The organism is Prosthecobacter sp., from assembly GCF_044226605.1.
Classification (GTDB): Bacteria; Verrucomicrobiota; Verrucomicrobiia; order Verrucomicrobiales; family Verrucomicrobiaceae; genus Prosthecobacter.
This window is the reverse complement of record NZ_JBGAGS010000022.1, coordinates 57,672-115,342: the sequence shown is the minus strand read 5'-3', so window position 1 is coordinate 115,342 and position 57,671 is coordinate 57,672. Positions and strand designations below refer to the sequence as shown.

Here is a 57,671-nt window from a genome sequence, read left to right as displayed (position 1 = left end):
CGACCGGATTTTGATGCTCAACGCGGGACGCGTGGGCGGCTTCTTCTCGCGCAACGAGGCCACGCAGGAAAAACTCCTGGCCGCGGCCATGGGGCATGCGGGCTGAATCTTTTGAAAAGCGCTGCGCTTTTGCGCGTTCGAAGTACAGCATTTCCAACCACTCATGATTCGCTCTCTTTTTGCCTCACTCCTGCTCGCGGCTGCAGCCAGTGCCGCACAGCCTCCCAACATCGTTTTCATCTTTTGTGATGACCTGGCCTACCAGGCCATGAGCTGCTATGGCGATCACCGCAAGCTGCTCGACACGCCGAACATGGACCGCATCGCCAAAGAGGGCATGCGTTTCGACCGCTGCCTGGTGACGAACTCGATCTGCGGTCCGAGCCGTGCGGTGATCCAGACGGGCAAATACTCGCACGCGAACGGCTTTTACAACAACAGCAACAGCAAGTTCGACAGCACCCAGCCCACCTTCCCGAAGGTGATGCATGAGAAGGGCTATCAGATGGCGATGATCGGCAAATGGCACCTCATGACCGACCCCGTGGGCTATGACTACTGGCATGTGCTTCCCGGCCAGGGCGCGTACTACAATCCGCCGATGATCGACAACGGCAAGAACGTGAAGCATGAGGGCTACGTGACCGACATCATTGGCGACCTGACGCTGGACTGGCTGAAGACCCGTGACAAGACGAAGCCCTTCATGATGATGTGTCAGCACAAGGCTCCGCACCGCGAGTGGGAACCTCCGGTACGCTATCTGGGCTTTGACAAGGACCGTGTGTATGAAGAACCGGAGACGCTTTTCGACAGCTACTCCGGCCGCAGCAAAGCGGTGAGCGACCATGACATGGGAATCGACCGCACGATGACGGACCGCGACACGAAGCTGGTGGTCCCGGGCAACCTGAACGCCGAGCAGAAGAAGGCCTGGAATGCCTACTATGAACCTCGCAATGCCAAGTATCGCGAAGCTGCGCCTGCAGGACGTGATCTCGTCAAATGGCGCTATCAGCGCTACATGCACGACTATCTGGCCTGTGTGAAGGCGGTGGACGACAACGTTGGCCGTGTGCTGGACTATCTGGACAAGGAAGGTCTCACAGAAAACACGGTGGTGATGCTGAGCAGCGACCAGGGCTTTTATCTGGGCGAACACGGCTGGTTTGACAAACGCTGGATCTTTGAGGAATCGCTGCGCACCCCTTTCCTCGTGCGCTGGCCTGGGGTGATCAAGCCCGGCAGCACGAGCAGCAAGATCGTGAGCCTGATCGATTTCGCCAGCACCTTCCTGGACATCGCGCAGTGCCCAAATCTGGCTGATGTGCATGGCCGCAGCCTGGTGCCGATTTTCAAAGGCGAGGACCCGGCGGACTGGCGCAAGTCCCTGTATTATCACTATTACGAATACCCGGTGCCACACCATGTGCGGCCGCACTACGGGGTGATCACGGACCGCTACAAGCTCATCCATTACTACACGCCTGACCTGGACGACTGGGAACTGATGGACCGTGAGAAAGACCCGCTGGAGGTGAAGAGCTACTACAATGATCCGGCGTATGCCGACACCGTGAAGGAACTGAAAGCCGAAATTCTGCGCCTGCAGGCGGAGGTGAAGGAGACGATGCCACCGCCGCGCTTCACGCACGGGAACAAGGCCTTCGACGGAGAAAAGAATCCGCCGACGCAACCGCAGAACCAGACCCCGGGCCAGGGAAATGGAAAAGGTAAAGGCAAAGGAAAGGGCGGCGGGAAGAAGAAGGCGGAGTAAACCAACCCTCACGACTCATGACACCGACTGAGACCAAACATCAAATCGATGCCATGTCGGATGAGGACCGCTTTTTTGCGGCGGCATACCTTGAGCACCTTTCACATGCCAAGGATGCCGCTTATCGTCTGAGTTTAAGCGAACGTATGAGGCGAATGGACTCTGGGAAAAAGGTTTCCTTGGAGCAATTGGAAGGTTTGCATCTGGCGCTGGAACCTGAGGGAGTGTGATCGATAGACAATATTCTGCGGACTAAAGTCCACGCTCCCTCTTTCCCTGCGACCTCAAACTACACCTTCACCCGCTTCGGCATCGACGGGCATAGCATTGACGCCTTCGCCACCATTGCCTCGCTGCCTTTGAGGAAGAGGTGTAGCGCTCCTTTTTGGTCGCAGAACCACACCTCTTCGGCTCCTGCCGCGAAGCAAAGTTGGCGCTTGTTCTCCATCTCCTGCCGAGTGTTCCCGGGCGATACGACTTCGACACAAATCTCTGGCGCGATTGTCAGCACATCGTCCTTCAATCCACGCTTCACGCGGTTCTCTGAGATCCAAGCTACATCAATACCTTTAATGCCGTCTTCGGTAAGAACAGCTACTTCGACGCTCGCTCCCGAAGGCATTGCTGTCAGCAAATAAGCAAAGGTCGCCGATTGACGCGTCGTATGTGAAAATCCAGGAGGCAGCATCATGACGACGTGTCCGTAGCGGTTGGTTTCGATGCGGTCCGGCAGGCGTTGCAGGCTAGGATCGGCGCACACTTTTCGCCAGCGCTCCAGATGGAACGCAGTCGCATTCCTGATGCTGGGGATCCAAAGTACCGCCATGACGATGGTTGGCAGGAGATCGCGGGTGTGCCTTCAACCCGAAACTTCGGCGGAGGAAACGTCCAGCGTGTGGCTGTGCTGACTTTGCCGCCACATCGTTTTGCTCACATACCACTCGACGATCTGCGGGCCGCAGAAGACCCAGATCGTCGCGCCGAGGGCCAGGTAGGGACCGAAGGGGATCTTGGCGCTCCATTCGGCTTTGCCCAGCAGGCGTGGCACCATGGCAAACAGGGTGCCGATCATGGAGGCGGCAAAGATGGTGAAAAGCACCGACTGCCATCCGCAGAAGGAGCCGATCATCATCAGAAACAGCACGTCGCCAAAGCCCATGGCTTCGCGGGGTATGACCACTTCGGAGACGATGCCGTGAAGGGTGGTGACCCCTTCCAACTGAAATTCCTCACTGCTGTCGTTTGAATTCACCCGGAGTTTGTCATGCCACATTTCCGCTGTGACGTTCTTCCAGCTGCGGTCGTTTACCTGCAGTTCGTCACAGGTGATGACCATGCGATCGCTCTCACGCCCGTAGATGTCACCCCACTCCATTTTTTTATTGGCGAAGGACACCACGGGCGGCTCGTCGTCCTTCACTTGATCGACACTCCACTTGACGGACTTGTCCAGCCACTCGCAGCCCATGAATTTGCCCACCAGCCAGCAGATGGACGGGGAGGCTGACTTTAAGTAACCGGGCTTCTGCCGGTGGTGGACCTTGCCAAAGGCCAGCTTACCCAGTTCCACGATGATCCAAAGCAGGCCGAGGCCGAGCGCGGCGCTGGCCAGGGAGATCAGGAAGCCACGCAAATGTTCGGTTTCCCCCACCAACGCAGGGACCCAGAAGGAAGCCAAAAGCCCCACGCCGGCTCCGCCAATGGTGATGGAATGCGGCAGGATAAAGTGGTCGATGTCAATGAATGTGCCGGAGATCAGCAGGCTGACGAAGATCCAGAGGCAGAGCACATGAGGCCCCCACTCTTTGATTTTCGGCCAGGGATCGCCGCCCATGGCGTAGTCCCCGCTGACTTTCAAAAAGATCATGTAGAACAAGACGCCCGTGAGCAGCTCCACCAGGAAGTAGCGGATGGAAATCCTGGACTTGCAGTTCGCACATTTGCCCCGCAGCAGCAGCCAGCTCAGCAGCGGAATGTTTTGCCACATGGGAATCTGGTACCCGCAAGTGGGGCAGAAGCTGCGCTTGGGATTGTTCACCGATTTGCCTTCCAGGGGAAGGCGGTAGATGACCACATTGAGAAAGGATCCGATGCCTGCTCCAACGTAGAAGGCCAGAAGGTGCAGCAGGGTGTTGAGGATTTGATAGCGCATGAATGGTGGCTGAATTTGCAAACTTGGCCTGCCGTGCGTGAATACGGAAGCAAAAAACTCCGCATGTCTTCAGATTCCTGGCACCGCCTGCGCCTCCTTTTTCTCATCCCGGCCCTGCAGATCGGCACTTCCTGCGCGCCTCAGACTCCAGGCGGCACCCGCCTGATATCAGGCGATCCTGTGGAGGCGGCGAAAAAATACAATCTGGTGGACGTGCGCAAAGTGATCCCAGGCATTTCGATCGACCTGCGCTATGCCACTTCTCAAAACGTGACCGGCCAGCCCATCTACCCGGCCAACATGCCCTGCCTGCTGCGCTCTGAGACGGCGGCCAAGCTCAGGAAAGCCCAGGATCTCCTCCGCCCGCAGGGGTATGCCTTGCGGATCTGGGACGCCTACCGCCCGCCTGAGGCCCAGGAGACCTTGCACAAGCACGCCAGCACCACCGGCATGTTTCTTTCTCCCAACACCGGCTGGAGCCGCCACTGTGGCGGCATTGCCGTGGACCTGACGCTCATCGACGCCCAGGGAAATGAGCAGCGCATGCCCACCTACTTTGACCAGGACATGGCGCATGCCAGCCCCAACTACCAAGGCAGCGACCCGCTGGTGAAGCGCAATCTGCAACTGCTCAAGGCGACCATGCGGCTGGCGGGCTTCACCCAGCTGGAGTCCGAGTGGTGGCATTTTGACGACACCGACTACGTTCGTGATCCCCAGCCGGTCATTTACGGCTGGAGGCTCGCCCTTCCCTCCATGTCCACGCCGTGAGCATCCGTAACGACGCCACTTTCACCGTCATCGACGAAGCGGAAGGCTACATCGTGGTCAACAAACCTGCGCCGCTGCAAATCCATCCGGGCGATCCCAAGGGGCCGCCCACGCTGTGGCATCGTGTTTGCGATCTGCTGTCGTATGAAATCGTGAACGGTGGGCAGGTTTCCATCATCAACCGCCTGGACCGCGAGACGAGCGGGGTGGTGCTCATCGCCAAGAACCATGAACTGGCACGGCAATTTGGCATGGCCATGCAGGAGCGGAGGATTCAGAAGACCTACACCGCCCTTGTCCATGGCTGGCCGGAATGGGCCGAACTGATGCTGGATGCGCCGATTGCGAATGCGCGGGATGTACAGGCCTATGACATCTGGGTGAAGCAGGTCGTGCACCCTCAGGGCGCTGAGTGCCGCACGGCGTTTCGAGCGCTGCGGCGCTTTGAACGGGGGGGCGAAAAGTTCGCGTTGATTGAGGCAAAGCCGGAAACGGGGCGCATGCATCAAATCCGAGTGCATTTGCATCATCTCGGCCTGCCCATTGTGGGAGATAAGCTGTATGGCCGGGATGACCGGTGCTACCTGGAGTTTATTGAAACGGGATGGACGGAAGCGCTGGAGAACAGGCTGATTCTGCCACGGCAGGCGCTGCATTCATCCCGGCTGGAACTGAATTTGGAAGGGTTTCCGAGTCACTGGGATGCGCCGGTGCCGGGAGAGTTTGATTTGTGAGTGCGTTGGACGCATGGGGCCCTCCGCGAGCGCTTTTGCCGAGCCCGGCGAATGCGAGCGTCGGTTGAGCTGAGATCATTGGGGGGCTGCGAGAACGCTGATCGACAGACAAGAGTGTCTGTCGTACTTAGCTCCAGCGCCGCACTCGGCTGTCGAGCTGGAAGATCTGGCCGCTGATGTTTTCCATGCTGTGCAGGAAGGCGATGAAACGGGCGACGTCGGGGGGAGTGTTGAGACGGCCCAGAGCGTGCTGGCTGAGCAGGTTTTCACGCCAGGTGGGATCTCCCAGCAGATGGCGGGTCATCTTGGTTTCGAGAAAGCCGGGCAGGATGCCATTGGCGCGGATGTTTCGTGCGCCGTACTCTTTGGCGGTGCTCTGGGTGAAGCCGATGAGTCCAGCCTTGGCAGCGGCATAGTTGGCCTGCCCTGCAGGTCCGCTGAGGGCGGAGTAGGAGCCGATATTGACGATGTGGCCGTGGCGTTGTCTGGACATCTGCTTCAGTGCGGCCTGGGTGGTGAGAAAGGCGCCTTTCAAATTCACATCCACGACGTGGTCAAAATCGGCCTCGGTCATCCCGGTCACGGAGACGTCGTGGCAGACGCCGGCGTTGTTGATGAGGAGATCGAGGCCCGGCAGGTTAGCGAAGAACGTGCGCACCGAATCGGCTCGAGTGACATCCAGGTCAGCACGCCCGGGAGCGAGGACGGTGAAGCCTGCGCTCTGGAGTTCTGCGATGATGGCATGAGCCAAGTCCCCTTCACCGCCGGTGATGACGGCGGTGGGGGAGAAATTGGGAGCTGCTGATGGCATTCAGCTCCAGATTAAAGGGTAAAAAGATTGAGGGTAAAAAGATTTTCCCAGATTCTGAGTCTGAATTTTTTACGTCTCATTTTTTCATCCTAAACTCTGGTCGATCAGCCCAGCGTGAATGCGGGCAGCTTCACGATCTTGCCACCGGCCAAGGCGGACTGATGGGCGCAAAGGCCGACGCAGGTCCAGTTGGCAGATTGAGCGGCGTTCGGGAAGGGCTGGCGCTTCTCGGCGAGGGCGCTGGCGAACTCGTTGGCGAGGTGAGGATGGCTGCCGCCGTGGCCACTGCCCTGGGTAAAGCTGAGGTGTGTCTTCTTGCCAAGATCATAAACGCCCTTGGTGGTGAACCGCTGGATGGGCTTGGGCAGGCGTTTGGCAAAGTCGGGCGCTTTCACGAGCTTCGGAATCTTGTGTTCGGGCAGCTTGGCGCGGTGCATCACCAAAGGCTCGTGCTCGATGAGCGGCCACTCGATGGAGACCTTGTCGCCATAGACGTCGATGCTCTCACGGTACTGGCGGGCGGTGTCAAACAGGCTGCGGATGATGCGGGCGTTCACATCGGTGCCTTTGAATTTGATGTGCGCGGTCTCGACGGCAAAGGGGGAGCCGTAGTGCTTTTGCAGTTCTTTGCGGACCGTGCCGGAGCCAAAGCAGCTCACATATTCAGCAGGCTTGCCGATGAGACCGGCGACGGGGCCGACGCAGTGGGTGGCGTACCACATGGGCGGGAGGCCCGGCCAGTAGTTGGGCCAGCCGTCCATGTCCTGCTGGTGGGAGGCCTGGACGAACTGCAGCTTGCCGAGCGTGCCCTTGTCGAGCTGATCCTTCATGAAGAGGTATTCGCGGGCATAGACCACGGTCTCCATCATCATGTAGCTGAGGCCGGTCTTCTTCACGAGGTCACAGATCTTTTTGCAGTCTTCGATGCTGGTGGCCATCGGCACGGTGCAGGCGACATGCTTGCCGGCTTTGAGCGCCTCGATGCTCATCCAGCCATGGTCTGGAATGGGGGAGTTGATGTGCACGGCGTCGATGTTCGGGTCCTTCAGCATCGCCTTGAAGTCGGTGTAGCGCACTTCCACATCGAAGGCATCACCGATGGTGTTGAGCTTCTTCTCATCGCGCTGGCAGATGGCGTAGCAGGTGGTCAGCGGATGGCGCTGCCAGATGGGGATGAATTCCGCCCCGAAACCGAGGCCGACGACGGCGATGTTGAGCTTCTTGTCTGACATGATGATTGGTGGGATGACGCGGCTTTTATAGGCGGGAATGCGGAGAAATGGGAAGGACAAAGTTTGGGGGAAATCGGACGGGAATGGCAAAGTTTCAGGTTTCAGGTTTGAAGTTTCAAGTTAGGGAATCAGCACTCCATGCTGACTTCCGACTTCGACTACGATCTGCCGCCTGAACTCATCGCCAGTGAACCGCTGGCGGAGAGGTCGGCGTCGCGCATGATGGTGGTGCACCGGAAGGAAGGGCGGATTGAGCACCGAATGTTTCGGGAGGTCGGAGAGTTTATTTCTAACGAGGCGGGGGACATGCTGGTGCTGAATGACACACGGGTGGTACCGGCACGCTACTTCACCGACAAAGGACATGAAGTGCTGCGCTTGCAGATCCTCTCACCGACACGCTGGCGCTGCATGGTGAAGCCGGGGAAGAAATTTCGGGTGGGTCATACGGCCCAAATTGGCGAAGCTACGGGCACGGTGGTGGAGATCATGGAGGACAATGGGGATCGCATCATCGAGTTTGATCGTGTGGTGGATGAGTCCAAGCATGGCCATCTGGCGCTGCCGCACTACATGGGCCGCGATGATCAGCCGGCGGATCGTGAGCGGTATCAGACAGTGTTTGCACGAAGCGAAGGATCGATCGCTGCTCCGACGGCGGGCCTGCACTTCACGCCGGAGGTGCTGAATCCCCTGCCCCATGCATTCGTGACGCTGCATGTCGGCGTGGGGACATTTCAACCCGTGAAGGTGGAGAACATCGCGGAGCACAAGATGCACTCGGAAATATACGAGGTGTCAGAAGCGACCGCACAGGCGATTCAAAAGGCGAAGCGACTGATCCCCGTGGGGACGACAGCGTTGCGCACGCTGGAGACGGTAGCGCGTGATCATGGCAAGGTCATCGCCACACAGGGCAGCACGGACATTTTCATTCACCCGGGCTTTGAGTTTAAAGTCGCTGGTGGGCTGCTGACCAATTTCCATCTGCCGAAGTCCACGCTCATCATGCTGGTGAGCGCACTGGCTGGCCGCGAGTTGATTCTGGAAGCGTATGCAGAGGCGATCCGTGAAAAATACCGGTTCTTCAGCTACGGGGACTGCATGCTCATCGTGTGAAAAAGTTGCTCCGTTGCGGCGCAACTGGGCTGCTTCACGTCCCGGCCTTCGCGATCTTCTCGCAGCTCTGCACGTCCAGCTTGCCGGAGGCGAGCACGGGGATGTCGCTGACGCGGATCATCTTTTTTGGGATCCACAGGGGCGGCATGCCTTTGTCCAGCAGGCGGTAGCGCAGGTCCAAAATCTCCTGGTGCTCGGGGCCGCCGGGCATGCTGGTAAGGAGGATGAGGGCCTCGCCTTTGTCCACATCCGGGACACCGACGACGGCGATCTTGCGCACGGTTTCGTTTTCGAGTCCCATGGCTTTGACCAGGGCTTCTTCAACGGTCTCATGCGGCACCATTTCCCCGGCGATCTTGGAGAAGCGGCTGAGGCGCCCTTCGATGTAAAGGAAACCGTCCAGGTCCACACGACCAATGTCTCCGGTGCGGAACCAGCCGTCTTTCAGCACTTCGGCGCTGCGTTTGGGATCATTGAGGTAGCCTTCGAACACGTTTGGCCCCTTGAACCAGATCATGCCGCTTTGGTGCAGTGAAACCGGGCTGTCCGTCTCGGGATTGGTGATGCGCACCGCCATCCCTGGAACGACGTGCCCCACGGACCCCTGCCGGTGGCTGGGCAGCCAGCTGTGCCCGCTGTCATCGTCACCGAGCGGCTCCGGGTCGGGCAGGTTCAAGTTGGAAGCAGGAGAGGTTTCGGTGAGGCCATAGCCTTCCAGCACCCGTTTGCCGAAGCGGGCTTCAAACGCGTCCGCAACGGTGCTGGGGAGTTTTTCCGCACCGGTGACGCAGTACTTGATCGAAGTCAGCGACTCCCGGTTCACGCCGCGCAGATAGCTGCGCAGGAAGGTGGGCGTGGAGATCATGAGCGTGATGCGATATTTCTCGATCAGCTGCGCGAGCTTCTTCACTTCCATGGGCGAGGGATACGTCACCAGGTGCAGCCCGTAGATGATGGGAAACCAGAGCGTGACCGTGCAGCCAAAGCTGTGAAAAAGCGGCAGGCAGCCGAGGATGCTGTCATTGCTCTGCATGCCGAGGCGGCTGCCAAACTGCATGACGTTGGAAATAAGATTGCGATGCGTGAGTGCAACCCCCTTGGGTTCACCCGAGCTGCCGCTCGTAAACAGCAGCAGGGCCTCCTTGCGTCCGCCCTTTTTCGAAATGCCGAGCAGTGCGGCCAGAATGGCAGCAGGCAGCACCTTGCTGAGCACCAGCCACTTGGCGATGGAGACTTTCATCTTGGGCAGGATGCGCTCGATGAGAATAAGCTGCTTGCTCGGCGGCCACGGGAAGCTCTGCATCTTGCGCACAAAGATGTCCGCGGTGAGGAAGCGGTCGATCTCTCCACGGCGAATGGCGCTGTCGATGGCGGCGCGCCCTGCGGTGAAGTTGAGATTCACCGGGATTTTTCCGGCGAGGACGACGGCCACATTGCAGATGAGGCCGCCGAGACCGGGGGGCAAAATGATGCCTACACGCGCCTTTTTGGTCTCACGTTTCACCACCTGGGAAAGGGCCAGCGCCGTGGCGAATACTTTGTCAAAGCGCAGGATCTTTTCGTCTTTGCCATCCACCACGCTGTTGCGGGTGCCATGCTTTTTGAAGCCCTGGATCAAGGCATATCCAAGGCTGAGCTCGAGCGCGGCACACTCGCTGATGCTCTGCTCCGAGAGCAGCAGCAGGGCCTCCTGATAGCTGGCGAGATTGTTTTCCGTCCCCTGGAGCAGGCGGCCGAAATTGAAGATTGCTTCGGCATCGCTGTAGCGCCGTTCGATCGGCAGAGCAGTGTCCTGGCGGCGGTGCACATGCAGAGGCAGCACTGGGATTTCGGCCTTGAGCAGAAATTCGAGCTTGGTACCCGGCACGGTGGTCATGGGAGAGGCCATCGTGGCCGCTTCTGCTGGAAGATAAATGATGACGGAGCCAGTTTTGGCGGCGTCCGTCATGGCACTGCGATAGGCGGAGACTTCCGTCTCACCGGGAGCAAACTCCAAGGCATGAACGTGCTCGCGCTCCAGGTGCGCGCGGAGAAGAGGATGCAGCGCCGCGCCTTTTTTCACCACGTAAACCACCTCCCGCCCTCCCAGCACGAGTTCCAGGCGCAGAAGGTCAAAGTAACCGAGCTGGCTGGGCAGGATCATGAATCCGCCGCCGGAGGGCAGATTCTCTTTGCCGAGGATCGTGAGGTCTTTGAGGGTAACGGGCTTTTCAGAGGCCATGGGGTGGAGGCAGAATGCAGGTTTGGCGTACGTAAGCGGGGAGGGACGCGCATGCCAGCGGGAAAAGGGGACCTGAAGGGAGTTTGCGGTGGTTGGCGATGGTTTGCGGTTGTTTGCCGTGGTTGCCTGTGGAAGGAAGTCCCCGGCCACAGCGCAGCGGCAGCCCAGCCACTGCAAACGATTGCCAACCATTGCAAACCACCGTCAACTTCCGCCCCATGCCCCCTCCTCCGCGCTATCCTCGCCGTGATTCTCCTGCTGCGCCGCCTCCCGGCAGTGAGGGGTGGCTGCGGCCATGGGCGCAGATGAAGTATTTTTCGTTCCACCCAGCCGTCTACCCTAACATGCTCCGCGCGGTGTCTCCAGACGCGGGACCGGGAGATCTGGTGAACGTCTATGACAAGGAAGGGCAGCTGTTTGGCAGCGGTTTCTACAATGCCAATGCGCGCGTGCCGCTGCGGGTGCTCCAGCATGGCGATGACGTCCTCACGGAAGACTCCCTGGACGCGCGCCTGGATGCAGCGCTGGACCTGCGCCTGAAGACCCTTCGCCTGAATGAAACCACCGACGCCTGGCGTGCGATCTCCTCGGACGGGGACGGCATCAGCGGTCTGGTCGTGGACCGTTACGCCGATGTTCTCTCCATCGAGGTGACCACTCTCGGAGTCTGGCGTCGCCTCCGCCGCTGGCTGCCAAAGCTGCATGCGGCACTTGGCACGAAACAGCACCTGATTGAGGTCGATCCCGACATCGCCCGTATTGAGGGAATGCGCCGGGCGGATGTGCCGGAAATGGACGATCCCGCCCCCCGGAGCGTGCGCATCCGGGAAAATGGGGTGCGCTATCAGGTAAGCTTCGAAGACGGCCACAAGACCGGTTTCTTCTGCGATCAGCGCGACAACCGGCAGAAATTCGGCCAGCTGGCGAGGGGACGGCGCGTGCTGGACCTTTGCAGCTACACAGGCGGCTTCTCCCTCAACGCCCGAGTGCATGGCGGTTGTGAGGATGTGACGGCCGTGGATCTCGATGAGAAAGCCATCGCCCAGGCGAAGAAGAATGCGGATTTAAATCAGGTGCGCATCGACTGGGTGCATGCAGACACTTTCACCTGGGGCCGTCAGATGCAGCAAAACGGAGCGCTCTGGGACGCGATCGTGCTGGATCCACCGAAACTAGTGTTTTCCCGCGATGCGGAGGAGGGGCAGCTGGGCCGCAACAAGTACTACGACATGAACGCCGTGGCCCTGGGCCTGCTGCGCCGCGGCGGCCTGTTCGTCACCTGCTCCTGCTCGGGTTTGCTGGATGTCGCTGAATTTGAGGAGATTGTCATGCGCGCGGCGCACCGCAACAAGCGCCGGCTGCAGATCCTTGACCGCACGGGTGCCGGGGCCGACCACCCGGTGATGTCCAATTGTCCGGAAAGCCGCTACCTGAAAGTGCTTTGGTGCCTGGCGTGGTAAATCCCGGCCAGAGAGCATGATTCCGTCGCAGGTTTCCTTTGCTACCTCATCCCGACTGTTTACTCTGCGTGTCCCATGAATCCAGAGGTGCAAAACATTGTGGCCGCAGGCAAGCTCCCTGCCGCTGACGGCGAAAAACTTTCCAAACTCGAACCCGGAACTTTCGTTCTTCACAAAAGCTGGGGTGTCGGCAAGATCGCCGAATGGGATTTGCTGGGAGATCGCGTGCTGATCGACTTCGAAGGCAAGCCAGGACATCCGCTCAAGCTGGCCTTCGCCGTCAGCTCTCTCGAAATCATTTCCCCGGATCATCTCCTGGCGCGCCGCCTGGGAGATCTCGACTCCCTCAAGGAGATGGCCGCAAAGAATCCGCCGGCCCTGGTGGAGCTGGCGCTCAAAAGCAGCGGCAATTCCCTGCATTTGGACGATCTGGAAAAACTGCTCAAAGGCCGCATCGTTCCTGATGCTGACTACAAAAAGTGGTGGGAAGGTGCCAAGCGCGCGCTCAAAACCCACCGCCACATTGTGGTACCCGCCAAGCGCACGGAAAAGCTGGTGCTGCGCGACCAGGCGGAGAACGCCGGCACGCAGATGGTGAAGTCCTTCCTGGCCGCGCGCGATCTGAAGAGCAAGCTCGCCACGCTGGCCAGCATTCAGAAGGACATTGACCTTTTCACCGACGCGAAGTCCGAGCTGATCCCCGTATTCCAGGACATCTCAGATTCCGCCCGCAAAAGCGTGAAGCTTAATCTCAAGGAGTGCCTGCAGCTCCTTCTGGCCCGTGACGAACTCATTGAAAGCCTGAACGCCTCGGCGCCCATGGGCTCCATGAAGATCTCCGATCTCATCATGGAAACCAAGGAAGTGCTGGCAGATTCCATCAAAGGACTCTCTGCCAGCCTGCTGGGCCGCATTTACCGGGCATTTCCGGAAGCCTTCCCGAACCGCGGCTGGGTGCCAGAAATCCTGCACCACCTCACGAAGACGGGTGGTCGCGCCGTGGCCGAAATCGCCACCGTGCTGGACGCCAACGACGAGCTCGACGTGCTGGCGGAAGCTTTGAAAAAGTCCCTGCGCAACCGCATGCTCTCCGCGGATCTGCTGATCTGGATGGCGCGCGAGCGCAAAGGCCTGGCGGAGTCCGTCTTCGATATCGATCTCGGCCATGCCATTCTCGGCGTCATTGAAAGCGATCACATGGAAGGCGGCCCCAAACGCACCGGCCGACTGCAGGATCTGCTTTCCGATGACAAAACGCTGCTCGGCGAAATGGTGGCCGAGGCCGAAGATGAAGACGTGCGCCTGCTGGCCAAGCGCCTGATCAATGGCTCCCTCTTTGACGAACTCACCCGCCGCTCCCTCATGGCCCGCATCATCAAGGTGCGCCCTGAGATGGAGGCCATGATGGACGAAAACGCCGCAGCAACCCACAAGGATGATTCCCTCATCGTTTCCTGGGAAAGCCTGGAGAAGAAAAAGCAGGAGCTTGAAGACCTCATCAACGTCAAGATCCCGGACAACAAGCGCGAAATCCAGATCGCCCGTGATGAAGGCGACTTGCGGGAAAACGGTGGCTACAAGGCCGCCCGTGATCAGCAGTCCGTTCTTCTCCGCATGCAGGGCAAGCTGGAGCGAGAACTCCGCAATGCCCGTGGCACCGATTTTGCCAACGTTCCCACCGACAAGGTGGGCATTGGCACGATTGTGGATCTCGAAGACGTTCCTTCGGGCGAGAAGGAAACCTTTACCATTCTCGGCGCTTGGGACGGCGATCTGGACAAGAACATCATCAGCTACCTCTCAGAGTCTGCCAAGGCGCTGATCGGCAAGGCAGTTGGCGAAGAACTGGACCTCCCGACCGACAGCCACCACGTCAGCCGCAGGGCGAAAGTCGTCGCGATCCGCCCTTTCAAGGCCTGACCGTCGGTTTTATGGTAAAAGGTCCCATTGAATATAGGTATATGTCCGTACCTGACGATAAAGCGTGATTTTTCCTGAAACTGCGGCACGTACAACTGCTCGATCCTCTCCCCCCAATCTTGGGGATCGTCCTCGATAATGTGAGCAGTCTATGCTTTCACGCACGCGTCAAAAAAATGTCTTTAGCCGTCCTCTCTTTCTTTACCACCAGAAGCCTTCGAAGGGATATCTCCATTGCTCATAGAGTCGGTTCATTCCTGCTGATCGCAGCGGTGTCAGCCATGATGCCCGTTCATGTGGCCCGTGGTCAGGCAGCTCGTGGTGAGAATTTCAGTGTACTGCTGAACTCGTCGGGGACGGCTCCGGCACCCGGCGCTCAAAATCCTTCCGTGTTTGAGACCCATCCCGGCCCATGGGGGAAGATGAAGTGTGCCTATGTTTATCTGGAGGCCCCTGCCAGCCTCATCGAAGAATTTCCCCTGCCCAGCCCGATTCCTCGGTGGACCTTTCCAGCCTCAGACCTTCCCGGTCTGCCTGCGTTCCTTGCCAGAGCAGGCCTGTCACAATCTCTGATCGACACCCTCCTTACTTCGAAGCACCTGGTCAAAGAGGGTGCGTTCGTGCATCTGCTCCCCCCGCTGGCGGAATTGGAAAGCATGACGCCAGAAACCCGCGCAATCATTTACGCGGAGCTTTCGAAGCACCCGGAAAACGAATACCACGCCGACCCCGTGCTCATCATCGGCACGACGATCGACGAGTGGTACAAGGGCAGCAGACTGCGGCCTGAACTCATTGCCAAGATCAAACGACTCAGCTACATGCGGGGCGAGGCCATTGCCTTCAGTGACATCCCGGTGCTGCTGAACTACGCGCAGTCTGATTCTGAGGCCCGGGTGATCTTCAAGGCCTGCACCCGCACCCGGAATCTCATGATCCGCCTCATGCTCGACAAATCGGCCAATGCAGATGAGATCATCAAATACTGGAGCTTGGGAGTCGGCATCCGCCGCAAGGATCTGGAGCCACTGATCAGGTCTGTCATTGAACTCGATGGCGTGGATGACCTGGGCATTGTGCACGTTCTTCCCGCCTTAGCTCGCAAGCTGCTCTACACCTATCCTGGCCTGGACATGGCCAAGCATGGCGTCATGCCCGACTGTCACTGGACGTCGCTGAATTTCTTCAACTACGAGCCGCATGAGTACCTGCTGGATGCACGGCTGGCCACCAGCCAGGTGCTGGAACAGTTCACCCCGGTGGAGCCTCCTTATCAGTTCGCCGACGTCCTCTTCTTTCTCGACAACACCACGGGTGACGCCTTCCATTCCTGCGTGCATCTGGCGGACAACATTGTCTACACCAAAAATGGCCGGAACATCCTTTCCCCCTGGGTGATCATGCGCCTCGAAGACGTCAAAAAAATCTACCTCTACAAAGGCAATGGCCGGGTGCAGGGATTTCGACGCAAGGACATCGCCATCGAAAAAAAGGCGGGCCAGCAGTCCCCCTGAGATCGTCGGATTGACAGGCTGGTGCAATGAGTCCTGAGTGGCCGGCGTTTACACCAGCCACCATGCCTTCCCGCCGCCACTTTCTCCACACCGTTCTCGGCACCAGCGCTGCCGCAGCCTTTGCCGCAGACCCCAAGCTCACCTACAAGGGGGAAAACATCCAGTTTGGCCTCGTCACTTACATGTGGGGATCGGACTGGGACCTGCCAACGCTGATCAAAAACTGCGAAACCGCCAAAGTGCTTGCGGTGGAGCTGCGCATCGACCACGCTCACAAGGTGAGCCCGGCGCTCACGGCTGAGCAGCGCGCCGCAGTCCGGAAACAGTTTGAGGACTCGCCCGTCGATCTCCTCGGCATGGGCACCAACTTTGAATTTCACTCCCCCAAGGAGGACGAGGTGAAGAAAAACATCGAAGGCGCCAGGCAGTACATCAAGCTCAGCCACGACTTGGGAGCCAGCGGCGTCAAAGTGAAGCCTAATGCCCTGCCCAAAGACGTGCCTGCGGAGAAAACGCTGGCGCAGATCGGCAAGGCCCTGGCTGAACTGGGCGACTATGCGGTCGGTTTTGGCCAGGAAATCCGCCTGGAGGTGCACGGCAAGTACACCTCCGAACTGCCAAACATCAAGACCATCATGGATGCCGCGGACCGCGACAATGTGCGCGTCTGCTGGAACTCCAACGACACCGACCTCAATGGTGCCGGACTCGAGGCGAACTTCGCCATGGTCAAAGACCGCCTGGGACACACCGTGCACATCCGGGGTGTCAATCAAAGTACCTACCCGCTCGACAAGCTGGCCAGGCTGCTCGTAGAGGCAGATTACGAGGGAGCGGTGTGCCTGGAAGCCCACAAGCTGCCCCCCGGCGACCGTGTGGCCGCCCTGGCTGAGCAGCGGGAGCTTTTCATGAACCTGGTCACGGAAGCACGAAAGAACGTCAAGGATTGAGCCACTGGCCTATCCCCTTCGTGGCGGAATCGAGTTGGACCGAGGATCAACAGGCGTGATGCGCGCCTCTTGATTCCTTGACATGCCGTATTTTTTCCTCGTTTCGCTGCTCGTATGACCAGTACACCCCTCTTGACACCCCCCTCGCTTTCTGGCATCTCAAGAGTCTACCAGACTCGTTCGACATCCTGATTTCGCCCCTCCTCCATGGCCACCCCAGCCCCAGCCCACAACTATACCGAAGACTCCATCAAATCCCTCGACTGGCGCGAGCACATTCGTCTGCGTCCGGGGATGTACATTGGCAAACTGGGAGACGGCTCCCTGCCCGAGGATGGCATCTACGTCCTGCTCAAGGAGGTGCTGGACAACTGCATCGACGAACACGTCATGGGCTTTGGCAATTCCATTGAGATCACCATCGCCGAAGATCAGACCGTCACCGTGCGGGACTACGGCCGCGGCATTCCGCTGGGCAAACTGCTGGAATGCGCCGCGCAGATCAATACCGGTGCGAAGTATGACAGCGAAGTTTTCAAGCGTTCCGTCGGCCTCAACGGAGTCGGCATCAAGGCGGTGAACGCCCTTTCGGAATTCTTTGAGATCCAGGCCGTGCGCGAGAAACAGACACGCTCCATCGAGTTCAGCCAGGGCATCGTCGTCTACGACATGGGCAAGCCGAAGCCCTGCGAAGAACCGAACGGCACCCGGATCACCTTCCGAGCGGATGCGGAGAGCTTCGCGGAAGACACGCATTTCCGCCTCGATTTCGTCCGTGAAATGCTGCGCTTCTATGCGTGGCTCAATCCGGGTCTCACCCTCCTGCTGCGCACACCGGCCGGGGAGGAGAAGTTTAAGTCTAAGGACGGCCTGATGGACCTCATTCGCACCAAGCTTACCGAGGAACCGCAGTACCCCATCATTCACCTCGAAGGCAAGGATGTCGAAGTGGCCTTCACCCACGGCAGCGGCTACGGCGAAGAGTATTACAGTTTCGTCAACGGCCAGCACACCACGCAGGGCGGAACGCATCTCGCCGCATTCCGCGAGGCCATCGTGCAGGAGTGCCGTGAGTTTTACAAAAAGCAGTTCGACCCCGCCGACGTCCGCGGCAGCCTCATCGCCGCCGTAAGTGTCAAGGTGCAGGAGCCCGTGTTCGAGTCTCAGACCAAGACCAAGCTCGGCTCCACTCACATGGAGCCCAATGGTCGCAATTTGCGTGGCCACATCACCAGCGTCATCACCGCGCAGCTGGACAACTTCCTGCACAAGCACGCAGACATCGCCAAGTCCCTGCAGGACAAGATCAACGCCAACGAAAAGGAACGCAAAGAGATCAGCGGCATCCAGAAGGCCGCCCGCGAAAACGCCCGCAAGGCCAAGGTCAACAACAAGAAGCTGCGCGATTGCCGTGTGCACTTTGACACCAAGGACAAGCGCCGCGACGAAAGCACGCTCTTCATCACCGAAGGTGACAGCGCCTCCGGCAGCATCACCAAGAGCCGCGATGTGGAGACGCAGGCGGTCTTCAGCCTGCGCGGCAAGCCGCTGAACTGCTTTGGCCTGACGCGCAAGGTGGTTTATGAAAACGAAGAGTTCTACCTGCTTGCCAATGCCCTGCAGATTGAGGAAGACCTCGAAGAACTCCGCTTCAACCGTGTCGTGCTGGCCACCGATGCCGACGTGGATGGCATGCACATCCGCCTGCTGATGATCACCTACTTCCTGCAGTTCTTCCCCGAACTGGTGCGCAAAGGTCATCTCTACATTCTGCAGACTCCCCTCTTCCGCGTGCGCAACAAGAAGGAAACCTACTACTGCTACAGCGACGAAGAGCGCCAGCGCGCGATTCACCGCTGCGGCAAGACCGCCGAGATCACCCGCTTCAAGGGCCTGGGTGAAATCAGTCCGGATGAGTTCAAACACTTCATCGGCCCGCACATGCGCCTGGAGCCCGTGAAAATCCGCGACCACGAAACCGACGCCGATGGCAACGCCCTTCCCTCCGAACACCGCACCGTGAAAGAGATGCTTTCATTCTTCATGGGCAAAAACACACCCGAGCGCCAGAGCTACATCGTGGAGAACCTGCGCATCGAAGAAGAACTGGAGTTCAAGGATACAGTGGAGGCGAAGGTGCTTGCGGAGGCGGCTTGAGGTGCTGGGCGAAGCCATTCAACCTCAGATTCCCAGGCTATTCCTGAGAGGGGTAAGTGATTCCCCCCAGTAGGCAGTCCAATGTCTGCATGGTAAACGGCAGGCTTTCGCAGGGCAAGCGTTGGCTGAGCCGCTCATGCCGGATCGCGGATACAAAAAACCCGTCAGACCTCTTGGCCTGACGGGTTCAGAAAAACGCGGTGCGACCGCTTATTTCGCCTTCACCTTGAAGCTGCGGAACACCACCGGATCACTGTGTCCGGCGAAGCCGATGAAGCCCTTGGTGTGGTCGAGGCCTTTGGGCGGATGAGCGATCTGGCTGCGGTCGAGCTGGTCGATGTCCACGTCGAGGATCTTGGTGCCGTTGAGGATGACTTTGATCTTCTGGCCATCGACCTGGATTTCCTGGAAGTTCCATTCGCCCACGGGGCGGAGGTAGCCGTGCTTAGCGCCCACGCAGTGGTAGAGGGAACCGTGGTACTGATAAGGCTCCAGGCCCTTTTTGCCGGCGGCGGCCTGCTTGGCATTGTAGCCGTCGCTGTCGATGACCTGAAGTTCAAGGCCGTCAGAGGCGGAGTGACCACCGAGGGGGGTGCGAAGGGCGATGCCGTTGTTGCCGGCAGGAGGCAGCTTGAACTCCACGCGGATGGTACCGTTTTCAAACTCATCCTTGATGAGGAGGTCGCCGCCCTTGCCGGGCTTGCAGGTGATGGCGCCGTCCACGACTTCGTAGCTGGCCACTGCGCCCTGCCAGTCGCTGAGGTCCTTGCCGTTGACGTATTCCTTGAAACCTTCACTGTTGCCGGCCAGTTCCTTGTTGGCCTCTTCAGCGGGGATCTCGCGGATATAAACGTTTTTCCAGCGGATTTCGCTGCCGTGAGTCTGGAGCTGGATGGGACCTTTTGGGAAGGCGGGATCCGGGAAATAGCCGTTCGGCGCTTTTTCCGCAGGCTTGTCGCCGGCCTTCGCATCTTTTTTGCCGTAGGCGAGGTAACCAGCCTTGCGATTGGCAAAGAAGTTTTCCAGCACGGCGTTTTTCACGACGACTTCACCATTGAAGGTCACGGTGACACGCTCTCCCACCATGCGGATGAGGAAGGTGTTCCATTCGCCAAACGGCTTGTCCATGCGCTTCGTCGGGAACTTGCCCTCTTCATTTTTATTGTTCCAGAGAGCGCCGGAGCCCTTGTCGGCACCAAGCTTGAACTTCGCTTCCTCGGTGTAGTCCCAAATCTGCACCTGGGGAATGCCGCGGAGGTAGATGCCGCTGTCGCCGAGTGGAAGCATTTTGTACTCAACCATGAGTTCAAAGTCGCCGTAGTCCTTGTCCGTCGTGAGGTACAAGCCCTTGCCGTCATTCACGAGTTCGCCGTTCTCCACCTTCCAGTGCGCATTGACGTGGTCTCCCTTGTCATTGCCTTTTGCATCCACGAGTCCGCCGTCGATGGATTTCTTTTTATAAGCGGCCTGCTCTTCCGGAGTCATCTTCCACAGGTCGGTGGGATCCTGAGTGCCCCAGCCGTACCAGCCAGAAAGGTCCTTGCCATTAAACAGAGCGGTGAAGCCCGCCGGCGGAGTGTTGTCAGCAGCGCCGACGAACGCGGCCGCAGCGAGGAATAAGGTCAGGGAGAGTGTTGATTTCATGAGGTTGAGCGAAGGACAGGAGTCGCCAGAGATCGCAGGCATCTTTCATTCGACCCGCCGAAGGTCACTTTCCGCTCGACATTGGTCACAAAAGTCGGGACGCTTTGCCCATTATGAAATTTTCCCTCTGCGCTTTGTTTCTCTGCCTGAGCCAGTTGTCCCTCCATGCCCAGGCCGCTGCTGACCAGGGAGCCGCGGAAGGCAAGGCCTTGGTGCAAAAGCTTTTCACTCAAGAGTCGACCCAGGATGAACTCCTCGCGCTGGCCAAGGAGGCCAACAAGGCCGGCGTACCGCGCCAGCAGATCATCGAGGCCAAGCTTATCTGGGGGCTGCGCCATCAGAACATTCCTTTCCTGGTGAAGATTCTTCCTGAAGTGGAAATCCTTGCCGCGAGCTTCGACCCCGCACTCGCCGCCGCCTTGCCCAATGTGGATACCGCCAAGTCTTTCATCTCCTACATCAAGGCGATGAAAGCGGCCAGCGCCAAGGATGACGACGGATTCAAAAGCAACATCCTTGAAGCCATCTGGCTCAATCCGCAGCAGGCGTCGGTCTTCATCCAGGCCATCGAGCAAGTCCGCCGCGAATCCAAGATGGCCGCCCTCACCGCAGACTTGAAAATTCCTCTGACCAACTCGGCGGGTGAAGCCACCACCCTGAGCGACCAGCTGGGTGGCAAGAAGGCACTTCTTCTCGACTTCTGGGCCTCCTGGTGCGGCCCTTGCATGAAGCTGATGCCCAAGCTGCAAGAGAAGGCCAGGCTGCTGTCCGCCCACGGCATCGTGGTGGCTGCGGTAAACAAGGACGACGCCACGCCGGACGCCACTGCGGAGGCCAAGGCCGAGCGCATCCGTGTGGAGCTCAACACCTCCATCCCCTGGCTGGTGGAACCTGCCGAAAGACCCTATACGAAGGCTTTCGATCTCGAAAGCATCCCGCGCATGGTCCTGCTAAGCCCCGATGGCAAAGTGCTTTTCAATGGACACCCTGAAGACCCCGCCCTGTGGACAGCTTTGAAGAAGGTGGACCCGACTGTCGAAGCTCCCTGACGGGGCCCGCTGCGAGATGATTCGCGGCGGCAAACTCCCCTTCCCTGACCTGCCGCGAATTTTCTGTCCAAAACCGCCGACCAACGGCCTCATTGGGTTATCTCGATGTCATCTTCCCCTGACAGAACCCAGGAATTCCTCGAACTGCTCACCAGCCACGACCGTGCGCTCGGAGTGTATGTTCACAGCATGGTGCCCGCTCCGCATGATGCGGATGACATCCTGCAGCAGACCAAAATGATCCTGTGGCGCTGCTTTGACCAATTTGAGAGCGGCACAAATTTTCTGGCGTGGGCGCGAAAAACCGCCTTTCATCAGGTTCTGACCCACCGCCGCCAGAAGAAGCGCGAGGCCACCCCTCTGAGCGATGAAATGCTGGAACTGCTGCACGATGAAGTTTCCAAGCTCAGCGACAGCCGAGACCGCCGCGGCGACGCCCTGCGCACCTGCGTGGCAAAACTCCCCGCCGCGCACAAGCAGCTTGTGACATTGCGCTATTACGAGGACATGGAAATTGAGGGCGTGGCGGAGCGCATCCGCAGCACCGTCGGTGCGGTGTACCGGGCTCTGAGCCGCATCCGCATGAGCCTCATGACTTGTGTGGAAAAAGAACTCCAGATGGAAGGAGGACAGCCATGAAGCCTGCAGATCAATTCCGGCTCCTAGAACTGTCCGAGCGATATGGGGATGAAAAACTCAGCTCGGAGGAGACCGCAGCACTCGAGGCTGAGCTGCGAGGCAGCCCGGAAGCACGAGAGTTTTTTGCAAAAGCCCTGTACCAGCGTGCCGAACTGAGCTTTGACGACTCGTGGCACACCCAGCCGGTGGCCGAGATCAAACCTTCCAGCAAACCTGCCTGGTGGCGGCATGCCATCACTGCGGCTGCGGCGGCATGCATGACCTTTGGGTTTGTCTGGCTGCAAAACACTCGCGACGGCACCGTGGCCACGCTGGTCCGCGCGCAGCAGTGCCAGTGGGCGGGCAGCAGCCTGCCCACGGTGGAAGGCGCGCGCCTGAAACCAGGCATGCTTGATTTGATCGAAGGTCTGGCGGTCCTGCGCTTTGACAGCGGCGCCGAACTCGTGCTGGAGGCTCCTGCCACCGTGGAAGTGCTGGACGGCATGAACTGCAAGCTGCGCCGCGGAACGCTCGTGGCGGAAGTGCCCCCGCAGGCAAAAGGATTCAGCATCGACACCAAGGATGCGAAAGTCATCGACTGGGGCACCAAATTTGGCCTCAGCGCCGGTGAAGATGGCAAATACCTGGTGCAAGTACTGGAAGGATTGGTGGAAGTGGATGACAAAACCGGCTCCGCCACCACGAAACTCGAGAAAGGCCAGCGTGTGGATCGTGGATGGTCTCACAGCCAGATGCATCCAGCCACCGATGGAGATGACTCCGAACCCAGCCTCCGGCAGCCTGCCGTGGTGATGGACGCCGGAGATGGCTGGCAGGCCATCACCACCGCCTTTGGCCGTGGCAAGGACAGCTACATCCAGTCCTCAGAAAAAACGCCTCAGGGCTTTGGCGCACATCCCTTCTTCCGCGTGAAGCACAGCCGGGACAGCAAGCCGGATCTCAACCGGAAGGGTTACATTGCCTTCGACCTGAGCAAGTTCAGCGGGCGCGAGATCGAAGATGCAGAACTCGTGCTCACCATCGAGCCGAGCGAACTTGGCTTCGCGAGCTTTGTCCCGGACAGCACCTTCGCTGTGTATGGTGTGCTGGACGAATCCGAAGATGCCTGGGAGGAAGGCGGCCTGAGCTGGCAGCATGCTCCCGCGCACGACCCTGCACAGGCGGACCGCCATCTGCCTGCCGTCGGCAAGGTGAAACTCCTTGGCAAGTTTGAGATTGCGCAGGGCATCAACCGCGGCACTCGGAAGCTTCGTGGCAAAGATCTGGCCGATTTCCTGAAAGCGGACACCAATCAGATCGCCACACTCGTCATCTGCCGAGAAACCAGCGAGACGCAGGACAGCGGCCTGGTGCATGCCTTTGCCACCAAAGAAAACGGCACGCGCTCAGCCCCCATGCTCCGCGTGAAGCTGCGCCCCTAGTGCAAGCCTCCGGCTCGTACCAGCTGACGCCATCACTGGATGCGGATTGGCTTCGCGATTCGGTAGCGTTTCTGGAGCCAGACGAAGGTGAAGAAAAGGCGCAGCCGCCACCAGGTGCCGAAGGTCATCTGGGTACGTCCCGCCAGGGCACAATTGATGGCGCAGAGGATGCGGTGCTTGTTCGTGGGCTGGAAGAAAAGCTGGGCGAAGTGCTTGGTGTAGAATTTTTCGATGAACTGCCAGAACCTGCCCACATGCCTGCGCGTGGTCCATTCATAGCGTTTCATGGCGAAGGTCATGGACCTGCCGGCTGCAACAGCCGCATGGACGACCTTGGCACCGTTCATGCCGCTAGTCATGGCCAGCATCACACCACTCGAGAAAACGGGATCAATAAAGCCTGAGGCATCACCCACACGCACAAGCCGCCTGGAAACGAGTTTGCGATTGGTGTAGGAGAAATCGGTGAGCACATGTCCCTGGCTGATGACCTTGGCATTGATCATGCGCTCCCCCACCGTCCTCGTGCTGAGGACGGCGTCATCGAAGACCTGCTGCGGCTCCATTTTGAGCGCCTTGAAATCAGCCTGATCCAGCACCAGGCCGACGCTGGTCTTGTCATCTTCCAAAGGAATCATCCAGAACCAAGAATTCTCCCGGCGGACGACCAGGATGTCGCCCTTTTCATTGCCTTCAGGCATCTGCACACCGCTGTAGTGGCCAAAGATCGCGAGCTTTTTGTGGCCGGGATAATACTCCCGCAGATTTTCGCGGTTGGCGGTGAAATTGCCCAGCCCGCTGGCGTCCATGAGAAAAGCCGCCCGCACTTCGTGCTCAGCACCGTCTTTGTCGCGATACTTCACCGTCACATGGTCCCGCTCGATGCTGTATTCATTCACGACCGCCTCTTCCCGCACCTCGGCTCCTAGCTCTTCGGCATAGCGCAGAAGGATGTTATCAAACTTTGCACGCTCCACCTGGATCGATTCCGGAAACTCGGTGAAGGAGCCCTTGGAAAAATCCAACCGCGTATGCATGGAACCGTTTCCCATCCAAAACTGCGCACCTCGCTTCACCATGAAGCCAGCCGCTTGAATCCGAGGCCACATGCCCAGTTCATCAAAGATGGCGCGGTTGTAGGGCAGGAGGGATTCACCAATGTGAAACCGGGGGAACCTGGCTTTTTCCAGCACAAGAACCGAACTCCCCTTTTTCCGCAGGGTCGTTGCCGCCGTGGACCCCGCAGGGCCGCCGCCAATGATTATGACATCCCAAGTGTTGCTCATGTATGAGAATGAATGCTGGTCTTCTACGTCCATCGCAAGAAAAAGTCCGCCATTCATTGCGCGACTGTGGATTTTTTAATGGGCCCCGCTTGAGTGGCCCGGAATGGATCAACCGCCCCTCCCCCTATGACCGATGACGCGTCATCCCCTCTCCCGCTCTTCAGCACCCGCTCCTGGGCGGTGGCGGGTGCGGCACTGGCGGGCGCAGGCGCGCCCCCGGAAACCGACGTCACCGCCGGCCTGGATCTTTTCCAGGCGGCTCCTGAAGCTGCGACGGATGGCTATGCTGTGTGGAAGGCCGCCATGGCGGCGGAGAAAGCTGCCGCGGAATCCGCCCGCCGCAGCGCCGAGCTGCCCGTGAATTCCGAGACAGACGGCTTCACCCGCTGGAAGCAGGACTCTGAAGAGGCCAGACGCGCTTTTGAGAAACGCTGGGGCATTCCCTCGGGGAAACGGGTGCGCCTGCAGCTCAGAGGCGAACCCCGTGAACGCGAAGGAATTCTAAGGCTGGTCGAGGAACCCCATGGAAGCTCTGCCAAGCAGCTTCGCCTCACGCTCAATGGCCACACCTTTCCAGCCTCCCAAATCGAAAGCCTCGCGCGGGTTTAAATGCGCTTTCCCTTGCGGCGCCGCAGAAGCAGAGCAGCCAGTCCGAAAAGCATGAGCACCATTCGGTCCGGCTCTGGAACGATCACCACCACGCCGTAGCTGGCAAACGCGGAGGTGTCCCAAAGCAGGCCGGATCCAAGTGTGGGCAGCACGAGATCGCCCGCCGTGCTGAAGGCCGAGCTGCCCGCTGGGGTGCCAATGCTTCCAGCGGTGCCCGAAGAAACCGAAGACCAGTCCAGCAGCTTGAAGATATCGCCCATGCCCAGGGTGGCAGTGCCGGCGGTCTGCACCAGCACTGTTGGGGTGCCGCCAACGCTTGCGCCCAGGCTGAGTGTCTGGCCCGCGAGACTGAGGGAACTGTAAGTGCCGCTGGCCGTGTTCCACTGAGCATAGATCGCGTCAGGAGAACCGCCCGCGGCAGCCGCATGAATGCCCAGATAGGCAGCCGCAGTCACGGAAGTGTCATAACCGGCGTCGATGGCATACACATTGTTGCTGCTGGAGGTGATGCCGAGTTGAATCTGCGAGCCCGAATTGACGGTGAGTGAACCGTTGAGAGTCAGCATTCCCGGGGTGAAGCCGCCCGCATCCCCCGGCCGCAGAACGCCGACTGTGGACAGGCTGCCAAGCATCACCGCACCCACGCGCCCGGACCCGGACAGAGTTGGTGCCGACAGCTGAGCAGCGGAATCGCCCGTGCCAGAAACAAACACAGCGGAGGAGGCGGATGAACCCACCCCGCCGGACCCAACCTGCAGATTGCCACCCGTCACTGTCGTGGCTCCGGTGTAGGTGTTGATCCCTGTGAAGGTGAGCGTGCCAGCATCCTGCTTCGTCACTGTGCCACCGCCCGTCTGGATCGCTGCGCCGATAGTGGTGGCACCGGTGCCTGCCACCGTCAGGTTCATGCTTGATCCGGTGATGGTCGAACCATTGGCCGCGAGGGCGCTGCTGCTGTTGTTCGTCCAGGTTTGCGAGGCGCCGAGGATGACGCTTGTGTTGATGCTGCTTGTCCCAGCCCCGCTGGCATGAGTGATACCTCCCGCACCGACAGTCAGCGTGTTGGCGCTGCTGCCGTTGTTGCCGATGGCCACGGCTCCGGTGGCAACGCTGGTGAAGGTGAGGCTGGCGATGGAGATCGCGCTGGTGAGGTTGTTGGTGGCGAGGAAAGCCGCCGCGGGAGAAGTCGTGTCAAAGAACACATTGGTGGTGGTGCCGGGCACGGCCTGCGTATCCACGTTGCTGGTGGCATCGGTGCGCCAGTTGGTCACGCCACCGGCGTTGTTTGTGCTCCAAACGCCGTCCACCGCGCCGCTCCAATAAGCGGTGGTCGGGGTGGCCACCGAGACAAGCAGCGCGGTCTGTGTGGCAGTATTCTGCGCGCCTGCGAGAGTCAGGGTGTAAGTCTTGCTGCCCCAGCCGCCGGAAAGGGTCAGAGTGGGATTGGCGAGCGTAAAATTGTTGGTGCTCGTGCCCGTGAATCCACCACCCGAGGTGATCAGCGGGATGATGCCCGTGGCGATGCCGGTGGCTCCAGCGACGGCGTTCAGATTGATCGTGGCACCTGAGGTGATGCTCGCATTTTTCGTCACCGTGATCTTGTCCGCCATGCCATAAACGCCCGAGACAGCCGACACGTTGCCGATGTCAAAGTAGAGGTTCGCCGTTGCGGCTGTCGTTAGGCCGTTCAGCGCAAAGGTGGCGCCTTCGATGATGTTGAAGGTGCCAGTTGTATTGTCACGCATGTCGAGCTTGGCCCCCGCACCCAGGATCACGCTGGCCCCTTCCGTGGTTACGGCCGTGCTGCCAACATTGACTACCGTCGTCGGAGCGCCGCTGGCCACGGTCGGCAGGAGCGACACACCGGAACCAACGGTGATCGCAGTATTCCCCAGAGTCGCGAAGGTGCTGCTGCTTGACGTGTTCTGAATCTGCAGACCACCTGCCGTGCCGCCGATGGTGGTGGCTCCAGCGTAGGTGCTCGCCCCGGCAAGCGTCTGCACGCCCGTGCCAGTTTTGGCAAGCAGCAGGTTTCCAGTGCTTGCCACGCCCCCCTTGGTGTCAGTGAGGATGCCGGCAAAGGTCGTGCTCGTATTGTCCGCACCGATGGTCAGCGTGGCAGAGGCGGTGGAGAGTCCGTTGGTTATCATGCCGCCCGTAGTCGCGCTGTCCCCGGCCAGGGAGCCGAGAGTTTCAGCCTTGTTGTTGAGATCAAACACCGCGCCTGCGGCCACGATGAGTGCCGAGGTGTCAGGAATCGCCGCCGCAACGCCGAGCTGCAGCACACCGCCGCTCACCGTGGTGGATCCGCCGTAGGTGTTGGCCGTGGCGCTGCTGAGGATCAAGGTGCCCGCCCCCGCTTTGACCAGATTGGTTCCACCGCTGATCTGACCGCTGATGGTGTCTGCCACCAGCGGGCTGGTGACGGTAATGGTGTGAGCGCCAGCTCCCAGGCTCATCGCGCCGCTGAGTGTCAGGCTGTTCACGGCCAAGGTGCCGCCGAAGGTGAAATCTCCTGACACTGTGGTGGCGTTGCTGATGATGCGCGCGGCAGTCCCGGCCTGGATGGTGGTGCCGCTTCCGATGGTGATGCTGGCCGTGCCGTAGGGATTGGTAGCCGCAGTGTTGTCGAAGATCACTGTGCCCTGGCTGATGTTGAGCCCGCCGGTCAGTGTGTTTGCCACTGAACCGCTCAAGATGAGCGATCCTGCACCGCTTTTCTTGATCGTGCCACCGCCTGTGGTGTTCAGCGGAGCGGAGATGATCAAGCCTTCAGGCGAGAGACCGCTCACGGTGATGACGGGGTTGGCATTCGTCAGCGTCAAAGCGGTTCCGCTGATGGTGGGCGTGTTGGCCAGATTGTCATTGGTCACGGTGACTGCATTGGCCGCGCTCAGATTGAGCAGCGTGCCCGTGGCTACAGTCGGCGTCACCCCGGTTCCGCCGTTGTCATTGAAGGCCACGCTGAAGAGGGTGTTGGTGCCACTCATGGTCAGGAGCCCGCCGCCATTGACCAGTACGCTGGCGCTCTGCGCGATCTGATTGGCCGCGGTTTCTGTCACCGTTGCGCCGTTGTTGATCACCAGGCTGTAACCCGTGGCAGTGGAGGCGCCATTGGTGCCAGCACCGGCGGGAATCGCCACGATACCGGTGCCTGTGGCGCTGGCATTGCTGAGGGTCAGCGTGCCGGCATTCACCACCGTGCCACCGGAAAAAGCGTTGTTGCTGGTGCTGGTAATCGTCAGGCCGCCGGCGCCCAATTTGACCAGTGTGACGAGATTGCCGGTGACGCCTGCGCTGTACGTGCCGTTGTCCGTGATTGAGAGACCATTCGTTCCTGCGCCAAGCGTGGTGGCGGCGCTGTTGTTGACATAGATGTCCAGTTCCGCTGCGGTGCCATTGTTTGCACCGGCGGTGAGCGTGCCGTTTTGCAGCGTCGTCGTGCCGGTCGTGCCGATGCTGGTGCGCATGATGCCGCCGGAGGTGACGGTGAGAATGCCGGAGGTGGAAAGTCCAGTGCCAGCCACCGTGGTCGCTCCGAGGTCGAGGATCTGATTGCCCGCAGCCGCGCCATTTAATTGCAACGAGTTCATCGTGTTGCCTCCCGCTGCCAGATTGATCGCAGCGGTGAGGCCGGTGAACTGGTAGTTGCCGCCGGCGGTGGTGGCGCCTTGCGCTCCGGTGCCGCTGACGACGGTGTAAGCCGCTGCATTTAGCGGAGCGATTCCCGCCGCAGCAAGGGTCGCACTGCCAGTGGAGGTGGTCGCCGAAGCATTTTGCGAAATAGTGAACACCGTGGCGCTGGTGATGCCCGTGATGTAGGAGCCGGCAGGAATCGCCGTGCCGCTGATCTGCTGGCCGACGATCATGTTGGCGGTGTTCCCAGAGGTGAGCGTGACCGTCGTGCTGTTGAAAGTGGTGGAGACGTTGTTCGTCAGCGTCTGCGCTGTGACGTTTGTAGCCCAGTCGTTGCCAGTGGTGGCCGTCCCGCCTGCCGTGGCCCAGGCACCGAGCAGGCCGCCGGGGAGCGGACTTCCGCCAAGATTGTTCACGAAAATCTGCGCACTGCCCGGCAGCGACTGACCGAGAGTCGTGCCACTAAATACCACAGCGGCGCCGTTGCCCGTGGCGGCACGTGTCAGGTTATCGATGGTCAGTGTGGCAACGTTGTTGGTGGCGGCCGCCGGTGCCGTGACGGAGATGGAGTTCAAGCCCTGATTGAGCGCCACGCCAGTGCCCGTGCCGAGGGTGACAGCGGAGGAGGACTGATTAGCACCGGTGAGGTTGAGCGTGCCGGAGTTCAGGACAAACGACGCCGTGCTGGCAATGCGTGTATTGCTGGCAGAAAGGCCGCTGTTCGCCAGAGAGAAGGTTGCGCCGCTGACTGTTACGTTGGTGCTGGCCAGAGTGCCGCTGTCCTGCAGCACCAGCGAGCCGCCCTGGACATTCGTTGTGCCGGTGTAGGTGTTGGCACTGGTGAGTGTGAGCGATCCAGTGCCCGCCTTGTAGAGATTGATGGCATTGTTGCTGCTGCCACCGCCAATGACACCGCCAAAGGTCGTGCCGTTGGAAGTGGTGAAGAGATTGGCCGAAGTCGCGCTGATGATCGAGCCGCCGCTGCCGCCAATCGTGTTGTTGTTGCTCAAATTGGCCACGGCCTGATCTTTGCCGTTGAGATCGAGCGTGCCGGCATTGACGAAGAGATTCTGGAGCGTTGCGACAGTTGCCGTGGCTGTCACGAGCAGGGTGTTGGCAACGCCGCTGTTGAGTTTCAAAGTGCCGCCATTCAGCGTCGTCTGTCCGACATAATATTCCACGTTGTTCAGATTCAGGGTGCCGCCGTCCGCTTTGACCAGTCCACCGGTGTTGTTCAGCAGGAAGGCGTTGAGATTGAGAACGGCACTGCCAGTCACGTGAATTTCATACTGCACGTTGCCCGTGGTGATGATGGAGCCCGCGTAGATCGTGCTGGTGCCTGAATAGGTGTCGAGGATGCCGCCGGTGTTGAGGGTGAGTGCATTGAGAGCGGCGTTGTTGCTGTAATTTTGTGCCACGGCGCCCTGAATGGCCTGACCGCCGCCGGTGGTGGTGATGGCAGAGGCGGTGTTCAGCGTAAGGCTGTTGATCGAAGTGGCGGAGTTGTAAGTCTGCGTCGTGCTGAAGTTGCCGTAGTTCACGGTCGAACCCGTGACGAGCGTGGTGGCCAGTTCCGCCGTGGCCAGCGGGCGCAGGTAGGTGCCTGTGCCGGTGTCTTTGGTCAGGAAGCCGGTGCCGGTGCCCGTGCCGGCATCTGCGATGATGTCCGGACGGATTGTCATGGTGGTGCTGCCATTGCTGCCGCCGCCCTGCGTTACGCCTGCCACGGCCACTCCAGCGGTGTTGCTGAAAGCGGTGTTTGTTGTCACATTGGCCTTCCCTGCTCCCGCCGTGGTGGAAAGGTTTTGAATCAGCAGGCTGCCGCCGCTGCTCGCGGTCTCGGCTGTCAGCGCGGTGGCCGTCAGCGTGGTGCTGCCACCCGTGCCGCCATTGAGGGTGAGAGTGCCGCCGCCGTTGGAAGGAACGAGCGATGCGATGGTCTCGCTTGCATTGGTGCTTGCCACGTTCGTGCCATTCAAGATCACCGTGCCGCCTGAGACGGTCAGCGCTTTGCCGCCAAGGCGATTGGCCAGATTGGTCGCCGAGTTGTCGATTGTCAGCGTGCCGCCCGAATTGACCGTGTCAGCAAAGGATATCAAACCGCTCGCGCCATTGAGCGTCACTCCGCCCTGGTTCACCGCAAGCGTGCCGGTGGCGGTGCTCACATTGGTCAGAGTCAGCGTGCCGCTGCCGACCTTGGTAACTCCCAGCGAAGTCCCCTGCGCCAGAACGCCGTCAAACTGGTAGCTGCCGCTTGCTCCATTCCCCACCGTGAGGACAGCGGTGCCGGAAGCCGTGACCAGACCGGAGCCGGTCAGCGTGCCAATGGTCGTGGCCACACTGGCGATGTCAAAGGCGCCGCTGCTTCCCACCGAGAGCGAGCCGGTGATCGGCAGCGCATTGGCCACGCCCATCTGCAGCATGCCGCCGCTGACTGTCGTGGCGCCGGTGTAGATGTTGCCGCCGCTGCTGAGTTTTAGAACGCCATTGCCGGTTTTGGTAAGGCCGCCGGTGCCATACACCGAACCACCAAGCGTGGAAATATTCTGCGGACTGGTGACGCTGATGGAACGGATGGCATTTTTCAAATTAACCGTGCCGTTTAAGACGGCACCATTCGCGGCCACCGGACCACCGAAAGTGAAGTCACCATTCAGCATCACGTTGTTGGAAACGGTTTGAGTGGTGGTGCCAGACATGAGGGTCGTGCCATCGGCGATGCTCAGTGTGCCGATGCCGAGCGGACCGGTGCTGCCCTGGATGAGCGGCACTCCTGCAGCCGTGAGCGAACTGCTGGCTCCGAGAATCAGCGTGCCCGCATTCAGCTGCACTCCGCCATTGAAGGTGCTCGCGCCGCTGAGCACCAGAGAGCCGGCGCCTGCCTTGATGATGCCGGCCGCATTGAGCGTGCCGCCCATGACGTTCTGGATGACATTGCCGAGGATCAAATCCACCGGTGACAGGCCGGAGGTGGTGATGGTGCGGCTGGCTGCGCCGAGTTCCCAGATGGTGGCACTCGTGAGCGTCGGCGTGGAGGCCTCGTTGTCATTTACCGCCGTGATGGCATTCGTCGTGCCGCTGAGCACAAAGGTGCCGCCGGTGATGTTTGTCGTGGCCTGGATGCCGCCGGTGCCGTTGAAGGTCAGCGAGGCAAAGGAGTTGGTGTTCACCAGCGTCAGCACGCTGTTCGTGCCGTTGAAGGTGATGTTGCTGCCAGAGAAAATTTGACCGCCATTGGTGGTTTCGGTCACGCTGGCGTTGTTGATGACCAGATCTCCCGGCACCTGAATGGCGCCCAGTGTTCCGCCCAGCGTCAGCGTTCCCTGATTGACCACGGTCTGCCCGGAATAAGAGTTGGAATACCCGCCGATGGTTGGCGCGCCGACCGTGGTTGCCACATTGGTTCCCGCCGTCACGCCGGTGCCCGTGGTGAGTGTGAAAGTCGTGGTGCCGGTGATGGCCGCAACGAACTCGTTGGCTGGAATGTTCGGATTTCCCGTGACGGGCATGCCTACATAAAGTCCGTTTGTGCTGGCCACCGTGACGGTGGCGGACCCCGCCGTGGTGCTGGCGGCGACTCCGGTGATGCTGCCGCTGGTGGGATTGAGCGCCGCGCCAATGGTGATGGGCTCGGACGTGGTAGACATCAGAGCAGGCAGGGAAAGCACAAAGTGCGTGCTGTCGGTAATGCTGCTGATGATGGCACCTGAGGGAATGCCGGCACCATTGACGCTCTGTCCTGGAACCAACCCGGCAGTGCTGGCCACCGTCACCGTGTTGTTTGAAAACGTCGTGGCGCCCGTCAAGGTCAGGCCCACCGGCTGCAGGCCGTAGTATTCATTGGTGGTGCCGGTCGCCGTCGCATTTTGGGAGAGGGTCACGAAGGTCACGCCTGCGCCCTGGGAAATGCCGGTGATCGTGGTGCCCTGGGGAATGCCAGTCCCCTGCACCGCCTGGCCCGTGAACAGCACAGGAGTGCCCAAAATGGTGACGCTGCTGCTGCCGCTGGTGGTGTTTGTCACCAGTGATTGCGCGGCAGGCGCCGTACTCGTGGTGGTGATGGTGGTGGCAACACCGCTGGACGTCGCGGTGGCGGCCGCTGAGATCGTGATCGAGGTAGGGCTGTTGATGGCGGTGATCGTGGCTCCTGCAGGAATGTTCACATTTCCGGAGAGGACCTCACCCAGATACAAACCGTTCGTGGATGTTCCCAAACTGACCACGTTGCTGCCTGCCGTGGTGGAGGCGGAGGCACTGGTGGCGGTGGAGGCCGAGATGCCGCCAAAAAGCACCGTGGCCGCACTTGTTGGCAAGGTGGTGAAGGATCCGTTCAGCGTGACGGTATTCCCGGAAACGCTGGCCACCGTGGTGGCGATAAGTGCGCCACCGCCGGCAGCGGCGGCAGCCAGGCTCACGCTCATGCCCGGATAGATCACGCTGCCAGCGGGCACCGTGATCGAGTTGGTGGTGAAACCGGTGTTTGCAATGGTCAGCACCTGCGAGGTCGGCAGACTCAGCTGCGTACCAGCGGCAGTGCTGCTACCGGTTCCTACATTGGCGCTGATGGTGTAATGCGTCGCGTCAGTGATGCCGATGATCACCGAGCCTGCTGTCTGCCCCAGACCGGCGCTGACCGTCTGCCCAACGGCCAGCCCCGCCGTGCTGCTCACGGTCACAATGTTCGAAGCCGTGGTGGTGGAGGTCGTCCACACAGTCGGCAGCACATTCAGCGTCGTGGTGCTGGAGCCGGACTTTACCAGCGAGAGCAGGTTGCCATTGCTGTTGTTGGTGATGGCGCTGTTGATGGTGGCGGTGGCGTTGGCGTAATTGTAGAGCGTCGAGGTCGCATTCGTTGCCGTTCCCCCAGTGAGTCGGCCACCGGCCAGGACGCTGGCGGCACCGTTGGTGAGCAGTCCGCCGGTGGTGATGGCGAGCGCCTCGCCGAGGGAGCTTTGCGTGACGGTCGAAACGGCGCTGATCCTCAGGGAGTTGATCGCGCGGCTGGTGACAGCGCCGGCGCTTGCGGCAATAGTCACGTTATCGGTGGCTGTCCCGGCGGTCAGGCTGGTGGCATAACCACCAAACGGGGTGGTGCTGTTGATGGAAGCGCCGACAGCGCCGAGGCCCAGCGCACCTGTCACAGGATCGATGGTGGCGCGATAGCTTGCGAAATCCGTGCCACCGATCACCGCCCAGCCACCGATGATGCCGTTCACAAGCGTCGGTGCGGAGGAGATGAGGAGTTGCGGATTGGAGGCTGCAGCGCTTGGCGCAAGGCCGTTCACACCGAGCACCGGCGCACCGAAGGTTCCCGTCCCTGCCGTGAAGTTCACGGTGCCGAAGCCGCTCTGGCTCAGGCTGGCGAGAGTCAGCACCGCAGCGCCTGTGCCGCTGGCATTGCTGCCAAAAATGTTGTCGGTGATCGTGCTGGCACCGGAGATCAGATTGAGGCTGCCATTAATGCCGAGGGCATCGGCACCTTGTTTGCCATTAAAGATCAGCGTGCCGCCATTCAGATTGATGGCGGAGGTTCCGGTGCGCGAGGAAAGCGCGGAGAGACCCGTATTGTCCAGTGTCAGCGTGGCGAAGTAGGCATTGACGGCCCCTCCGTTGGTGATGGTGCCGCTGTCCTTCAGCGTCAGCGTGCCACCACGGATGCTGGTGATCATGTTCGCGTTGCGGCCGTCCGCGCTGTTCAACACCAGATTGTTCACCCCTGATTTGTCGAGCGTGATGTTTCCGGCGATGCTGCCGACAAAGGTGGTCGTGGCAGTGCCGGGATTGGTGAAAAGGGTGGCGGCAGCGCCCGTGTTCGTAATCGTTCCAGCGCCACCAGGAAGAGTGTTGCCATTAGTCTGCGTCAGGGATGCCACGGCCTGATTGTTTCCTTTCAGATCCACCGTCCCACCGTTGAGGTTGAGTGCGGCAAGAGTGGGAACGGTGGAGGTAGGAATGACAAGCAGGGTATTGGCGCCGCTGCTGAGATCGAGTTCACCCGCGTTCACAAAAGTGGCGCCGGTCATGAGGCTCGATTTTTGCAGGTTCAGGATGCCACTGTCTGCCTTCACCAGCACTCCGTTGCCAATGAGGTAGGCATTCACATTGAGGGTGTCCAGTGTGTGAAAGATGAGGCCCGCCGACCCCTGCGTCAGGGCACCGCCGGTAAAACCGACATTACCCGTTTTGGCAACCACCGCTCCGCTGGAAACGGTGAGCGTATTGAGCGTGCCAGCGGCATTGAAGAGCAGGCTGCTGAAGGACGTCACACCACCGCCGCTGTTCAGGGTCAGGGAGTTGATGCTCGTGGACGCATACATATTCAGATTCTGGCCCGCGAAGACATTCGAAGTCGTTGCTGCATTGGAAACAGTGCCGCCCAGGGCAGTGACAGCTCCCGGAGTAGCCGTGCCGAGATAGCTGCCCGCTGGAGCAAAGTAGCCAGTGTCTGAAGACGTCATGATGTGGAAACCGTTGGCATCCGAAGAGACGAGACCAGAGCCGGTGCTGTCGATGGCGATGATGTCGGGACGGATGTTGTTCACCAAATTGGCCGTGGTGGCGATGACATTGACGTGGCCGCTCCCGGCGGTGCCGCCCAAAATGCCAGTCGTGGAAATGACCAGCGTGCCCGTGTTGGTGGCGCTCTGCGCGCTGTAGGTGCCGAGGTTCACCGTGGTGCTGAAGGCTCCGGTGCTGGCGGTGAGGCTGAGGGTGCTCTGGCCTGCCAGCATGGTCACGGTGCCGAGGGTTTCACTGACTGTCGCGAGATTGCTGCCCAGGTAGTTCAGCGTGCCGCCCTGGAAGTTTAACACGCGGGTGAGATTGCTGACGGCGGTGTTGCCACCGAGGCGGTTGCTGACGGCGTTGGCGATGACGCCGCTGTTGTCCAATGTGAGGGTGCCGCCCTGGGAAAGCGTTTCCACTGCGAAGCCGATTTTGCCCGTTGTGCCGTTGAGCGTCACCGTGCCACCATTGACCACCAAAGTGCCGAGAATGCTCGCACTGCTGTCTCCAGTGAGCACCCAGTTGCCCGAGCCGATCTTCGTCACATTGAGCACACCGCCCGTGGTCCCTGTGGTGAAGTAATCGCTGCTGAAAGTACCCGCGAAGGTGCCTCCGGTGCTGTCGCCAGTGGTCAGCGTGCCCGCCGTGGCCACGCTGAAGTTTTTGATGATGGAGCCTGCTACGCCGGTGATGGTGCCGACCTGCAGATTGCTCTGGCCGCGCATGTCGAGGATGTTGCCGCTGAAGCCGAGATCGATGGTGGTGCCGGCGTAGTTGGAGGCGGCTCCGAGCACGATCTCGCCACTGCTGCCATTGGCGAAACTGATGGCGTTGGTCCCATAGCTCACGCCACCGAGTTGCAGCACGCCCGCACCTGCCTTGCTGATGCTGCCACTGGAAACGATGTTGCTGTTGATCGTGAGACCGATCTGACCATTGACGCCCACGCTCGCATTGCTGACGGCATCGACCGTGATGGTGCTGCTGGCGGTGAGGCTCAGCAGGCCCAGCAATGCCGGGACCACGCGCACGTCCTCCAAGCTGGTGGCGGTGATGCCGCCGGTGAGAGTCAGTGTGCCTGCACCGGTTTGCACGAGGGGGCCGTTCCCCGCCGTTCCGCCGCCCTGGCTGTTGAAGACCAGGCTGCTGATCGTTTCATTGAAGCCATTGAGCGTCCACTGCGCGCCGCCACGCACGGTCACTATGGCCGTATCGGCGATCTGTTGAGAGGCGAGGTTCACCACCTGCGCATTCGCGATGGGCATGGAGTCGGTGGCGTTGTTGTTGCCACCGCTGATGGTGAGATTTCCAGTGATGGCATTTCCTGAGCCGGTGAGGTTGTTCAGATTCACGATCATGGCATTCACAAAGGTGCTGCCTTGGTAAGTGTTGGCCCCTGCGAGGATGATGGTGGGGGCGCTGGTGCTCTGGCTCAGGCCGGTGAGCACCAGGTTAAGGCCGCCGGCCACACCGTTGTCGATGATGGCGGAATTCACCGTAAGCGCGCCACCGCCCTGATTGAGATACAGCTCCGACTGGCCGCCGCCTGCCGTCAACTGGCCGCGGACGCTGGTGCTGCCGATGGAGGTGGAGAAGTTATTGGTGCCGACGAGCAGGCCGCCGCTGGTGAGAGTGAGAGTGTCCGACGCCGCAGCGAAAGACATGGCGCGCGTGGCGCTGATGCCGTTCCATGTGAGCGAATTCACGATGGCGCCACCGGCTGGCACGGTGATGGCCGTGTCACCAAAACGCAGATTGCTGCTGCTGGTGGAGGTGGCGAAGCTGGAGGTCTGCATGGCCGCGGTGAGCGGGCGCACGCCAGTGACAGGATCGTAGGTGGCAAACTCGGCATTCGCCGTGGTGCTGGCGACATTGGAGTCCAGGCCGATGACGGTGGCCCAGCCGCCGATGATGCCGTTGGCGAGCGTGGGAGCGCTATTGAAAATAATGGAAGGATTGTCACCCATGGCACCAGTGCCGGCATAGAAGGTCAGGGTGGCGCCGATGCTGCGTGAGAAGGTGCCGGTGATGTTCAGTGTGGCTGATCCGATCCCGGCCCCTGCCCCGCTGGCCTGGCCGACATCGAGGCGGAGTTCATTGGCAGAGCCGGTCAAAGACAAATTGCCGATGGAAGCGGAGCCGCTGGCACCGCTGCGGCTGATGAACTGGAACGCGCCGCCATCGAGGGTGAGCGGCACATTGGCGGCCAGTCGGTTGCTCATGGCCTGGATGCCGGTGTCGTTCCATTGCAGCACCGCATTGCGCACATAGACGCCGCTGGTTCCGGAGAGCCTGGCCTGATCGGTGAGAGAAAGCACATTTTCCTGAATGGTGGTGCTGCCTGCGTAGCTGTTGTTGTCATGGAGTGTCAGCGCAAAGGCGCCGGTTTTGACGAAATTGATGACGTGCGTGGAGTCTCCTGCGATCTGCCCGGCCCAGTCGGAGGCGGCGCTGCTGGCAACGGTGAGCGTGGAGGTGGTGGTGGAGCTGTTGGTCACGGTCCCGCCTGCGCCAGGAAGAATGCCCACGCTGGTGAAGTTGCCGGTGGTTTGCGAGTTCCCGTTCAAGTCAAAGGTGCCGCCAGCGTTCACGGTCAGCGCGCTGGCGTTCAGCGCGGAAGTCAGCGTGGTGATGGCGGGCGCTGTCGTGGCAAGGTAGAACAAGGCGTTGCTGGTGGTGGAAGCAGGAGCGAGTTTCAGCGTGCCGAGATTGATGCGGGTCTGCCCGGTGAAGCTGTTCTGTGCAGCGCCGAGCACCAGCATGCCATCACCGCTTTTTGTCAGGCCGCCTGTCGAAGGAACCACGGCACCACCCACGGCGGCATTGATGGTCAATGAGGTGCCGCTGCCCGCGGTATAAACAAGCATTTCACGGCTGGTGCCGGCATTGGCTGCATTGATGAAACCAGCGCCCACCGCACCGATCGTGGCGCTGGTGGTGGCCAGGATGCCGCCGCTGTCGAGGGTGATGTTGCGACCGGAGGTGATGGCAAGAGAGCCGCCGGTGGTGATGGTGAGCGAATTGACGAGCGTGGTGGTGTAGGAAGTGGCAGCAGTGCCAGCGTAAGTCGGAATGGCAGTACCCGCTGTAAGCGCCGAACTCACCGCAATGTTGCTGTTTGCCGTAAAGGTGGTGTCCATTTCGGAAGCAGCGAGAACGCGGAGGCCGTTGCTGCCATTGAATGCAAAACTGGTGCCGGAACCGGAGGTGCCTGTGTCGTCCACGACCATCCATGGAATGATGGCGGCGTTTTTGGCGCCGGCGGCCCCGCTCTGGCCAATGGCTGTGGGAGCGGTGCCGAGTACGACGTTCGTTTTGGCAACGGTCAGCGCAGCGGCCTGGCCGAGCGCATTCCCACGGATGAGCACCGTGCCCGTGTTTGCCGTGCGAACAATGGTGCCCGCGCCGGTGGTGGAGAGCTCCAGCGTGGAAGTGCTGTTGGCATCGAGCGTGATGACGCTGAAGCCGCCGTTGATGGTCAGGCTGCTGGTTCCAAGAATTTCATTTTGTGCCGTGATCGCTCCCGTATTTGCAGTGAGCAGCAACGTGCCGCCATTGAGCGTGATGGCGCGGCCGTTGGCACGGTTCACGGATGTTGCCCCAAGACCGGTGTAGTCGAGCTGCAAGGTATTGGAGGGATTGATGCCCACCACTGGCCCCGCATTAACATTCACCGCCGTGGCGGCGCCGAGAACGGTGGTGGATGCGCCGGAAATCACCACCTTTCCAAGAGCGACGTTGATACCCGTCAACGTGGAGGCGGTGGTGATGCCGGTAAGTTTCACGGTGTTCGCCCCCACTTTGGTCAGGGTGGTGGATCCAGTGACCTGGCCTGCTAGAGTGAGATCGCCATAAGTTGCGGAGCCGAGGCCGCTGGTGGTGTTGACGTAGTTCGTGCCGACACTGGATGCACCTCCGAGCGTGACCGTGCCTGCATAGCTGGCGGCAGTGGTGGAGGTGTTGATCAGGGAGCCGAGGGAACTGACAGTGCCCGTGCCGGTGATCGTGCCGCTACCACCATAACCTGCGCCAGTGATCGTCAGCGGGTTGGTGCTGGTGACTGTGAGGCCATTCAGGTCAAGCGCGGCACCACTGGCGATGGTGACCGTGTTGGCGGCAGCGCCGAGTGCGCCGGCATTGGCGAGCTTCAAGGTTCCCAAAGCGACACTGGTGTTAAAAACTTGCGTTCCGTTTCCAGCATTGAGCGTCAAAGTGTTCGTTCCTTGCTTGGTGAGGGTGATGCCGCTGCCGCCGACGATGGAGTTTAGGGTGAGATCGCCATAACCTCCGACGCTGGTGCTGGAGCCGAGCGTGAGAGTGCCAGTGAGGCTGGCGGCATTTGCGCTGCTATTCCATAATGCGCCACTGGAAGCAGCTGCGAGCACGGCGGTCGGTGTGGCGGAAGCAGAGGGAATCAAAGCACCGAGGCCATTGAGGGTAACATTGCCCGTGACACCGGTCTGGCCGTTGAGATCAAGCATGCCTGAGGCGTTGAAGTAGTAGGTGCCCGAACCGACGGAGGTGGCGGCCTGGGAGAGGGTGAGGGTGGTGCCGCTGATGGCGGTGATGTAGGTTCCAACGGGGATTCCGGACCCGGAAACGGCCATTCCAACCTGCAATGAAAGGGTCGAACTTGTGTCGGATCCGGCAAGAGTGAGGCTGGTGGAGCCGCTGGCAATGGCCGGCAGGGAGGTGGTCGAGGAATTGATGTTTCGAACCAGAGTTCCGGTGGTTCCGGAGCTCAAAGCGGTCGCGCTGTTGAGCTGGACAAAGCCGCCCTGAATGGTGAGGTCGCCGGTGAAGGTGGCTGAGTTATTGCCGCCGAGAACGAGGGTGCCGGTGCCAGCTTTGAAGAGGGCGTTGGCGGAGCCGGTGCCGCTTTCGGTGATGGTGCCGATCAAATTGAGCGTGCCTGCGCCCTGGCCGGCGGTGAGGGTTGTGGCAAGGATGACGCCAGTGCCGATGGAGATGTCACCATCGACTCCGACCCACCCTGCTCCGTAGGTACCGCTGGTGCCGTTGACGATGTTGAGAGCGGAGTTGTTGTTGAGCACCAAGGCGGTGCCGCTGGAGGGGGCGATCACCGCGCCGAGAGGCGAGGCAAGGGTGTCGATGGTGGCGGAGGTTCCGGCGGCGAGGGTGTAGTTGTTGTCGATGACAGCCGCAAAGTTGTAGCTGTTGGCGGCGGTGGGTGCGCCGGAGACATAGGAGAGCCTGGTGGAAGGGATGGCCTGGAAGCCCCCGGGGGTGGCCGCTGAGGCATCCGCTCCAGAGTAGAGGAGCCGGAGGGAACCGGAGTTGGTGGCGTTGTAGGTGGTGTAAGTGATGGTGTGGTAGCCGGCGCTGAGAGTGATCTGGCCGCTGCCACTGGCTTCCGTAAGCCCCGCATGCGGCCCCTGATCATTGAGGACGAGCTGACCGTCGATGTAGAGCACACCCGCATCATCGGTGGCGCTGCGGAAGGTGTAGGCACCGGCGGTGGTGATCTGCAGAAGGCCCTGCGTCGTTACGATACCATTGGTGAAGGAGGATGCCGTGGCAGCCGGGCGGTTGTTCAGGTTCGCATCGTTCAGAGAAGCGAGGATGGCGGTGCCGGAGGAGCCGATACCCGCGACATTGACGCTGAGGACGCCCTGCGCAGCGCCGAGGGAGCTGAAGCTGGCGGCAAGACCACCCAAGGTGTAGCCCACGGGCCGTGTGGCGGGCGCGGTGGCGGGAGTCTGAATGAGCAGCGGATAGTAGTTGCTGCCGTTGTAGGAAGAAAGCTCGATGGGATTGGTAGCGAGCGTTTTGCTGGCGCCGAGCGTGGCGACATCGGGGAAGTAGAGGGAGCCGAGACCGATGTTCACGGGCTTGTTACCGGCGGAATAGTTGTACACGTAGGTGGTCATGCCAGCGGGCACGTTGAACTGCGGCGCGCCAGTGGTGTCGGTGACGTTTTGAATGATGAGGGTATAAGCATTGGCGCTCCCGAGGTTCAGCACCTGGCTGCCAGTCATGGTCAGCTGCGGGATTTTGATGGCGTTGCCGGTGCCATTGCCGGAGACCGCCACGCCCACGGTGGAGGCATTGCCGACGAAGAGGTTGGCGTAATTGGAGCTGGGATCGATGGTGATGGAGAGGCCCTGGTAAAAGATCTGGCCGCTGTTGCTCTGGCCGTTGTTTTCCAAAGCGAGGGTACCACTGCTGGTGAGGGTGACACTGGCATTGCTCAAAGGCTGCGGAGCGCTACCGGTGGCGCCACCGAGCACGAGTACGCCCGCATTGACGGTGACGGAACCGCCGAAGGTGTTCGTGCCGGTGAGGGCGAGAGTGCCGAGGCCGGTTTTGACGATGCTTGAAGTACCGGAGGAGTCGGAGATCACGCCACCGAGCGTGAGGAAAGCGCCGGGAACATCCACGTTTACGGTGGTGCTGCCGGATTTGAGCGTGACGTTGCCGTTCAAAGTGAGGCCGGTGGGGCCTTTGAAGGTGAGATCATTGCCGCCGAGAACAAGAGCATTGGAAATGACATTGGTGGTGGCGGTGGAGGTCAGGTAAGTTCCTGTGCCGAGGGTGAAGGTGCCTGTGCCGAGAGGACCGCTGGTGACTGTGCTGCCCACCAAGGTGCTGCTGGAGGCTACGGCAATGCCGCCAGCCGTGAGGTTCACGCCGCCGTCAAACGTGCTGGCCCCGCCGAGCTGCAGGAGGCCATTGCCAACCTTGGTGATGCCGACGCCCGTGCCGGTGGTACCGATGCCCACGATGGGCGAGCTGATGGACAGTCCTGCTGTGAGCTGCGTGATGGTGCTGCCCGCGATCTGAAGGGGATTGACGGTGATGGTGTTGGTGCCCGAGGACAGGCCAAGAGAGGCGACGCTGATGGTGGAGACGGTGGATGGATTGCTGGAACTCGCGGTGATGGGACTGGAGCTGGAGAGGTTCAGAATACTCGCGGGAAGGGTGGTGGCGGTGGTCACGGTGGGGTTGCCTTCACCGCCGTTGTTGTTGAAGACGAGGCTGTTCAGCGTCTGCGTGCCAGCAAGATTCACGGTGGACTTGCCGATGATGGTGAGAGTGTTGGAGGGATCGATCTGACCGCCGATGCCGGTTGCATTGCCGCCGGAGGCGCTGATGCCGATGTTGAGTGTGGTGGCAGTAAGACCGGTGCCTGCGCCCACAAGTGTCAACCCGCCAGCGGGTATCACGATGGTCCCCGCCGTGGATGCAGAAAGGTTCAGGGTGCCTTGATTGACGATCGTGCCGCCGGTGTAGGCATTCGAACCAGTGAGCGTGAGCGTGCCAGTGCCGGACTTGTTGAGACGGGTCACGCTGCCGAGGCCGTTGTCCTGGATGGAAGAGTTGACGACCATGTCCGAGGAGAAGGTCAGGGTCTGCGCACCCGTGGTGGAAGTGGCATTGTAGTTGATGGTGAACTGCGTGGCGCTGAGCACCTGGGTGACGTAAGCACCCACGGGGATGCCCGTGCCGCTGATCGCGAGTCCAGCGTAAAGGCCTGTGGTCGAAGTGACAGAGACGACGTTGCTGTTAAGAACCGTGCCCGTGGCCGCGACTCCCGTAGCGGTGGTGGTGTTGGCCGTGTTGTAAACATCCAGCTGGGTGGTGCCTGATGTTGCAGTACCGCCGGTGGTGAGAATGCCGCGCAGAATGCTGTTGCCAATGGTGGTGGAACCAATGGTGCTGTTGCTGTGAAGCAGACCTCCTTTGATGATATTGAGCACGTCGGTGCCACTCGTGAAGGCGAGGTCGTTTTCAGCGACGCCAGCAAAGCGCAGATAGTCTGTGGTGGCGCCACCGGAGGGAAGAGTGATGACTTGATTGATGCCGGCAATGCCGTTCAGCACATTGGTCACATTGCCCGCAGCGAACCCATTGAGAGTGCCGCCGGAGTAGGTGTTGAGAATATTGGCTCCCGCCACAGCATTGGTGGTGGTGACGGTACCGCCGGACATATAGCCGCCAGCATAGCCCTGATAGCCGTCAGTGCCCAAGGCACCAATGCCCAGTGAGGGATTGTAACCGGCCCACGTGTCGGAATTGACGATGGCCCAGGCTCCGATGACGCCTGTGGCCGGGCTGTAGCCGAGGCCCGAGGGATCGGTCAGCAAGACACGCGGATTCCCGCCTTCAGCGCCCAGAATGTTGCCGGAAGTAAAGTTCACGATGGCATCGCCAGCATGGGAGATGCTGGCGAAACCGAGATCCGCATTGGAGTAGACGCCAACGCCGCCGACAGTAACGGTGATGGAATTGACACCAGAAGCGATGTTGAGCGCGCCCAGGCTCTCGGTGGTATAAGTGGAGGCGCGGCCGGTGAGAGCCAGGACGCCGCCATTCATCGTGATCGATGCCGCATCGTTGATGCGGTCATTGTTGTTGATCAGAAGGTCGGCATTGCTGTTGAGGGTCAGGGAGGAATAATTGAGGGTGATGGAGGAGGTGTTGGACAGTGTGGCATTGTCCTGCAGCAATAGGCCGCCGCCCATGAGGATCGTGGCGCCGTAGTAAGTGTTGGCCGAGTCCAGCGTGGTGGTGTTGCCACCAACACGGGCAAAGGTGATGGGATTGGTGGAATCTCCGGTGATGCTTCCGGCCCAGGTGCCAGTAGTACCATTGGTGACCAGCAAGGCAGCGCCCCCGGTGCTGGTAACCGTGCCGCCTGCGCCGGGTGCAGCGCCTCCGTTGCTGGTGAAATTCCCGACGTATTCCACGGTGCCGTTCAGATCGAGCGTGGCACCGTAGTTGACCGTGAGAGCGCCGCCATTGTCAAAGAGCGTGCTGTTGCCTGCTGAGAGAGTGGTGGTGCCGCCATTGAGGACGGTGGCCCCGGTGTAAAACTGGCGCGCCGTGATGTTGAGACTGCCAGTGAGCCCCTTGGTGAGACCGCCGATGGCGACGCTGGCCACCGGCGCGGTGGTGTTGGCATAAAACAGGGTGCCCGCCACATTTTGATTGGTGAGCAAAGTGCCCACGAGAGCGCCACCCAAAGTCAAAGTGGAACCGCTGGCGATCTGGAGGAGCGCCTCCGTACCCACCGTGGCCGGAGCTGCAGTGATGGTGACACCGACCGGCGCGAGGACGATGCGTGTGGCATTAAGAGTATTCGCACCACCATTGACCAAAATGCTGCCACTGCTGAGGGACAGTGAGAGATCGCTGGCCAGAGAGGATGCGGCATCCGTGCCCACCCCCACCGTGAGGCCACTGCCATTGATGGAAAGCGCATTGATGATGCGGCCGCCCGGTGCAGCCCCGGCGGAATAGAGCGCATTGGTGGTGCTGCCCGTCACCTGAAGGGTGATTGTGGGCGTAGCGATCATGCTGATCGCGGAGACATCAGCGGTGGTGGTGTAGTTAGAAAAACTGGTGAGACCATTGGCGCCCATGGCGGCCCATGCAGTGCCGCCGATGGTGATGCGGGGCATCAGCGCATTGGCAGAAGAGACAGTGCCGCCAAACAATGGCACTCCGAAAGTGATGGGTGTTGAGGAGGTGACTCCCGAAGCGGCGACGGCCTGGCTCAGCGTCACGGTGGTGGACGTTGTGGAAGCAATGGTGGTGCCATTGGGAATGCCCACACCACTCACGGTCTGCCCGGCGACCAGACCTGTGGTGGAGGCAAAGGTAAGCGTGGTCCCGGTGACGGTGGCGGCGCTGGTGTTCAGGAGACTGCCGAAGTTCACCTGATTGGTGGAGGTGCCGACAGCAGGCGAGGAGACAACATCCAAAGTGCTGCCAGCGCCGGCGGTGAGGTAGGAGAAGTTGAGCTTCGTGGTGCCACCGTTGTTGGTGATGTTGATGGTGCCCTGCCCGCTGGACCCGAGAATCAAAGTTCCGGCGCTGCCGCTGGTGCCTTCAACGGATCCGGCGGTGTTGCCAATGAAGTTCAGCGTACCGCCCGCCAGCGTCAATGGATGATTGCCAAGGCGATTGGCGGCAGCGGCCGTGGTGTTGTCCAAGGTCAACGCGGCCGAAGGGTTCACTGTGATTCCGGAGGAGCCGGTGAAGGCGCCATTGGCGCCGCTGAGGAGCGTGGTGCCCGCGTTCAAAGTGGTCGCGCCGGTGTAGGTGTTGGCAGCGGTCATGGTCAGTGTGCCCGTACCTGCATAGGTCAGAGCATTGGCGCCGGTTCCAGCGGCGTATGCTCCGCTGATGAGCGTATTGCCCGAACCAGCAAGAGTCAGTGTGGACACGGCGGTGTTGCTGAGTCCGCCGGACAAAGTCAAGGAGGTGCCGCTGTCAAGATTGTTGGTCAAGACACGGCTGGCGGCCATGCCGACGACGCCGGAGAACTCCAGGGAATAGGAACCTTTGAGCACCATGGCAGAACCGCCGAGGGTCACGGGATTGGGAATGGCATTGCTGCCCGTCAGCGCGAGAGATTCAGAACTGAGTGTACCCGTTGACAACGTCAGCACGCCTGCGGTCCCAAATGGATTTTTAGCGTTGGCGACGACGTTGGCTTCGGTGACCGTGATGCCGGCGGTGTTGGCGCTGCTGCCGTTGAAGGTCACTGTTCCCAGGGTGTTCAGGGTCACGGCTCCAAAAGTCGAGGGCAGGGAGGTGTCGAAGACCGTGCTTCCCGTGCCGCCAAGGGTCAGGCCCGCCATCAAGGTGACCGAGATGGGGCCGGCAAAATCCAAAACTCCGCCAGGAGCGATGTTGTTATAGATGGAACTGGCCGAACCAGTGCCGCTTGCCCCAAGATTGAAGACGGTGGTGCCGCCGAACGAGATGGTGTTGAGGCCGTTGAACGTGACGTTCACACCCGACGATCCGACAAACCCCACCGTGCTGTTGATGGTGGTGCCACCTGGGTTCAAAGTGAACAGGCCGCCCGTGGAGCCCAAAGTCAGAAGCGTGCCACCGCTCATTCCAAGTGGATTGGCGCTGGTGTTTGAAATGGTTCCCCAGCCGGCCGGAATTCCCAGGAAACCGTCCGAGACCGTCACGCCGCCGGTGAAGGTGTTGTTTGCATTCAGAATCCAGACGCTGCTGTTCGCCTTGGTGACTGAGAGGGCACCTCCAGCCGTGCTGTCTGCCAGCACTGCGGTGACCGAGTTTGCCTCCCGGCTTTCTCCCGTCAATGTGATGGCCTTCGCTCCGGCGATGGCATTGACGATTTTTGTGATGACCAGCGGTCCGCTGCCGCTGGCGTCGAAGGTATTGGTGCCGGTGGTGGTGTTGAGATTGATGGTGCGGGTGACCGTCTCGCCATTACCAACGTAGAGGATGTATCCGCCGGTGGTGGTGCCATTGCCGAGGGAGAGCTGGCCGGAGGCATCGCCAAAGGAACTGGACGAACCTCCTGAACCGAGGCTTTGAACGGCGGTGGCTCCGCTGCCGCTGATGCTGGTGTTGCCGGAATACGTATTGGCGCCATTGATGATGAGCATGGTGCTGGCGGGGACGGAGTAAGTGATCGAGCTGCCGGCGGCCCCGCTGATGACGCCCGCAAGCGTGGCGATAGCGGCGGCGGTGCTGCCGCTCGCGGTCAGAGTGATCGTCCTGGCGCCAGCGTTCAGATCAATGGGGTTGAGAACGGTGACGTCTGAAAGAGCGGTCGAGGAGCCGAGCAAGAGGGTGCCGCTGGTGAAGGAGGCGCTGCCGAAGACCAGAGTCGAAGGAGAAGCCACGCCGCCGATGGCAACAAGCAGTGAGGAACCCGATGCTGCGAAGCCACCGCTGGACGTGCCGGAAAGCCACTGCACCTGCCCTGCTCCAGTGCCAAGAGCCCGGGTGAAAGTGCCCGAGGATTCCAACACACCTCCTGCCAGCACCAGATTGCTGTTGGGCGAAAGACTGCTGATGCTGCCAAAGGTCAGCGCAGTGCCGCTGGCGACGGTGTTTGCCGTGCTCAACCGGATCTGCAAGGGGCCGAGGATGCTGGCAATGGTGGTGCCATTGGCAATGCCAGTGCCGCTGACCGACTGGCCCACCACGAGCCCGGCGGTGCTGGCGAGGTCGATGACATTGGTGGAAGAACTTGAAGTGGTGGTGCCTGACGTGGTGGTGGAGCCAGCGTCCTGAGCGCGCAGGACGCCTGCCGAGATGGTGGTGGCACCGCTGTAGGTGTTGCTGGTGTTGCCGAGAATCCAGGTGCCGGTACCAGCCTTGGTCACGCTGAGAGCCGTGCTGTCGATGGTGTTGTTGATCAGCTTGAGATCGATCTCGTTGTCTCCGGTGGATGAACCCTGGAGGGTCAGTGTCTTGGCACCCGATGTGGAGAACGCGACTGAGCCGGTGTTGGTAAACCAAATGACGGAATTGTTAATGTTGCCCGTGCCGATGGCGGAGTTCCCATAGCCGCCGGAGGAATCCAGACCGCCATTGCCAGCCAGGGTGAAAAGGCGGTTCGTCTGCACGGATGGCGACTGAATGGTGGAGAGGAAGGAATTGCTGTTCTGACCGATGTATTGAAGGATGCCCGCCGTCGAGCCTGCGGAGCTGCCGAGCACGAGGCTGGCGGCATTGCCCTGCGCGCTGCCGGTGCCGATGCTGCTGTTGCTGCCGTAATTTGCCAGGAGAGAGACACCCAGTGTACCTGCGGCGATGGTGGTGACGCCGCTGTAGGTATTGTAACCCAGGGACCCCAGAGTCTGGCCGGTGGCGCTGGTGCTGGAAGCCGCACCATTGAGGGAATTGAGATACTGAACGCCCGTGCCGTTTTTGGTGACATTGAGCACACCGGCTCCGTCCTGCAGCAGGCCTGAGAACCCGACACTGGCCACCGTGGTGTTGCCATAGAGGCCGATGTTCAGTGTGACGGCGGTTTTGGTCACACCTGGACCGCCGCTGTTGGTGATGGTGCCCGCGCCGGTGAGCGCTCCAATGGTGATGCTGCCTCCAGCGCCCGCGCCATTGAGATCCAGCGTGGCGTCCTGACGAACGGCGGTGATGTTGGCGGCGTTGCTGATAGTGCCCAAAGTGGCAGTGGCGCCTGAAAGCTGCAGAGTGCCCTGGTCGATATTGACGTTACCCGTGAATGTGTTGGCACCGCTGATGATCAGCGTACCAGCGCCGGCCTTGGTGAGCGCTCCCGCGCCACTGCTGATGGGGGCGCTGATGGTGAGGGTGTTTGAATTGGTGCTACCGCCAGTATAGACAATGATTTCACTGGCGGCGCCGCCCAGGGTGAAGCTGGAGGAACTGGAGCCGATGGTGGCGGAGCCGGAGGAGTTATCAAACAGCACGCCGCTGGCGCTGCCCGCCGTGCCGAGGGTCAGGGTGCCACCGAGGGTCAGGCTGGTTCCGCTGCCGGAGATCTTGAGGGCGTTGACCGTTTCAGCCGCCGTGGTGGTGACTGTGCCGCTGCTGAGCCAGTAGGTGCTGGTGGCCACTGACGCCGAGGTGGGCAGACCGGACACATAGGCTGCGTAGGGAGCGACGACGTAGGGACCGGTGCCCGTGACGGTGGCAAAGTTCACCGCGCTGGTCGTGGGATTGGTGTAGTAGGCGAACCCGTTGTTGGTGGTGAGCCCGATGATGCCATTGACCAGAGTGGGACTGGTGGTGAACTGAATGGTGGTGCCCGCGCCGGGGCTGAAATTGAGCACAGACCCATTGCCAGCACCACGCGCGCCAATGGGTGTGGCATTGCCAAAGCTGAGGGTGGGGGTGCCGCCATTCGCAGTGGTGATGATGTTCCCCTGCCCTGCCGTGGGAATGAGCTGCCCAACGGTCATGGTCATCGTGCCAGCGGCTGCGGAGCCTAGCATCTGGAAGGTGCCGCCGGCATAGCCGTTTCCAGTCAACGCATCAGTGTTAAAAATCACATTGTTGCTGCTGGTGAGAGGCGCGGAACCATTGCCCGAATTTGCGGTGGGCTGGACCTGCAAAGTGCCGCCCGCAACGGTGACGGTGCCGCTGAAACTCTGTGCCACTCCGGCGGCTCCAACGCTGCCAAAGTAAAGGGAGGTGCCTGCAGCAACAGCGGTGGCGAGGGTGTTGTTGAGCACCACGTTGTTGCCATAGATGGCCGTGATGACCGTCCCGGCGGGAACGTTGGGTCCGGTGACGCTCTGGCCCACGATTAGATTGGAAGCGTTGGTCACGGTGACTGTGTTGGTATTGACAGCGCCGTTAAAGGTCAGCGCCGTGCCGGATGCGATGGCGGCGGTGACGGTGGCCGCGCTGAGCGTGATGGTGTTGGTGGCGCTGTTAATGGCGGTGATGGTATCTCCCGCAGGGATATTGACGCTGCCGGAGACGACCATGCCGACCGAGAGCCCGGCGGTGCTGGCGAGTGTGATGGTGGTGCTGCCAATGGCGGTGCTGCCGCTGGTGTTTACAGCAGGGATGGTGGGCACCACGGAGGACTCGCCCCCGAATACAATGGAGGCAGAGCTGGCAATGGCACCGCTGGTGGGGGTGCTGAGGGTGACGGAAGTGCCGTTTAAAGAAGTGATATAAGATCCTGCGGCGATGTTGGTACCGGTGACCAACTGCCCAACGGCCAGACCGCTGGTGCTGGCAAAATTCAGCACTGTGCCGCCGCTGGCGGTGGTGGCATTGGTGGCAACGGTGGCTCCCGCAGCTACCGTGGCTGCTGCGTAGGTAGATGCGGCGGGCGCGTAGAGCCAGGTGCCGGAGCCGCCTTTGACCAGCGAGGTTTTGTTGGCAGCGAGGGCGCCATTGTCCTGAATGAGACCCGTGATCTGATTGACCACCGCAGCATTGACCGTGTTGTTGTAGCCTTCGAGGTACAGGGTTTTGGCGCCGGCACCGGGAGCCGCGATGCTGCTGGTCAGCGCCAGCGCGGTGGCGCCGGTGTTTGTCGCTGCCTGCTGCTGATTGGCAAAAATAACGCCGCTGCCCGTCGAGCCGGCAAGCATGATGGCCTTGCTGGAAGTCTCCCCGACACCCGCTGCGGCGGAGCCGAGATAGTTCAATATGGCATTGGTGGTGGTGGTGCCGAGCAGGATGCCGCCGCTGCCCGTGGTGGATGTGGTGTTGACGTTCAGCGAGCTTAGCGCATTGACGATGACGCTGCCGTTGACGATGTTGAAGCTTCCGGTGTTGGTGGATGCGGTGCCCTGGATGGCCAGCGCGCCATAGCCGGACTTGGCCCAAATGTGATCGACACCGCCGGCGGTGCTCAACAAATTTCCCGTCACTAGAACATCGCCATTGGCAGTGAACTGATAGGTGCGGGTGCCCGTTGTGTCGGATGAACTGAGGCTGCTGTTCATGGTGAGCAATCCGTTCAGATTGCTGGTATAAGCGTGGTTGGCGCCCACGGCGTAAGCAATGGTTCCGCCGGAGCCGATCGTCACGCCGTAACCGTCATTGCCGCTGAACACGGTGGTCCAGGCCGAGGAGCCGGTAGCGCTTTCGTTGATGCCTGCAGTCACGACACCGTTTACACTGGCACCGCCAAATGTCAGGGTTTGATTGAGGCCGATGCCACCGACGGCACGATTGGCAAGTATGGACGTCCCGGGCGTGCTGGTGTAGGCGATGGTTTTCTTCGAGAAATCCGTGTAGCCGGGATCGACCCTGAATTCGTAGTTGCCAGCGTAGGAGAGCATGGAACTGGCATCCACACCCGCGCCCAAAGCACCCGGCGATGTGACGCGGAAATAGGATCCGGTGACTTCCACGCGGCCAAGGAAGTTGTTGTAGGGATTGCCCAGGGAAAACTGACCGAGCAGGCCGCCGCCACTCCAGCGATAGATCGAAAGCACGCTGGGGGCGCCGCCGCTGACGAAGCTGTTGATGACGAAGTTGCCTGGGCCGTTAAACATGAGGTCGTTAGAAGTGCTGATGTTGACGGTGGATGAACCGCTGAAGACCGTATTGCCAACGATGGTGCCCAGACGTGTTTCGGAGTTGGATGCGGCGGTGATGATGCCGCTGAAGGTGTTGCTGCCAATGCTGACCAAAGAATAACCGGCGCTGTTGGTAGCACCGCTGATGCCGTAACCACCGACGTCGAGATTGCGGGTAAAATTGATTCCGGTGGTGCCGCCCTGAACCATGAGCGCGCCACCTGCCTGATAGTTGCTAAAGCCAGCCACGGAGATGGTGGTGGAGGAGGCGCCCAGCTGCCCCATGCTGGTGATGACCAGAGTGCCGCCGAGGATGTTGGTGAATCCCGTATAGGAATTGGCATTGTTGGCAAGATGGACAGAGCCCCCGCCCGTTATGGCGAGAGAGCCGGTGCCAGAGAGCAGTCCGGCATAGGTGTTCCACGAGCCCAGATTGGAAACGTTGGTGTTCTGAGAATAGCCTCCGACCGCCGCTGTGAGCGCTCCGCCAATGGTGAGCACCGCGCCGCCCCCCAGCACCACATTGCCACCCAAAGCACCACCGCCGGCAAGGGATTTCACGGACTGACTGAATCCATTGAGATCCAGGAACGCGCCCGCGACATTGGCGAGCGAAACTGCGGAACTGGAGCTGAGGGCGTAGGCGCCGCCCAATTTAAGCGTGCCAGATGAAACGAAGGTGGCTCCCGTGTATGTATTCATACCAGAAAGTGTCACCATGCCCGCGCCTGAGCTGCCGACGGTGACTCCACCGGTGCCGCTGATGGCGCCACTGATGGTGATGCCGCCGCTGGATGTGCTGCCGAGGGTGAGGAGGGAGCTGGCGACGGAAACATTGCCGGCAATGGTGAGCAATCCGGTGGAGTTATTGGTAAACGAGGCGCTGGCCGCGCCGAGCGTGAGGCTCAGATTCGAGTCGCCGACTGTGATCGTCCCACCGGAAGCGCCCACGGTTATACCTGAAGAGGAGGAAAGCGTCAGGACCTGAGGAGAACCGCCAGAGGCAAGGGTGTAGCCTGGCGCATTGAATACGAGGCCGGCTGCATTGAAGCCGGACTGCAGCGTGACGAGTCCACCAGTGCCTTGAAAAAGGGCTGTGGCACTGCCGTCATTGACCCAGGTGCTGTCTGACCCGGCGGTGAGCCAGCCGGCCGTGGTGGTGTCCCACAGGCCTGCGCCGCCGCTGCCGGATTGATCTCTGGCGGGATCCCAGATCACAGTTGCGGCGTTCAATGGAACGGGCAGCGTGACGACGGGCATCAACAAACTAAGACAGGTGGCGGCAAATCTGGCCAGTGGTGAGGGGCGGCGCTTCATACGGAGGTGGACTGAGCGCCACATCCCTGAGCAGCGGCCAGACCAAGGCCGGACACCGCGCAGACCCCGAATTCCGCGAATGAGACGCTAATTGTGCATTTTTCCGCAAAAGGGACTTTGAGTGATACGAAAGTGACAGGCCCTCCTGCTCCGGCGAGCCGTAATTAATCGCCCCAAACCAGAAAGAAGAAAGGCACCTCCAAGGCCACCCAAGTCTTCTACGAAAACATCACCAGCCAGCTTTTGAAGCACCTCGGCCCGCTCGCAGACGATGAGCTTTCCATGCTCACGAAGGAGCACCTTGTCTCGTTCAGGAATGCGCTTCTTAAACGCCTTTCGGCCAAGGCTGCAAATCACCACCTCAAGGTCATGAAGATGCTTTTCCGTGCAGCCAAACGGAACGGCTTCATCGGGGACAATCCCGCCGAGTTTGTGGAGACAATCTGCGAGAAGCAGGCCGACAAAAAGCGCCGCCGTCCGTTCGCCCTCGAACAATTTCGCGCCGTGCTCTCCGTGGCTGATACAGAGTGGCGCTCCATGATCCTCTTTGGCCTCTACACCGGCCAGCGCATCGGTGATATTGCCCGACTGACTTGGGCAAACGTCGATCTCGACAAGGGGCAGATTCGCCTTGTCACGCAAAAGACGGGCGCGGTGCGTCTCATCCCCATGGCCCAGCCGCTTCGCGAGCATATCGAGACTCTCCCCGCGCCTGATGCGCGGCCCGATCTCGCGCCACTGCATCCACGCGCCTGCGCCCTTGTGGAGAAAAACGGCAAGAGCGGCACACTCTCCAACCAGTTCGCCGACCTGCTGGCGCTCGCTGGCCTGCGTGAGAAGAAGGCACATCGTGCCACTACCGGCGAAGGTCGCGGCGGTCGCCATGATTATAAAAAGTTATCGTTTCACAGCTTGAGGCATTCAGCCGTCACATTCTTGAAGGAGGCGGGCACTCCTGGCGCAGTCGTGCAAAAGCTCATTGGCCACGAGTCAGCGCAGATTTCCGAGTTGTGCACCAGCGTTGGCGAGGAGTCACTGACGAAGGCTGCCGCCGCTTTTCCCATGCTGTGACCTGCGCCGACAATAGCAGCTTTTTCCCGCTCAAAAACCCACTCCAGGAAGGGCTGCAGCGGCAAGCCCCCCTGCTAAAAGTGCTCCACAGCGAGAAGGCCTTTTTCCCAGGTGTGATAGCCCGCTGCTCTTGCCTGAACTCTCGTATCGCCCCAGCTACCGTTCCTACTTTTCGATACTACAGCCGTTCACATCGCAGCGAAGAGCGTTCCGAGTTTGGTGATTATGTTTTGAAAACCATGCTAGAGGATGCACCATTGAACTATGGGGCTGCCTGCCATTCCAGCTAATTTAACCTCTGCCGAACTCGCGGAATTGACTATCCTATCGGAGCCTCTGGAGGATGGGCTTGAGGCAGAAGCTATACTCGTGTTGGCCGATGGCCGGAGAATCACAACAGAAGATCCGCCACCTTCACCACTTCCCGGCCATGGGATGAATGATTCTTTCCAATCCTCCCCGCCCGCCGCTCAGAAAATCCCCCCTCACGCCTTGATTCAGTGGGGAGTTGTAACGCGAAGTCGAATCCAGTAGCCTGCCAAGCGATGTCCAGCGCAGCACCCACTCCACCTTTGCCACAGGCCGAGCGCACAGCCCACAAGCCAGGATACATTCCCCATGTGAGCTATCCGCTGGACAAAGAATGCTATCCAGCGCCGCCAGAACTGTTCATCAGCGGCCTGCTTTCTGAGGAGCAAAAGGCGTCCCGCTTGCTGGAATGCCCCGACGAAGATTTGTAGTATGGCGCACCTCACGCAGCCAGCGCCGCCTTCACCGGTTGCACCGTGCTGGCCCCCTTCCCTGTGATCTTGGCCGCATTCCGCACGCTTTGGCCTGCTTTGAGGGCGCGGGCAATGTCGGGGTGCTTTGCCACCAGTTCCTTGGCCTCCAATGTCGTCCCCTCCGGCCTGCCCAGCTTCACGCCCTTGCGCCGTGCTTCGTCCAGACCGCTCTTGATGCGCTCCACCAGCGTTTCCTTTTCGGCCCGTGTCATCTCCGCCAGCAAGGCCAGCATGATGGCCGCAGCCGGATTGCGCTTCCCGCTCGCCATCAGGGTTTCAATGCTGTGAGCGTGCCAGTAGACCGAGACGCCGCACTGCTCCAAACTCTCCACAAAGGAACGCGCCACGCTTGGCCTGCGTGCTACGCGGGAAATCTCATGCACCAGCACCTTCTTGATTTTGCCCGCCCGCGCCAACTCCTCGATCCTCGCCAGCCCAGGGCGCTCGTCTCTGTCCGCACTGCCTGAAACCGTTTCCTCGCAGACTTCCACCATCTCCCAGCCCTTAGCCTCCGGCACAGCGCTAAGTTCATGCTTCTGGCGCTGCGTCTCCTGCTTGTTGGTGGAGACGCGAACGAGGATGGCGGCAGGAATGTTTTCAAGGCGTGTTCTTCTGTGATTGTTCATCAATTCGCCATGTATTCATTTAATCGAATGATTTTTTGAATACACCCATTTCGAGCTTCGAGTTTTCCACCGCACTAGGGAACTCCGCACATTTTTAGCGGAATGATTATTTGAATACACTTGGGTTCAATCGCTCTCGAATCCCTGGCTTGTGAACTTTAAGGTGCGAGCATTTTCGGTGACGGTGCGCACCACATGGTCTGGAACACCCGATGGCAGAGACGCCTCAATATCGAGACGCACAGTCACCTCTGAACCAACAAGACTGGCAAGATGTGCAATCACCTCCTCGGCAATTTTCCCAGCATCTCGTCCAACACGCTGCGAGTCCAAAACAACTGTGCCATGGAATCGCTTCGGCTTGGGGGCAGCGGCTGGCTTGGGCGGTTCCGTTGTCGTGCCGCTTGTATTGGTAGAGCTTGGAATAGACGGTGACACATTGCTCGAAGGATCTGGAGCAGGTGTCGGCAACACGGTCGGCCTTTCCTCTTCCATCTGCTTCCACGCAATGTCCGGCTTCACCAACAATCCAAACGGGCTGTCCTCAGACACAGCGACATTTTGCCCACCTCGCAGGCCAAGATAGCGGCCCGAGGCTTCGTCGTAGCCTTCGGCAAAAGCGAATGTCTCCCTCTGCCAGGTGAGCAAACCCAACCCCTCACGGGTGGCCATCACGAGCACGCTAGGGTCGCTTAGACGCGGCAGATACGCGTAGCGCGCGAAATCTTCCACGAGCTGCTTTATGGACACGTGATTACCCCGCCATAGAGGAGTCTTGTCCAGTTCCATGCGCAGGGAAACAGCACCGTAGCTCGTTATCAAATGGTCGGGCTTGAGCTTTTTGGAGGCTCTCACTGCCAATGGGTCGCTGCCCGTAGCTCTGAGGGCCGTCCAATTGACAGGTGAATCAGGCCGATCCTGGGAAGGCACCAGCACCATCGTAAAAGTCTCGGATATACGACTCTGCACCGTTTGGTCAGCAATCTTGCGCTGAGAGGTGGCCTGCGCGCGCTGGAAATTGTCCAGATTCAGTGCGGGGCGATCTCCTTCCGCATCCGAAAGAATGGAATCCCACGCAAGATAGCTGCGCACTGCCTGTTCTAGCTCGTCCAAACGGGCACGCTCTGGCGCGAGATATGCCAGTGCATTCTGAAACAGCCTTGGGCTATTGCCACGCGATTGGAGAATCGTCTGCGCGGCTGCAATCGCTGGCGTGTTGGCATCTTTTGACCACTCGGTCTCAGGGCCAAGGATCACAAGCGCAGCCGAGGCTTCATCAGCCACATCATTTCCAGCGGCTGGGAAAGCGTGAACGCGGCTGAAATCTCCCCGGTTTCTTGGTGCTTTCAATTCTTCGCGCACCCTGCCTTTGATCTCTTCCACCACCCTGTCCCGCTGGCGTTTCAGGTCTTCGGCGCGGTCGCCCGCCAGTTTCGCCACCGTGGGCTGCGTGGCATACCAGTAGCGGGCACTGTCCTGATAGAGGTAGGTAGCCGCCTGGGAGAGGTAGCGCAGCGCATCGCCAAAGATCGCAGGGGATTCGCCAGGGAGCGTGCATCCTAGCTTGATGCGTCGATCTTCCATGCCCCGGTTGGCAGCATCCGCAGTGGGTGCGGAACCGACAAAGAGCGTGCGTGCCACGCGCCGCGTAGCCGAAATGCGTCCGAGATTGGACTTGTCTGCATCTATCTTTCTTGGCGTGGCATCCGGGCCATCCACGTCCTTTTCGATGACTGTCGTCCACCCTGAAGGAAGATAGCGGGTAAGCTCACCTTCGATCTTCTGCGTTCCTATAGGCACATGCGCTGGCAGGATGAGGAGTCCTTGATCTCCAGATTCCCACAAAGCGTGGATCACCGAAGCCATCAGTCGCAGCACCCCGCGCGTACGCTGGAAGCGCACGAGGCCCGACCAGTCTTGATACAACCTCTCGAAGACTTCAGGATGCACAGGATAGGCCAGTTGCATTTTCCGTATATAGTCGGAGTCCCGGCACTCGGAGGGAAACTCCCCTGGATGCTTGGCATAATGATCGGTGAAAGCTCTTACCACTAGGTCACGCTGAATGAAGGCATCCTTGTCTGTGATCGCATCAAACAAGCGTCGGCGCACAATCTCGTAGCTCTCTTCAGCATTGGCGGGTCGCCATTGCGAAGCGACACGCTGGAACACGTTTCGAAGGCGTGCCACGGCCTCACGACCACGACTACCCCCCACCTCCTCATCGCTCACCCCTTCGGAGGGCGACACTCCGTCGCCGGTGGATGACGCGGGAATGCTGACCACCAACAGGGCACCTGGAATGGCCTTCACCTGCTCGCTGAGGGTCTGCGCAAAAGTAAACTGCGTTTCGAAGTCACCTGCGGGCAGCTTGCGCTCATCCATGAGCTGACGAGCGTAGGCCACCCACTCGTCGATAAGAATCAGACATGGCGCGGCATCACGGATGACAACGCCCATTGCATCGCCCGGATTGGTGCCGGTTTCGTCAGCCAGCCG

Annotated in this window: 26 protein-coding genes (2 of these 26 cut by a window edge); 16 read left to right on the top strand and 10 right to left on the bottom strand. The window is 60.3% G+C overall.

Annotation, left to right across the window (positions count from 1 at the left end; all coding sequences use genetic code 11):
• The 3 genes in view from ACILSO_RS25800 to ACILSO_RS25790 are tightly spaced (at most 57 nt apart) and all read left to right on the top strand, a layout consistent with a single transcriptional unit that may run on beyond the window.
• A protein-coding gene (locus tag ACILSO_RS25800; RefSeq protein WP_395740360.1) for a sugar ABC transporter ATP-binding protein crosses the window boundary here: on the top strand, positions 1–106 show its end. Its footprint begins 1,406 nt before the window's first position; the window shows 106 of its 1,512 coding nt (coding positions 1,407–1,512); its start codon lies beyond the left edge, outside the window; it ends in the stop codon at positions 104–106.
• Positions 107–163: 57 nt separating this feature from the next.
• A complete protein-coding gene (locus ACILSO_RS25795) occupies positions 164–1,777 on the top strand; it encodes a sulfatase (RefSeq protein ID WP_395740359.1) in 1,614 nt (537 codons plus the stop codon).
• Between the two features lie 17 nt (positions 1,778–1,794).
• On the top strand, positions 1,795–2,007 hold the full coding sequence (locus tag ACILSO_RS25790; protein ID WP_395740358.1) for a hypothetical protein: 213 nt from the start codon (positions 1,795–1,797) through the stop codon (positions 2,005–2,007).
• A gap of 59 nt (positions 2,008–2,066) precedes the next feature.
• On the opposite strand, the gene ACILSO_RS25785 is transcribed toward ACILSO_RS25790, so the two are convergent.
• Both ACILSO_RS25785 and ACILSO_RS25780 read right to left on the bottom strand, forming a co-directional pair.
• On the bottom strand, positions 2,067–2,603 hold the full coding sequence (locus ACILSO_RS25785) for a Uma2 family endonuclease (protein ID WP_395740357.1): 537 nt from the start codon (positions 2,601–2,603) through the stop codon (positions 2,067–2,069).
• A gap of 33 nt (positions 2,604–2,636) precedes the next feature.
• The gene (locus tag ACILSO_RS25780) at positions 2,637–3,929 is read right to left on the bottom strand and encodes a prepilin peptidase (RefSeq protein WP_395740356.1); all 1,293 of its coding nucleotides are present in this window, start codon (positions 3,927–3,929) and stop codon (positions 2,637–2,639) included.
• Positions 3,930–3,992: 63 nt separating this feature from the next.
• On the opposite strand from ACILSO_RS25780, the gene ACILSO_RS25775 reads away from it, so the two are divergent.
• Both ACILSO_RS25775 and ACILSO_RS25770 read left to right on the top strand, forming a co-directional pair.
• Positions 3,993–4,700, top strand: coding sequence for a M15 family metallopeptidase (locus ACILSO_RS25775; RefSeq protein WP_395740355.1), 708 nt, complete (start codon positions 3,993–3,995; stop codon positions 4,698–4,700).
• Positions 4,697–5,434, top strand: coding sequence for an RluA family pseudouridine synthase (locus tag ACILSO_RS25770; protein WP_395740354.1), 738 nt, complete (start codon positions 4,697–4,699; stop codon positions 5,432–5,434). The genes ACILSO_RS25775 and ACILSO_RS25770 overlap by 4 nt, the downstream gene beginning before the upstream one ends.
• A gap of 127 nt (positions 5,435–5,561) precedes the next feature.
• Here the strand turns inward: ACILSO_RS25770 and ACILSO_RS25765 are convergent, their stop codons facing one another.
• Both ACILSO_RS25765 and ACILSO_RS25760 read right to left on the bottom strand, forming a co-directional pair.
• Positions 5,562–6,245, bottom strand: coding sequence for an SDR family NAD(P)-dependent oxidoreductase (locus tag ACILSO_RS25765; RefSeq protein ID WP_395740353.1), 684 nt, complete (start codon positions 6,243–6,245; stop codon positions 5,562–5,564).
• Between the two features lie 104 nt (positions 6,246–6,349).
• Positions 6,350–7,477, bottom strand: a complete 1,128-nt coding sequence (locus ACILSO_RS25760) for a Gfo/Idh/MocA family protein (protein ID WP_395740352.1) — start codon at positions 7,475–7,477, stop codon at positions 6,350–6,352.
• A 138-nt stretch (positions 7,478–7,615) separates the two neighbouring features.
• Between ACILSO_RS25760 and queA the strand changes: the two genes are divergently transcribed.
• The gene (queA, locus tag ACILSO_RS25755; RefSeq protein ID WP_395740351.1) at positions 7,616–8,596 is read left to right on the top strand and encodes a tRNA preQ1(34) S-adenosylmethionine ribosyltransferase-isomerase QueA; all 981 of its coding nucleotides are present in this window, start codon (positions 7,616–7,618) and stop codon (positions 8,594–8,596) included.
• A 34-nt stretch (positions 8,597–8,630) separates the two neighbouring features.
• On the opposite strand, the gene ACILSO_RS25750 is transcribed toward queA, so the two are convergent.
• Positions 8,631–10,817, bottom strand: coding sequence for an AMP-binding protein (locus tag ACILSO_RS25750; protein ID WP_395740350.1), 2,187 nt, complete (start codon positions 10,815–10,817; stop codon positions 8,631–8,633).
• Positions 10,818–11,035: 218 nt separating this feature from the next.
• Here ACILSO_RS25750 and ACILSO_RS25745 point away from each other — a divergent pair, with 218 nt between their 5' ends.
• The 5 genes from ACILSO_RS25745 to ACILSO_RS25725 all read left to right on the top strand — a co-directional run bounded on the left by ACILSO_RS25745 (position 11,036) and on the right by ACILSO_RS25725 (position 18,818).
• Positions 11,036–12,277, top strand: coding sequence for a class I SAM-dependent rRNA methyltransferase (locus tag ACILSO_RS25745; RefSeq protein WP_395740349.1), 1,242 nt, complete (start codon positions 11,036–11,038; stop codon positions 12,275–12,277).
• 75 nt (positions 12,278–12,352) lie between these two features.
• Positions 12,353–14,197, top strand: coding sequence for a GreA/GreB family elongation factor (locus tag ACILSO_RS25740; RefSeq protein ID WP_395740348.1), 1,845 nt, complete (start codon positions 12,353–12,355; stop codon positions 14,195–14,197).
• A gap of 281 nt (positions 14,198–14,478) precedes the next feature.
• Positions 14,479–15,711: a hypothetical protein gene (locus ACILSO_RS25735; RefSeq protein WP_395740347.1), complete on the top strand. Its 1,233-nt coding sequence runs from the start codon at positions 14,479–14,481 to the stop codon at positions 15,709–15,711.
• A 62-nt stretch (positions 15,712–15,773) separates the two neighbouring features.
• Positions 15,774–16,661 carry a sugar phosphate isomerase/epimerase family protein gene (locus tag ACILSO_RS25730; RefSeq protein ID WP_395740346.1) on the top strand — a complete coding sequence of 296 codons (888 nt, stop codon included), beginning with the start codon at positions 15,774–15,776 and terminating at the stop codon, positions 16,659–16,661.
• Between the two features lie 207 nt (positions 16,662–16,868).
• On the top strand, positions 16,869–18,818 hold the full coding sequence (locus tag ACILSO_RS25725) for a DNA topoisomerase IV subunit B (RefSeq protein WP_395740345.1): 1,950 nt from the start codon (positions 16,869–16,871) through the stop codon (positions 18,816–18,818).
• Between the two features lie 210 nt (positions 18,819–19,028).
• On the opposite strand, the gene ACILSO_RS25720 is transcribed toward ACILSO_RS25725, so the two are convergent.
• Positions 19,029–20,462, bottom strand: coding sequence for a DUF1080 domain-containing protein (locus ACILSO_RS25720; protein ID WP_395740344.1), 1,434 nt, complete (start codon positions 20,460–20,462; stop codon positions 19,029–19,031).
• A 113-nt stretch (positions 20,463–20,575) separates the two neighbouring features.
• On the opposite strand from ACILSO_RS25720, the gene ACILSO_RS25715 reads away from it, so the two are divergent.
• The 3 genes from ACILSO_RS25715 (at position 20,576) to ACILSO_RS25705 (ending at position 23,571) form a co-directional block, all read left to right on the top strand.
• Entirely contained in the window at positions 20,576–21,511 is a 936-nt protein-coding gene (locus ACILSO_RS25715; protein WP_395740343.1) for a TlpA family protein disulfide reductase, read from the top strand.
• A 105-nt stretch (positions 21,512–21,616) separates the two neighbouring features.
• On the top strand, positions 21,617–22,150 hold the full coding sequence (locus ACILSO_RS25710; RefSeq protein ID WP_395740342.1) for a sigma-70 family RNA polymerase sigma factor: 534 nt from the start codon (positions 21,617–21,619) through the stop codon (positions 22,148–22,150).
• On the top strand, positions 22,147–23,571 hold the full coding sequence (locus tag ACILSO_RS25705) for a FecR domain-containing protein (protein ID WP_395740341.1): 1,425 nt from the start codon (positions 22,147–22,149) through the stop codon (positions 23,569–23,571). The genes ACILSO_RS25710 and ACILSO_RS25705 overlap by 4 nt, the downstream gene beginning before the upstream one ends.
• Before the next feature lie 32 nt (positions 23,572–23,603).
• Here ACILSO_RS25705 and ACILSO_RS25700 read toward each other — a convergent pair whose 3' ends face one another.
• Positions 23,604–24,857, bottom strand: coding sequence for an NAD(P)/FAD-dependent oxidoreductase (locus tag ACILSO_RS25700; RefSeq protein WP_395740340.1), 1,254 nt, complete (start codon positions 24,855–24,857; stop codon positions 23,604–23,606).
• Positions 24,858–24,983: 126 nt separating this feature from the next.
• Here ACILSO_RS25700 and ACILSO_RS25695 point away from each other — a divergent pair, with 126 nt between their 5' ends.
• Positions 24,984–25,466: a hypothetical protein gene (locus tag ACILSO_RS25695; protein ID WP_395740339.1), complete on the top strand. Its 483-nt coding sequence runs from the start codon at positions 24,984–24,986 to the stop codon at positions 25,464–25,466.
• On the opposite strand, the gene ACILSO_RS25690 is transcribed toward ACILSO_RS25695, so the two are convergent.
• Positions 25,463–52,693 (bottom strand): autotransporter-associated beta strand repeat-containing protein, encoded by a 27,231-nt coding sequence (locus ACILSO_RS25690; RefSeq protein ID WP_395740338.1) that lies wholly within the window; start codon positions 52,691–52,693, stop codon positions 25,463–25,465. The genes ACILSO_RS25695 and ACILSO_RS25690 overlap by 4 nt on opposite strands.
• A 369-nt stretch (positions 52,694–53,062) precedes the next feature.
• On the opposite strand from ACILSO_RS25690, the gene ACILSO_RS25685 reads away from it, so the two are divergent.
• Entirely contained in the window at positions 53,063–53,764 is a 702-nt protein-coding gene (locus ACILSO_RS25685) for a tyrosine-type recombinase/integrase (RefSeq protein WP_395740337.1), read from the top strand.
• A 751-nt stretch (positions 53,765–54,515) separates the two neighbouring features.
• Here ACILSO_RS25685 and ACILSO_RS25680 read toward each other — a convergent pair.
• Together ACILSO_RS25680 and ACILSO_RS25675 are read right to left on the bottom strand one after the other, a co-directional pair.
• Positions 54,516–55,172: a recombinase family protein gene (locus ACILSO_RS25680; protein WP_395740336.1), complete on the bottom strand. Its 657-nt coding sequence runs from the start codon at positions 55,170–55,172 to the stop codon at positions 54,516–54,518.
• Between the two features lie 126 nt (positions 55,173–55,298).
• Positions 55,299–57,671: the 3' portion of a Swt1 family HEPN domain-containing protein gene (locus ACILSO_RS25675; RefSeq protein ID WP_395740335.1), read on the bottom strand. It continues 996 nt past the right edge of the window; 2,373 of the gene's 3,369 nt are visible here — the last part of the coding sequence; the start codon falls outside the window, past its right edge; the stop codon is at positions 55,299–55,301.

Excerpts from the sequence above, each read along its gene's own strand:
- ACILSO_RS25795 (WP_395740359.1), top strand. The coding sequence starts at position 164 with ATGATTCGCTCTCTTTTTGCCTCACTCCTGCTCGCGGCTGCAGCCAGT.
- ACILSO_RS25790 (WP_395740358.1), top strand. The coding sequence starts at position 1,795 with ATGACACCGACTGAGACCAAACATCAAATCGATGCCATGTCGGATGAG.
- ACILSO_RS25785 (WP_395740357.1), bottom strand. The coding sequence starts at position 2,603 with ATGGCGGTACTTTGGATCCCCAGCATCAGGAATGCGACTGCGTTCCAT.
- ACILSO_RS25780 (WP_395740356.1), bottom strand. The coding sequence starts at position 3,929 with ATGCGCTATCAAATCCTCAACACCCTGCTGCACCTTCTGGCCTTCTAC.
- ACILSO_RS25775 (WP_395740355.1), top strand. The coding sequence starts at position 3,993 with ATGTCTTCAGATTCCTGGCACCGCCTGCGCCTCCTTTTTCTCATCCCG.
- ACILSO_RS25765 (WP_395740353.1), bottom strand. The coding sequence starts at position 6,245 with ATGCCATCAGCAGCTCCCAATTTCTCCCCCACCGCCGTCATCACCGGC.
- ACILSO_RS25760 (WP_395740352.1), bottom strand. The coding sequence starts at position 7,477 with ATGTCAGACAAGAAGCTCAACATCGCCGTCGTCGGCCTCGGTTTCGGG.
- queA (WP_395740351.1), top strand. The coding sequence starts at position 7,616 with ATGCTGACTTCCGACTTCGACTACGATCTGCCGCCTGAACTCATCGCC.
- ACILSO_RS25750 (WP_395740350.1), bottom strand. The coding sequence starts at position 10,817 with ATGGCCTCTGAAAAGCCCGTTACCCTCAAAGACCTCACGATCCTCGGC.
- ACILSO_RS25745 (WP_395740349.1), top strand. The coding sequence starts at position 11,036 with ATGCCCCCTCCTCCGCGCTATCCTCGCCGTGATTCTCCTGCTGCGCCG.
- ACILSO_RS25740 (WP_395740348.1), top strand. The coding sequence starts at position 12,353 with ATGAATCCAGAGGTGCAAAACATTGTGGCCGCAGGCAAGCTCCCTGCC.
- ACILSO_RS25735 (WP_395740347.1), top strand. The coding sequence starts at position 14,479 with ATGATGCCCGTTCATGTGGCCCGTGGTCAGGCAGCTCGTGGTGAGAAT.
- ACILSO_RS25730 (WP_395740346.1), top strand. The coding sequence starts at position 15,774 with ATGCCTTCCCGCCGCCACTTTCTCCACACCGTTCTCGGCACCAGCGCT.
- ACILSO_RS25725 (WP_395740345.1), top strand. The coding sequence starts at position 16,869 with ATGGCCACCCCAGCCCCAGCCCACAACTATACCGAAGACTCCATCAAA.
- ACILSO_RS25720 (WP_395740344.1), bottom strand. The coding sequence starts at position 20,462 with ATGAAATCAACACTCTCCCTGACCTTATTCCTCGCTGCGGCCGCGTTC.
- ACILSO_RS25715 (WP_395740343.1), top strand. The coding sequence starts at position 20,576 with ATGAAATTTTCCCTCTGCGCTTTGTTTCTCTGCCTGAGCCAGTTGTCC.
- ACILSO_RS25710 (WP_395740342.1), top strand. The coding sequence starts at position 21,617 with ATGTCATCTTCCCCTGACAGAACCCAGGAATTCCTCGAACTGCTCACC.
- ACILSO_RS25705 (WP_395740341.1), top strand. The coding sequence starts at position 22,147 with ATGAAGCCTGCAGATCAATTCCGGCTCCTAGAACTGTCCGAGCGATAT.
- ACILSO_RS25700 (WP_395740340.1), bottom strand. The coding sequence starts at position 24,857 with ATGAGCAACACTTGGGATGTCATAATCATTGGCGGCGGCCCTGCGGGG.
- ACILSO_RS25695 (WP_395740339.1), top strand. The coding sequence starts at position 24,984 with ATGACCGATGACGCGTCATCCCCTCTCCCGCTCTTCAGCACCCGCTCC.
- ACILSO_RS25690 (WP_395740338.1), bottom strand. The coding sequence starts at position 52,693 with ATGAAGCGCCGCCCCTCACCACTGGCCAGATTTGCCGCCACCTGTCTT.
- ACILSO_RS25685 (WP_395740337.1), top strand. The coding sequence starts at position 53,063 with ATGAAGATGCTTTTCCGTGCAGCCAAACGGAACGGCTTCATCGGGGAC.
- ACILSO_RS25680 (WP_395740336.1), bottom strand. The coding sequence starts at position 55,172 with ATGAACAATCACAGAAGAACACGCCTTGAAAACATTCCTGCCGCCATC.